This is a genomic window from Allomesorhizobium camelthorni (genome assembly GCF_011045125.1).
GTDB classification, from domain to species: Bacteria; Pseudomonadota; Alphaproteobacteria; order Rhizobiales; family Rhizobiaceae; genus Allomesorhizobium; species Allomesorhizobium camelthorni.
The window spans coordinates 7,501-62,890 of sequence record NZ_JAAKZF010000010.1 but is presented as its reverse complement, the minus strand read 5'-3'; the positions used below and the strand labels follow the sequence as shown (position 1 = coordinate 62,890).

General features: G+C 62.6%; 55 protein-coding genes and 1 pseudogene (2 of these 56 running past the window's edge). 29 read left to right on the top strand and 27 right to left on the bottom strand.

Translation table 11 applies throughout. The features are described from left to right. Positions 1-530, bottom strand: partial view of an acyltransferase family protein gene (locus G6N73_RS10505; protein ID WP_165027277.1) — the 5' end (the start) only. It extends 535 nt beyond the left edge of the window; the window shows 530 of its 1,065 coding nt (coding positions 1-530); its start codon is at positions 528-530; the stop codon falls past the left edge of the window. A gap of 312 nt (positions 531-842) precedes the next feature. Here G6N73_RS10505 and G6N73_RS10500 point away from each other — a divergent pair, with 312 nt between their 5' ends. The 6 genes from G6N73_RS10500 (at position 843) to G6N73_RS10475 (ending at position 4,415) form a co-directional block, all read left to right on the top strand. Then, entirely contained in the window at positions 843-1,523 is a 681-nt protein-coding gene (locus tag G6N73_RS10500) for a lysozyme (RefSeq protein ID WP_165027274.1), read from the top strand. Between the two features lie 3 nt (positions 1,524-1,526). Next, positions 1,527-1,751: a hypothetical protein gene (locus tag G6N73_RS10495; protein WP_246251870.1), complete on the top strand. Its 225-nt coding sequence runs from the start codon at positions 1,527-1,529 to the stop codon at positions 1,749-1,751. A 465-nt stretch (positions 1,752-2,216) separates the two neighbouring features. Further along, positions 2,217-2,627 carry a hypothetical protein gene (locus G6N73_RS36305; protein WP_206078785.1) on the top strand — a complete coding sequence of 137 codons (411 nt, stop codon included), beginning with the start codon at positions 2,217-2,219 and terminating at the stop codon, positions 2,625-2,627. After that, positions 2,624-2,899: a hypothetical protein gene (locus G6N73_RS10485; protein WP_165027077.1), complete on the top strand. Its 276-nt coding sequence runs from the start codon at positions 2,624-2,626 to the stop codon at positions 2,897-2,899. The genes G6N73_RS36305 and G6N73_RS10485 overlap by 4 nt, the downstream gene beginning before the upstream one ends. A gap of 400 nt (positions 2,900-3,299) precedes the next feature. Next, positions 3,300-4,076, top strand: coding sequence for a hypothetical protein (locus G6N73_RS10480; RefSeq protein WP_165027271.1), 777 nt, complete (start codon positions 3,300-3,302; stop codon positions 4,074-4,076). A gap of 129 nt (positions 4,077-4,205) precedes the next feature. After that, positions 4,206-4,415, top strand: a complete 210-nt coding sequence (locus G6N73_RS10475) for a hypothetical protein (RefSeq protein WP_165027268.1) — start codon at positions 4,206-4,208, stop codon at positions 4,413-4,415. Positions 4,416-4,511: 96 nt separating this feature from the next. Here the strand turns inward: G6N73_RS10475 and G6N73_RS10470 are convergent, their stop codons facing one another. The 3 genes from G6N73_RS10470 to G6N73_RS10460 all read right to left on the bottom strand — a co-directional run bounded on the left by G6N73_RS10470 (position 4,512) and on the right by G6N73_RS10460 (position 6,795). After that, positions 4,512-4,946: a hypothetical protein gene (locus G6N73_RS10470; RefSeq protein WP_165027266.1), complete on the bottom strand. Its 435-nt coding sequence runs from the start codon at positions 4,944-4,946 to the stop codon at positions 4,512-4,514. Between the two features lie 395 nt (positions 4,947-5,341). Next, a complete protein-coding gene (locus tag G6N73_RS10465) occupies positions 5,342-6,457 on the bottom strand; it encodes a tyrosine-type recombinase/integrase (protein WP_165027264.1) in 1,116 nt (371 codons plus the stop codon). 101 nt (positions 6,458-6,558) lie between these two features. Beyond that, positions 6,559-6,795 (bottom strand): helix-turn-helix domain-containing protein, encoded by a 237-nt coding sequence (locus tag G6N73_RS10460; RefSeq protein WP_206078784.1) that lies wholly within the window; start codon positions 6,793-6,795, stop codon positions 6,559-6,561. Positions 6,796-7,310: 515 nt separating this feature from the next. Between G6N73_RS10460 and G6N73_RS10455 the strand changes: the two genes are divergently transcribed. Beyond that, complete coding sequence (locus tag G6N73_RS10455) at positions 7,311-7,592, top strand: HNH endonuclease (RefSeq protein WP_165027262.1); 282 nt, start codon at positions 7,311-7,313, stop codon at positions 7,590-7,592. A gap of 362 nt (positions 7,593-7,954) precedes the next feature. Here the strand turns inward: G6N73_RS10455 and G6N73_RS10450 are convergent, their stop codons facing one another. Together G6N73_RS10450 and G6N73_RS10445 are read right to left on the bottom strand one after the other, a co-directional pair. Then, on the bottom strand, positions 7,955-8,419 hold the full coding sequence (locus tag G6N73_RS10450; protein ID WP_165027260.1) for a Ros/MucR family transcriptional regulator: 465 nt from the start codon (positions 8,417-8,419) through the stop codon (positions 7,955-7,957). Between the two features lie 289 nt (positions 8,420-8,708). Beyond that, positions 8,709-9,287, bottom strand: coding sequence for a DUF4760 domain-containing protein (locus G6N73_RS10445; RefSeq protein WP_165027258.1), 579 nt, complete (start codon positions 9,285-9,287; stop codon positions 8,709-8,711). A 201-nt stretch (positions 9,288-9,488) separates the two neighbouring features. Between G6N73_RS10445 and G6N73_RS10440 the strand changes: the two genes are divergently transcribed. Together G6N73_RS10440 and G6N73_RS10435 are read left to right on the top strand one after the other, a co-directional pair. After that, positions 9,489-9,731 carry a DUF982 domain-containing protein gene (locus G6N73_RS10440; protein WP_165027256.1) on the top strand — a complete coding sequence of 81 codons (243 nt, stop codon included), beginning with the start codon at positions 9,489-9,491 and terminating at the stop codon, positions 9,729-9,731. 217 nt (positions 9,732-9,948) lie between these two features. Further along, positions 9,949-10,257: a DUF982 domain-containing protein gene (locus tag G6N73_RS10435; protein ID WP_165027254.1), complete on the top strand. Its 309-nt coding sequence runs from the start codon at positions 9,949-9,951 to the stop codon at positions 10,255-10,257. A gap of 313 nt (positions 10,258-10,570) precedes the next feature. Here G6N73_RS10435 and G6N73_RS10430 read toward each other — a convergent pair. After that, positions 10,571-10,999: pseudogene (locus tag G6N73_RS10430) on the bottom strand (ComF family protein); the annotation flags it as partial. 84 nt (positions 11,000-11,083) lie between these two features. Here G6N73_RS10430 and G6N73_RS10425 point away from each other — a divergent pair. Continuing rightward, entirely contained in the window at positions 11,084-11,956 is an 873-nt protein-coding gene (locus tag G6N73_RS10425) for a methyltransferase domain-containing protein (protein WP_165027252.1), read from the top strand. Positions 11,957-11,980: 24 nt separating this feature from the next. Here the strand turns inward: G6N73_RS10425 and G6N73_RS10420 are convergent, their stop codons facing one another. Both G6N73_RS10420 and G6N73_RS10415 read right to left on the bottom strand, forming a co-directional pair. Beyond that, positions 11,981-12,160 carry a Flp family type IVb pilin gene (locus G6N73_RS10420; RefSeq protein ID WP_165027250.1) on the bottom strand — a complete coding sequence of 60 codons (180 nt, stop codon included), beginning with the start codon at positions 12,158-12,160 and terminating at the stop codon, positions 11,981-11,983. A gap of 86 nt (positions 12,161-12,246) precedes the next feature. Beyond that, positions 12,247-12,507 (bottom strand): hypothetical protein, encoded by a 261-nt coding sequence (locus G6N73_RS10415; RefSeq protein ID WP_165027248.1) that lies wholly within the window; start codon positions 12,505-12,507, stop codon positions 12,247-12,249. 319 nt (positions 12,508-12,826) lie between these two features. Between G6N73_RS10415 and G6N73_RS10410 the strand changes: the two genes are divergently transcribed. Further along, entirely contained in the window at positions 12,827-13,513 is a 687-nt protein-coding gene (locus G6N73_RS10410) for a hypothetical protein (protein ID WP_165027237.1), read from the top strand. Between the two features lie 105 nt (positions 13,514-13,618). On the opposite strand, the gene G6N73_RS10405 is transcribed toward G6N73_RS10410, so the two are convergent. From G6N73_RS10405 to G6N73_RS10370, 8 genes are all read right to left on the bottom strand, one after another. Further along, entirely contained in the window at positions 13,619-14,803 is a 1,185-nt protein-coding gene (locus tag G6N73_RS10405) for an NAD(P)/FAD-dependent oxidoreductase (protein ID WP_165027232.1), read from the bottom strand. Next, on the bottom strand, positions 14,800-15,507 hold the full coding sequence (locus G6N73_RS10400; RefSeq protein ID WP_165027229.1) for a class I SAM-dependent methyltransferase: 708 nt from the start codon (positions 15,505-15,507) through the stop codon (positions 14,800-14,802). The genes G6N73_RS10405 and G6N73_RS10400 overlap by 4 nt, the downstream gene beginning before the upstream one ends. A 1-nt stretch (position 15,508) precedes the next feature. Further along, complete coding sequence (locus tag G6N73_RS10395; RefSeq protein WP_165027225.1) at positions 15,509-16,582, bottom strand: type III polyketide synthase; 1,074 nt, start codon at positions 16,580-16,582, stop codon at positions 15,509-15,511. Positions 16,583-16,649: 67 nt separating this feature from the next. Next, a complete protein-coding gene (locus tag G6N73_RS10390; RefSeq protein ID WP_165027221.1) occupies positions 16,650-17,063 on the bottom strand; it encodes a (deoxy)nucleoside triphosphate pyrophosphohydrolase in 414 nt (137 codons plus the stop codon). After that, positions 17,063-17,836, bottom strand: coding sequence for a GNAT family N-acetyltransferase (locus G6N73_RS10385; RefSeq protein WP_165027218.1), 774 nt, complete (start codon positions 17,834-17,836; stop codon positions 17,063-17,065). Before G6N73_RS10385 ends, G6N73_RS10390 begins: the two co-directional genes overlap by 1 nt. 64 nt (positions 17,837-17,900) lie before the next feature. Continuing rightward, entirely contained in the window at positions 17,901-19,142 is a 1,242-nt protein-coding gene (gene argJ, locus G6N73_RS10380) for a bifunctional glutamate N-acetyltransferase/amino-acid acetyltransferase ArgJ (RefSeq protein ID WP_165027215.1), read from the bottom strand. Between the two features lie 120 nt (positions 19,143-19,262). After that, positions 19,263-20,141, bottom strand: a complete 879-nt coding sequence (locus tag G6N73_RS10375; RefSeq protein ID WP_165027212.1) for an arginase family protein — start codon at positions 20,139-20,141, stop codon at positions 19,263-19,265. 70 nt (positions 20,142-20,211) lie between these two features. After that, positions 20,212-20,451: a putative antibiotic biosynthesis monooxygenase gene (locus tag G6N73_RS10370; RefSeq protein WP_165027207.1), complete on the bottom strand. Its 240-nt coding sequence runs from the start codon at positions 20,449-20,451 to the stop codon at positions 20,212-20,214. 103 nt (positions 20,452-20,554) lie between these two features. On the opposite strand from G6N73_RS10370, the gene G6N73_RS10365 reads away from it, so the two are divergent. After that, positions 20,555-21,154 carry a TetR/AcrR family transcriptional regulator gene (locus G6N73_RS10365; RefSeq protein WP_165027204.1) on the top strand — a complete coding sequence of 200 codons (600 nt, stop codon included), beginning with the start codon at positions 20,555-20,557 and terminating at the stop codon, positions 21,152-21,154. A gap of 54 nt (positions 21,155-21,208) precedes the next feature. Here the strand turns inward: G6N73_RS10365 and G6N73_RS10360 are convergent, their stop codons facing one another. After that, positions 21,209-21,544, bottom strand: coding sequence for a hypothetical protein (locus G6N73_RS10360; RefSeq protein WP_165027200.1), 336 nt, complete (start codon positions 21,542-21,544; stop codon positions 21,209-21,211). 224 nt (positions 21,545-21,768) lie between these two features. Further along, on the bottom strand, positions 21,769-22,683 hold the full coding sequence (locus G6N73_RS10355) for a peptidylprolyl isomerase (RefSeq protein ID WP_165027196.1): 915 nt from the start codon (positions 22,681-22,683) through the stop codon (positions 21,769-21,771). Between the two features lie 236 nt (positions 22,684-22,919). Here G6N73_RS10355 and secA point away from each other — a divergent pair, with 236 nt between their 5' ends. Continuing rightward, entirely contained in the window at positions 22,920-25,643 is a 2,724-nt protein-coding gene (gene secA, locus G6N73_RS10350) for a preprotein translocase subunit SecA (RefSeq protein ID WP_165027191.1), read from the top strand. A gap of 19 nt (positions 25,644-25,662) precedes the next feature. Here secA and G6N73_RS10345 read toward each other — a convergent pair whose 3' ends face one another. Next, the gene (locus G6N73_RS10345) at positions 25,663-25,971 is read right to left on the bottom strand and encodes a hypothetical protein (RefSeq protein ID WP_165027169.1); all 309 of its coding nucleotides are present in this window, start codon (positions 25,969-25,971) and stop codon (positions 25,663-25,665) included. 269 nt (positions 25,972-26,240) lie between these two features. Here G6N73_RS10345 and G6N73_RS10340 point away from each other — a divergent pair, with 269 nt between their 5' ends. From G6N73_RS10340 to G6N73_RS10320, 5 genes are all read left to right on the top strand, one after another. Next, on the top strand, positions 26,241-27,494 hold the full coding sequence (locus G6N73_RS10340) for an aspartate kinase (RefSeq protein ID WP_165027165.1): 1,254 nt from the start codon (positions 26,241-26,243) through the stop codon (positions 27,492-27,494). Between the two features lie 81 nt (positions 27,495-27,575). Beyond that, positions 27,576-29,846, top strand: coding sequence for a phosphoenolpyruvate--protein phosphotransferase (gene ptsP / locus G6N73_RS10335; RefSeq protein ID WP_165027162.1), 2,271 nt, complete (start codon positions 27,576-27,578; stop codon positions 29,844-29,846). A gap of 122 nt (positions 29,847-29,968) precedes the next feature. Continuing rightward, on the top strand, positions 29,969-30,418 hold the full coding sequence (locus G6N73_RS10330) for a VOC family protein (RefSeq protein ID WP_165027159.1): 450 nt from the start codon (positions 29,969-29,971) through the stop codon (positions 30,416-30,418). A gap of 87 nt (positions 30,419-30,505) precedes the next feature. Beyond that, complete coding sequence (locus G6N73_RS10325; RefSeq protein WP_165027156.1) at positions 30,506-31,057, top strand: GNAT family N-acetyltransferase; 552 nt, start codon at positions 30,506-30,508, stop codon at positions 31,055-31,057. Between the two features lie 264 nt (positions 31,058-31,321). Beyond that, positions 31,322-34,159, top strand: a complete 2,838-nt coding sequence (locus G6N73_RS10320) for an AMP-binding protein (RefSeq protein ID WP_165027153.1) — start codon at positions 31,322-31,324, stop codon at positions 34,157-34,159. Positions 34,160-34,233: 74 nt separating this feature from the next. On the opposite strand, the gene G6N73_RS10315 is transcribed toward G6N73_RS10320, so the two are convergent. Continuing rightward, positions 34,234-35,373, bottom strand: a complete 1,140-nt coding sequence (locus G6N73_RS10315; protein ID WP_165027150.1) for a M14 family metallopeptidase — start codon at positions 35,371-35,373, stop codon at positions 34,234-34,236. A gap of 32 nt (positions 35,374-35,405) precedes the next feature. After that, a complete protein-coding gene (locus G6N73_RS10310) occupies positions 35,406-35,669 on the bottom strand; it encodes a hypothetical protein (protein ID WP_165027146.1) in 264 nt (87 codons plus the stop codon). A gap of 267 nt (positions 35,670-35,936) precedes the next feature. On the opposite strand from G6N73_RS10310, the gene G6N73_RS10305 reads away from it, so the two are divergent. Further along, the gene (locus G6N73_RS10305) at positions 35,937-36,611 is read left to right on the top strand and encodes a protein-L-isoaspartate(D-aspartate) O-methyltransferase (RefSeq protein ID WP_165027142.1); all 675 of its coding nucleotides are present in this window, start codon (positions 35,937-35,939) and stop codon (positions 36,609-36,611) included. 314 nt (positions 36,612-36,925) lie between these two features. Here the strand turns inward: G6N73_RS10305 and G6N73_RS10300 are convergent, their stop codons facing one another. From G6N73_RS10300 to G6N73_RS10290, 3 genes are all read right to left on the bottom strand, one after another. Beyond that, on the bottom strand, positions 36,926-37,819 hold the full coding sequence (locus G6N73_RS10300) for a hypothetical protein (RefSeq protein ID WP_165027138.1): 894 nt from the start codon (positions 37,817-37,819) through the stop codon (positions 36,926-36,928). A 106-nt stretch (positions 37,820-37,925) separates the two neighbouring features. After that, positions 37,926-38,885, bottom strand: coding sequence for a hypothetical protein (locus tag G6N73_RS10295; protein ID WP_165027135.1), 960 nt, complete (start codon positions 38,883-38,885; stop codon positions 37,926-37,928). Positions 38,886-39,160: 275 nt separating this feature from the next. Further along, the gene (locus tag G6N73_RS10290) at positions 39,161-39,673 is read right to left on the bottom strand and encodes a GNAT family N-acetyltransferase (RefSeq protein ID WP_165027133.1); all 513 of its coding nucleotides are present in this window, start codon (positions 39,671-39,673) and stop codon (positions 39,161-39,163) included. Positions 39,674-40,004: 331 nt separating this feature from the next. Between G6N73_RS10290 and prfA the strand changes: the two genes are divergently transcribed. The 4 genes from prfA (at position 40,005) to clpB (ending at position 45,992) form a co-directional block, all read left to right on the top strand. After that, on the top strand, positions 40,005-41,081 hold the full coding sequence (prfA, locus tag G6N73_RS10285; RefSeq protein ID WP_165027130.1) for a peptide chain release factor 1: 1,077 nt from the start codon (positions 40,005-40,007) through the stop codon (positions 41,079-41,081). Between the two features lie 131 nt (positions 41,082-41,212). Then, a complete protein-coding gene (prmC, locus tag G6N73_RS10280) occupies positions 41,213-42,094 on the top strand; it encodes a peptide chain release factor N(5)-glutamine methyltransferase (RefSeq protein ID WP_165027476.1) in 882 nt (293 codons plus the stop codon). Positions 42,095-42,380: 286 nt separating this feature from the next. Then, on the top strand, positions 42,381-43,184 hold the full coding sequence (locus tag G6N73_RS10275) for a DUF4167 domain-containing protein (RefSeq protein WP_246251868.1): 804 nt from the start codon (positions 42,381-42,383) through the stop codon (positions 43,182-43,184). Between the two features lie 198 nt (positions 43,185-43,382). Beyond that, positions 43,383-45,992 (top strand): ATP-dependent chaperone ClpB, encoded by a 2,610-nt coding sequence (gene clpB / locus G6N73_RS10270; RefSeq protein ID WP_165027128.1) that lies wholly within the window; start codon positions 43,383-43,385, stop codon positions 45,990-45,992. A gap of 1,360 nt (positions 45,993-47,352) precedes the next feature. Here clpB and G6N73_RS10265 read toward each other — a convergent pair. Then, positions 47,353-47,922: a TetR/AcrR family transcriptional regulator gene (locus G6N73_RS10265; protein WP_165027125.1), complete on the bottom strand. Its 570-nt coding sequence runs from the start codon at positions 47,920-47,922 to the stop codon at positions 47,353-47,355. Positions 47,923-48,025: 103 nt separating this feature from the next. On the opposite strand from G6N73_RS10265, the gene G6N73_RS10260 reads away from it, so the two are divergent. The 6 genes from G6N73_RS10260 (at position 48,026) to G6N73_RS10235 (ending at position 54,718) form a co-directional block, all read left to right on the top strand. Continuing rightward, positions 48,026-48,841: an oxidoreductase gene (locus tag G6N73_RS10260; RefSeq protein WP_165027119.1), complete on the top strand. Its 816-nt coding sequence runs from the start codon at positions 48,026-48,028 to the stop codon at positions 48,839-48,841. A 90-nt stretch (positions 48,842-48,931) separates the two neighbouring features. Further along, positions 48,932-49,933: an NADP-dependent oxidoreductase gene (locus tag G6N73_RS10255; RefSeq protein ID WP_165027116.1), complete on the top strand. Its 1,002-nt coding sequence runs from the start codon at positions 48,932-48,934 to the stop codon at positions 49,931-49,933. Positions 49,934-50,138: 205 nt separating this feature from the next. Next, on the top strand, positions 50,139-50,999 hold the full coding sequence (locus G6N73_RS10250; RefSeq protein WP_165027114.1) for a hypothetical protein: 861 nt from the start codon (positions 50,139-50,141) through the stop codon (positions 50,997-50,999). Between the two features lie 97 nt (positions 51,000-51,096). Continuing rightward, the gene (locus tag G6N73_RS10245) at positions 51,097-51,459 is read left to right on the top strand and encodes an MmcQ/YjbR family DNA-binding protein (RefSeq protein WP_165027111.1); all 363 of its coding nucleotides are present in this window, start codon (positions 51,097-51,099) and stop codon (positions 51,457-51,459) included. Between the two features lie 150 nt (positions 51,460-51,609). Further along, positions 51,610-53,058 (top strand): L,D-transpeptidase, encoded by a 1,449-nt coding sequence (locus G6N73_RS10240; RefSeq protein ID WP_165027108.1) that lies wholly within the window; start codon positions 51,610-51,612, stop codon positions 53,056-53,058. An 88-nt stretch (positions 53,059-53,146) separates the two neighbouring features. Continuing rightward, complete coding sequence (locus G6N73_RS10235; RefSeq protein WP_165027086.1) at positions 53,147-54,718, top strand: MFS transporter; 1,572 nt, start codon at positions 53,147-53,149, stop codon at positions 54,716-54,718. 23 nt (positions 54,719-54,741) lie between these two features. Here G6N73_RS10235 and G6N73_RS10230 read toward each other — a convergent pair whose 3' ends face one another. Then, positions 54,742-55,390, bottom strand: partial view of a M23 family metallopeptidase gene (locus G6N73_RS10230; protein ID WP_165027083.1) — the final stretch only. It continues 1,307 nt past the right edge of the window; the window shows 649 of its 1,956 coding nt (coding positions 1,308-1,956); the start codon falls outside the window, past its right edge; the stop codon is at positions 54,742-54,744.

The following is a 55,390-nucleotide window of genomic DNA, read 5'->3' as shown; positions in this document are numbered from 1 at the left end:
GTTTCCGGCCCGGTGACGACCCGCTGATACACAAATACAGCCGCGATCAATCCCAACAGAAGCGGCAGGAACCATCTCGGCCGAAGCCAGTAGAAGATCCAGAGCGCCGGCAGCATCAGGTAGAACTTGACTTCGACTATCACGGTCCAAAGTACGTGATCGCCCCGCATCATGGCGAGGTGAGCCACCACGTCTTGCCATGACTTGATGTGATAGGCCCAGAAATGCCAATGAGAAAACACCAGCGTGAGGGCAAAGCTCGTGAGTACCACAGCGAGGAACAAAGGGATCACTCGCGCAAATCGCCGCTGAAAAAAGGTCCAGATATTGGTTGGTGTCGGCCTCTCCGGAAAATAGAGATGAGACATCAAGAATCCGGACAGGGCGAAGAAGAGCATGACGCCCAATTGGCCGCCACCATTCCCCAGAACCCCACCCGTGAATCCAGTCAGGCTCGAGAAATGCGAGATGAAGACGATGTATGCGGCAAGCCCGCGCAGTCCGTCCAGTGATCGGATGTGCTCCGTCAAGCCGGTTGTCCCCACTATAAAATTCCTGAGCACCCTAGAGCAATGAAGCTAGGTTGACTACCGGTGGTCCCTGAACCGGCTTTCGCCGCACCCGCCCGCCGGTTTCGCATGCCTCGTCCTAGTATTCAACGCTGAAAGGATCAGCGCCGACCGTGCTCGCACGGCGGCGGCGGTCTGACGTGGCGTGGTCGTTTCTCACTGCCGCAGCCGGCAAGCCGGGCCAAGCGCACTAGCGCGTGGGCCAGACTGCCTATTCTGCCGCCTCGTGGGGTGGGCTGTGGCTGACGAAGACCACTGCCGAAAGGAAATAGTATGAACCGTGTCGACTATGACGTGGCGATGGAAGTCGCCGCGCACGAGGCGCTTATCCGCCAAGCCTACAAAGACTCGGTCGGCGTCCTGACGTGGTGCGTCGGGATGACAAAGGCCACCGGCCACGCGGTTTCGCGCTATGTCGGAAAGCCGCAGACCGTCCAGCATTGCATGAACGTGTACGTGTGGGCGCTCACCAACTACGCGGCCGGCGTCAATCGTGCATTTGCGGGTCACAAACTGACCAAGGCGCAATTCGCCGCGGCGCTCAGCTTCCATTGGAATACGGGTGCCATCGAGCGCGCGTCTTGGGTGAAGTTGTTCAAGGCAGGCGATATCGCGGGCGCAAAAAAGGCGTTCATGAATTGGGTTACGCCGAAAGAAATAACGGGGAGGCGCATAAAAGAGCGCGACCTTTTCTTTAGCGGCAAGTGGTCCAACAACGGCACAATGACTGAGTACACTAGGCTGACCGCGAAGATGACTCCTGTCTGGTCAAGCGCCAAGCGGATTAATGTTTCTAAGGAACTGCGGGCTGCTTTTGCCTCGCCGGTCGAGCCTGTTCTGGACCGCAAGCCAAATCCCGGCAGCAAGCCGCTAGCGCCCACGTTGTCGCCGGCTAAGCGCACGCTGTTTGCGATCATTGCGGACCTTCTCCGCGCAATCTTCGGAAGGAAATAACCCATGACGCCTACAACCATGTGGACCAAAATCAAAACATTCTTCGCCGATAGCGAGACCATCTTTTGGGCGCGCCTGCAGATGTTTGCCGGCATTCTAATTGAGGTGGCGTCTACCATTGACCCGACGCTGCTTGCGCCGGTCTTTGGCGACTACTTCCCATACTTCCTGATTGCGAACGGCCTGCTCACCGAGTACCTGCGCCGCCGTCGCGAAGTGGATATGTGATGGATGCGGCTGGCGGCGTAGCCGTGCTGCTGGTGGGTGTATTCGCTATCGGCATGCCGCTGGCGGCCTATGTCGTGTTTCGGTTCGGCTGCGAGTTCGGGTGGTTCAAGTGATGTGGCCGTTCCGCAGCAGGACACAGCAGCCTCCAAAAGATTGGGCCGGTCCTGATTCCTTTTGCGACTGGACTGAGGCTGATATTGACGTCGTCTCGATGGCCATTCGCAAAAACGGTCAGCCGAACAGCGACGGCTTCAAGCGGTTCGCGCACGTAGCACTAAACACGCTGCGGAGCGGCTCGGCGGTAGAGTTGGTGGCGCGTGCAATGGAAGCAAGCGCCAATCCCGGCTGCGATCCCGACCGCCCCATAACGGGCAGTCACTACATGCGCGGGATGCCTGCGTGGTGCATGTGGGTCGAATACGCAAGGCCCGCCGTTGAGGCGATAGCTGGACGGAGGTCTGTCTAATGCTTACCGCCATTATCAACTGGATAACCGGCAACCTCGTCGGCCAGCTTACCGCAGCGTATAAGGCGAAACTCGCCGCGGCGAATGAGACTGAGCGGCTGATCGCGGACGCCGCCATCAAGCACCTTGAAACCACGCTTGAGGAGCGCCGCGTTGCAGCAAGTGTTGTCAAAGCAGGCATGCAGCACAAAGCCTTCTGGATCCCATGGCTGCTTGCCGCGCTACCGCTTTCCGCATGGTTTGCATGGGGCGTGGCGGACAGCATGCTAAACGGTGCCCTGCCGGACGTGGCGACATTGCCGCCGCAACTCAAAGAATATGCCGACATCGTTTGGGGCAACATCTTCTATGTTGGCGGCGGTGTGGCTGGCTTGGGCGTTATCGCCTCTGCAATTAAGGGGCGCAAATGACACTAACCGCTGAGGTTTTCTATCTCGTGCTTGCCGTGCTTGCCGCGGCGGGCGGCATTTATTGGCGATGGGGCGGCCTAATCGGCAAGGTCCGAGACGACCTGGCCGCGCACAAGCTTCATGTTGCGGAAGTGTATGCCACCAAAGCGGGCATGCACGAACAGACTGCTCAGATCATGGAGGCCATCAAAACTGTTGGCGAACGGATTGAAGGCGTAAATCAGCGCCTTGACAGGCTCTATGAGCCGAAGCCAGTGCGCCGGGCGGGGTAGGTTATGAACATGGTGCGCCCCACAATCCGCTGCTGCATCACGGTTGCGTGCGTCGAAGCGGATTGAGAAAAAGCCCACAACGGCATGAAAGCCTGCGGAACTAACCCTCCGTTCGATGGACTCCCGTCGCCCCCTGCGATACGACTTCAGGTTATTCACTTGAAGGAGGACAATGACATGCAAATCGAACGCTTTCGGCAGACGCTTCGTGAGTTCACCAAGCAGTCGCGCTCAGGTAGCGTTGTAACAAAGTCCGAAGATGCTGCGGAAGTAGTTCGCCTGGCGGAGCAATTAGAGGCTGCGATCGGAAGAGCAGTCGTTCGCGGGGAAATAAAAAGTGACACGACCATCTCATTTGCCCCCAGCGGGTGTCCCTGCTGCGGCAAATAGCATTACAAATATGACTGGACGATACATCGTCACGCCGTTTCCGATAGATACGGCGGACCCCGAGGATATTGCATTTCAGCTGACAGCTGAGGCCCTGGACATTCCAGAGGAACAAGGCATTCTGAAATCAGAAGTCGAGCGCACTCTGATTGTGCTCAGGGGTATTTTTGACCCCTCCGACCGCCGATTCAAATCTTACTTTGCCGAGTTGCTCGCTCTCTCTCGCTATGGCCTGATCGGCCCAACCGCGCAACCGAAGCAGGCGCTGGACACGCTCGGCAATCTTCAGAAGCGCATATTCGACATGGAAAAGGGGAGAATAATAAGTCAGCACATGACCACGATTATCCTGAGACTTGCCCTGTTCCTTTCGTCGTTCTTGATGGCCGGCTTCCTCGCTGTTTCACTTGCGCCGCTCGCTGGATTCGCGGCGCCCGCGCTACGAGAAGTCCAAGCATTGGTATTCGTGCTTCCGGGTCTACTGATTGGTCTCGCCTTTTCGTCTTTTTTACGATGCCGAGCCGTTACCTTCTTTGATCTACACGCTATCGATGCCGACAGATTTTCGCCCTTCATGCGGGGCGCCTTTGCTCTAGTGGTTTTGATAATCTCGGCCGCGTTCCTCAAAGCAGGAGTGTTTGAGATCCTCGTGGGAGATGTTCGGCTATCTTCTTTTGACGCTGATGGCCTTTCAGCCTTCGTGTTCGGCGCGGTTGTAGGATTCGCTCAAGAGCCAATCATCTCCCGTATTGAATCGATAGGTAAGGGCGTGGGGAAGGAGCCATAAAGGGCGGCCCCTTCTGACGACTGCGCCAACGTTTTTAGCGGACTGCCTAAATACCCGCACCCAAAGCCCCGTTGCCCTAACCCGGCGACGGGGCTTTTTTTGCCAGTTACACAACGAAGAAGTCGCCTAATGTCGCTGGTCGCTATCCAGCTCAGCGAAGACAGTGCACCAGAAGCGGTAGTCGCCTTCACGGCCGTCAAAATACGCCCTAAATGCGCAATGCGCCGCGGCAGTCGCCGCGCATGTTCCATAGAGCTCTATTGCTGCCTGAACCGCTGCGCCTGGATCGGCCAGATCCCAGAGCGTCAAACGATCATGGTCGACATCACCGGTCCCTGAATGATCGGGGTGAATCTTCGACACTGAACTTCCCTCGCGGACGGATGTCAACCTAGGGGTATTGGCTCTGCGCTTCAAGCGCCCGCCCTTCTGGTTTCATCCTAACTTTGTTTCTGCAGCCTTCTTCGCTCTGAACTCTTCGAGAGCTTTCTTCTTTTTAGCTGCCCATGCGTCGGAATTCGCTTTCGCCCTGGCCTTTTTCTCGGCCTGTCTCTGTCCCCACTCTGCCATTCGCCTCTCGGTTTCGTAGCGTGCCTCCTCAGTTCGCGCCGCCACCGCACGATATTGAACAGCCTTTTGCTCGGGATAGAAATACGATGTGTAGAACGCCTTGATCAAAAATACCGAGCGCCCGCCGTGAAGCGGGCACTTTTGCGGAAAGCCTTTCCGCTCAAGAATCGGCAAAATGGATTTGAAGTAGGCGGCCCGTTCCCTGCCAACGACCGCTACTGCTATATCGTGATCGTCTGCATAAAGAGGCAGCTTTTCAAGTAAAATATTGGATATGAGGAAGGGCGGACCGTGCTCCATTGCCGTTTACCTTTCAACAATCCATGTTTTTATTCTAGCCACTCGCGCAATGCGGTGCTCCGGGCTGCTCTGCTTACGTGAGATCACACGTTTGGGTCGGACGGGCTTTCTTCGACGCTTGCGTTTCTTGATTGTTCGCGTAAACGCCGCGTCAATCTCATCCTGCTCCTTGTCGGTCACGGGCAGACCGTAGGGGAATGTGCCGCCGCTCCCAACGAATGCACTGACTAGAGCTGCCGGACGCCCTCTGTGCACCGGATCAGCGGAAGGAAAGCCCCGTTGCTCTAGCTGGGGCAGCACTGTTCGCCTCCATTGAGCCGCACCTAACCGCCCAGCGATCGCAACTGCGATCTCAATGTCGGCTGCGAACAGCGGGAGCTTGGAAAAGGGATCGGTCATTTTCTCAAATCAGTCCTTTTTCCCGTACCTTCCGCCAGCCGCGCCCACCACTCCTGCGGGGCAGCAAGCCACGGCAGCGCCCGCCAGGAAGCGGGAACGTGAAGCGTATCGATCGCCGCAATAAGCGGCGCCTGCGGAATATTCGTGTAGTGCCGAGACATTGAATCCGCGGCATGCCCAAGTATCTGATCCTTGATGTGCGGGTGGACGCCGTTTATTACGAGCTGCGTCGAAACCGCGTGGCGGCCCGTATAAGGTGACACGTCACGAATGCCACTTCTGCGGCGAGCACCAATGATGGCCGACTTAAGTCCGCCGCCGCCTTCTTGCACCGCGCCGTACGGCTCGCCGCGTGGCGTTCTAAACAGGATGCCATCCTCGTAGCTAGCAGCGCGATCTACCAGCGGTCCAAGCCATTCGCAAAGGAAACTATGCAGCGGAACGCCGCGTGGTTCGCCGGTCTTGCTAGCCGCAATCGTCAACCAGCGGGCGGCCAGGTTCACGTTGCCGGCCTTAAGCGCAAAAGCCTCGATCGGCCGCAGCCCGGTATAGAACAACGCTGTAAGCAGCATGGCGGGTGCCGGACTCATATCCCCGACGAACTGCGCGGCACGCTCGTAATCGACAGGCCGTTGCCCGCTTCTTGTAGACGCAATGCGTACGACGTTCGTGCCCTTCGGCCTGCGTGGCCGCTGCCACAGCCGCACGTCAGCCCAGCCGTTCTTAACGGCATGGTTCCACACAGCGATAAAAGGCGTGTAGCACTGACGGTTGCGCGTCTCCGGCTGTGTGTTCGGATAGATGTCTCGGGCGGCAGTATCCAAATCTGCCTGCCGGAGCGAGTGGAGCTTTATGCTTCCCAGCGTTCGCTTCAGTGGATCGATGAAGCGAAGGGAGCCTCCATTTTCTAGGTAGGATGCCACAGCTTCATCGAATGTCTTGGTAGCCTTCGTGCCGAAAATGCTCTCATCCAAAAGGCGCTTCTCGGTTTGTATTCGGATGATTTCCGCGATGTCGCGGTCACCTGTCTTGGTCGACTTGTAGGCCGAGAGACCCCGAACGGAACCCCGAACGTACCAGACCTTGTTCCTGCGGATGAGCTTTAGAGGCATGCATCAGTATGCGTCGCGAAATCCCAAATCGCAACGGCTATACCATTGTTTTTGCTAGGCGTTTCCGCCTAGCAAGTCAACCCGTCGGCATGCTGTTTCGCCTATGCTTTGCGATCCCTCAGCCTGACGCCAGGACCGTTGCCGTTCTGGTCGATGAAGATGATGCCGGCCGCTTCAATCGCCGCGCGGATTGCCGCCAGGTTGTTTATCGACGGGACGCGTCGGCCTTTTTCAAAGTCGCGGATCGTGCTTTCGCTCAGATTGGATGCGGCAGCTAGTTTGGTCTGTGACCAATCAAGTAGACCGCGGGCGGCACGGGACTGCTCAGGCGTGGGCAAGGCAATATCTCCAGTTATTCTCGTATTTCGTTTAGCACACACGAAAACCGTTGACAAAGGAAATGATTCGCGGTTTATGTGAATGGTAAACGATTTTCGTTGACGAGGAGATTCTTCAATGCCCCATACCTCCATAACCCGCCGCGCTGCACTAGCCGGACTTGCTACCCTCGCTGTCCCGCTGGGATCATCTGCTGCAGCGCTCCCGACAAGCACGGCCGCGGCTGCCCCGGCAGCGCCTGCCGAAGCACCCTGGCAATTCGAAGTCGGCCAGTGCGTATCTCACGAAGACCAATCTATGCCGTCCCTTGTGCTAAGTCGGTTCCGCGCCGGCAATGCCAAAGGCAACAAGCTTGAACTTTACGGCGTGCGATCGTTCGCCGCCAACGACCCCCACCGCGATAGACTTATGGTAGGCGACAGTCTGGTCGACGTCGTACCAGGCAGCGCCCCATGCCAAGACTGCCTTCTTTACAATACGGGTATGTGCCCCAACAGACCGGCCGCAGCCTAACATGGGCAAGGGCGGACCACGCCCTGAACTGCGCGCCGTCCTGCGAGAAAAGCAGGGCGGCCGCTGCTGCTATTGCCTCATCAAAATGCGGATCTGCTTTTCGAACAGCAAGCGCCCGGACGCTGAAACGCTAGAGCACCTTGATCGCAGGGCTGACGGCGGCGGGAATGGTCGCGACAACATCGCGCTGGCTTGCCTTGATTGCAACACCGGCCGCGGTTCTATCGATTGGCTTACCTACTGCACCATAAAGCGCGGTGAGCACTATGAAGCTGGACGATAGAGAACCCGTTGCGGGAGGGGGGATCACGCAACGGGTTCTCTCGATGCCCGGCCAGCAGGGCGGTGGGGGAAATTTCAGGCCGACCGGGGCTGATCGGCGAGTTGCGGTGCCGATGCGTCAAGATGGAATGGAAACGGGGCAAAGGTGAGGCTGCCTGGCACCAAAAAAACAAAAAGAGCCCGCTGCGGGAGGAGGTGCAGCGGGCTCTCTATTTGGGCGAACTCGGGAGGAGGTGAGTTCGCTGTGCGCCGGCATCGCATCTGGGAGGAGTAGATGGCCGACTGCTAAAATTTACGGACGCTCATCCTGTCCCGCAATGCACAATAAATTTATCGCGGCTGCGAAAAGGCCGCAAGCCCCGGTTAAGCAGCTTTCTTGCGGCCGCGCTTCGCGCCAGTGGCGGTGGGCTTAGCCTTCGGCTTTTCGGCGGGCTTCCTGCCAAGACCGATCGCTTTGGCCATGTCCGAGCGCGCAGCGGCATAGTTCGGCGCGACCATTGGATAATCCTTTGGCAAGTTCCATTTCGCCCGGTATTCGTCCGGCGTCATGCCGTGGCTGCTCATGAGATGGCGCTTCAGCGACTTGAACCGTGTGCCGTCTTCTAACGAGATAATATAGTCTGGCGTCACTGACTTCTTGACCGGCACAGCGGGCTTCTGCGGTTCAACTACCTCGGCAGGTGCGGTGCCGTTGACGAGGCCGTTGAGTGATGCTGCTACGCTGGCAATCAGATCCGGTAGGGCAGAGACAGGCACTGGGTTGTTCTTCACGTAAGCGGCTACAATGTCGGCCGTTAGCTCAATTTGGAAATCGTTCTTCTCGGTCATTTTGTTCTCCCTCAAATTTGCGGGAAGTCTTTAGCCGCGATTGGAGGGGAGGGCAATTGCGAAGGCCGTGAATCGCGCCGCAGCGAGCGCAGGAGATTCGCGTGAGGCGGCTTGCGGAAGTGCGCCTGGCGCGAAAAGTTATATGGCGTGACGAGTAGCAGTCTTGGAGTTGGTGCTTGCCGCTCTGCCGGGATGGAAACGCTCAATGCGGGCGGTCCGGTTCGCATCGCCGTTGTCCGGAGGCGGCGCATCCATTTGAATCAGCGAATCGTAGATTTACTCATTATTTCTAACGATTGTCGTTCGGGACTCCCGGCGATGCGGCTTTCGTCGAAGTTGCAAGGGGGATGGGTAGGGACGAAGATTCCTGAGCGATCCAAACATCGCAACTATCCCAAGCTCTCCTAGTAGAAGGTTCTTTCTTTCGATGATCTGAAATGTAGGAGCGGTAATCTCGCCACGTTTCTCTTAGCGCATCGCCTCTCATTTTTTCAATTATTTCTTTGGATAATAGTCCCACCTCGGCTCCGGTACAAATGGACTCATATAGATTTAAAAGTCTGAATACTTGCAATTGCACATCTCTATTTTTATCGTCGTCTATGTACCGAGATGTGAACGATTCGGCATCGGAAACTTTATTCCTTTTATCCAATGTTATCTTTTTGCCGATTATGGCTGATATTCGTTGGTCGAGTTCGTCCATTACCTGCCAAGTCCGAGTCTGTTGAGCAATATGGTTATCGTTATTTCTACTTCGTTGTGCGTTGTTATGTAATACAATTGGAATCCAAATGGCCGCACCTGCTCCCACAACTGCACACAAAGTGTTTATCCGGCCGAGCCATACGCTATTGTGGTCAGACATTCGCGACCTCCTTTCGGGATCTTTCTGAAATCCTCCCAGTGTATTTGAGTAGAGAGTCGTTACGTCTATAACACCTCTCACAGAGAGCCGTTCCCGGCGGACCTTATGACGATGTGGCGGATCAACCGGGAAGGTTGGTAACTACAACAACGATACGCCGGACATTCTGGACCCGGCGCCGCCAGCGGACCTGTTCGAGTGATGGCCAAGCGCACGTGGTTTTACCCGGAAGTCCGCCTGCTCTTGGGACGGGAGCGGATCAACGTGAACTCGCTGGAACAGGCCGCACAGATTTTGATGTCTGACGACTGGCCGCTGCATGATCGGACCTGCGAGCGCGCAGCCGAAACACTCATCAAGGCGCTCCTGGGGGACGTCGATATTGACGAGGCCCGGCAGGCGTTCGAAGCCGCGGCCAAGGAAGCGCGCATTCTGGTCCGCTAGAAATGTTAGTTGCCCTCTAGACACAGCAGAGGAATCTCTGCGGGAGCCGCTTGATTTTACCATTTGGTCAGCGGCAAATAGTGTCGCTGATCACTTTAGGGCGGGAGAAACCCGAGAGCGTTTGGCCTTGCGCCGGGGGGCGCGTACTGTATGGACTGGCGCTGCCTCGGGCTTGCGGGGGTGGAGGTAGCGCCGGTCTATTTTTCGGCGTGCGAGTGTGGCCACAGTGAAAGACAAGCCGTTCGACCGGGCGGTATGCGTGCACGGTGTGCGCGCCGGCCAAGTGCAAAACATAGGCAGCGCGAGAGAGGCCGCCGAATGGCTACTCTACGAATGGCCCGAAGCTACGAGGGACGGTCTGAAGGCCCGCGCGGCCAGGCAGGCCTGTCTCAATGCGCTTAAGGGCATCGGCGAGTCGGACGATGCCCGCCAAGCGTTCCGCGAGGCTGCTGCAGAGGCTGGAATCCTGATCGGCGATGTGGACCGCGTTCCTAAGCCGGGCAAGATTGTGAAGCGCAGGCGGTAGAAAAAGCCCGCCGCAGAGGGGGTAATCACGCGGCGGGCTGTTCGGCGCCTTGGAGGGGTACCGGCGGCGCCTACTAGCCTTCCAAACTGCGTGTGGCGGGATTTGTTCCGCGGCCTCAATTCCGCCGCTGCCCGCGTACACTTAAGGGCTGGACGTGGCGGCGAACCGTTTCGGCAACATCCGATGCGGCGGGTTCAGGCAACGTGCCGCTGCGTCCACCAAGCCCGCCCATACTATCAACCGAATTCGTTATGTTTGTCGATATGGTATAATTCGGATAGATATAGCAAAATCAACAACTTAGTAGATGTAAGCGCCGCCAGTGCAGCGGCACCGGCACGACGACATCGGCATCCGCAAGGAGTTCTGCGCCCGCCCTCAGCATCCAGCGCGCCATCCATGGCGCGAGATCGGTCCGGTCGTGGTATTTCAGGCCCTGCACCATCCGCCGCGCCACGCCGGAATAGGCGACCGCGGAGCGCGCCCGCTCGAAAGGAGGCGGATTGGCGATAGCCTCGGCCGACAGGAAGCCTTCGCCCATATCCTGCGAGAACGGCGTTCCCATCACCGCGCACCACGGTTTTTCCAGGAATTTGAGGTTGGGCCAGCAGGCGGCGCAGAGCGCGCCCGGCTGCGAGACATGGCGGCGGCAGCCGGCGCAGACCGGCGGAAACAATATTTGCGCCGGCCATCGCATGGCGGACAGGGCAAGCGACTTGATCTCTGGCATCGGATCGGCCACGAGGTTGCTGCGTTGACCGACCATAGCAGAAGCGCTGGGAAGCGCAGCGCCCTTGGTTCGAGCCTCAAAAGGAATTCTGTCCCGTTGCAGAAGCTGTTCGATACGGAACTTTCCATCGCGCGCAAGCGCCGGGCGCTGGCGCAGGTCGTTCCGGGCGCTGATTTCCTGATGGAGCGCGCGGCGGAAGATCTTGGCGAACGCCTTTCGGCTGTCGAGCGGCGCTTCAAGAAAGCCGCGACGCTCTATTGCGTGACGCCGGCGGCGCGCGACGCGGTGCTGGCCAGCGGCAAGGCCGACGAGGTGATCCGGATCGAGGCGGACGCGGCGTTCCTTGCCGGCGAACCGGGCATGGTGGCCGCGCCCGAACACCTGCCGCTGGAGGCGGGCAGCATCGACCTTGCGGTTTCGCTGCTGGCGCTGCAGGAGGCGAACGACATTCCCGGCATGCTTGTGCAGATCCGCCGCGCGCTGAAGCCCGACGGGCTGTTCCTGGGCTGCATGGCCGGCGCGGCGACGCTTTCCGAATTGCGCGACTCGCTGCTGGCGGCCGAGGTCGAACTCCATGGCGGCGCAAGCCCGCGCGTCATCCCGTTCACCGATGTCCGTGATGCCGGCGCGCTGCTGCAGCGGGCCGGCTTCGCGCTGCCGGTCGCCGATGTCGAGACGGTGACGGTGCGTTACGACAATCTGTTCGGGCTGATGGCGGATTTGCGCGGCATGGGCGCCACCAACGCGCTTGAGGCGCGCTCCCGGCGGCCTGCAACGCGGACGCTGTTTGCCCGTGCGGCGCAAATCTATGCCGAGCGCCATTCCGATGCGGACGGGCGGATCAGGGCGACGTTTTCGCTGGTGTGGATGTCGGGCTGGGCGCCCGACCCATCGCAGCAGAAGCCGCTGAAGCCAGGCTCGGCGCAGGTTTCGCTGACAAGGGTGCTCGGCGACGGGAAAGAACAGTAACCGGCAGCCTTGTGCGGGCCAATCCTACTGGTTGAAAGCTTCCACAAGCTTGTTGCTATTGTTGCCCCAGAGCACTTCCAGCATGTCGGCGAAGCTGCCGACGCTACCGAAAATAGCCAATGATATAACCGTCGCGATCAGCCCGTATTCGATCGCCGTTGCGGCCGAGTCGTCCTTGAGAAATCGCCGGATCAGTAGCCGCATAGGTCGTAACCCCTTTGCCTTTACCCTAGGGTAAACCTGTTAAGAAAGGTTAACGCGGCAGGCTTAACAGCCGGTGAAGCCGCGCTTCAGCAATCGCCGCTGCGCGCGCCATCGCTGCGGATGATGCAGATTGCGTCCGGCGACGGTTGCAGCACGCTCCTGCGGATGGTGTAGCTGGTCGCGCCGCCTATGCTCCCGGTGCTCATCAGGTCGACGCCGGCATTGCGCGCATGACCCGATCCGCTCCGGCTTTCGAGCAGCGGTGCGGCGATCAGCGCCAGCGCCACCGCCGCGGCGCCGAACAGCAGCGTGATGCGCAGCGCGCCCCATTCAGTTATGGAGTCCATGCTTATTCTCCCTTGCCCTCAAGCCGACGCTGTTCCGTCAATTTTTCACGGTTGGATAAACGTTCCATTAACGCTGATTTCCATGCCGGAGGACGAGGCCTGTCAGGCGGGATCTTGGTTCTATTTCGGCTCACACGACCCATAGCCGCCGCTCGCCGATATCACCCAGCGTGTCTAGTGATGGCTGCGCGACTATTTGAACCAGGTTCAGACGCAAGGTCTACGCTTCGACCTTTACACGCGTCAAAATACAAAGCTATCTGGTCCGTTGAAGGACGCTATCGATAGCAGCTTTATCATCATCTGGAGATACCTAATCATGGCGGCAAAGCGACGTTTCCCCGGGCGCGCGCCGTTGACCGACAAGGAACTATGGCATCTGACGGCAGAGCAATTCTCGCGACTGGCGTTGACCGATGATGAAAAGGCGCGGCTGCGGGAAATCAACAAGGAAAACGAACAAGAGAGGATGGAGCGTGCGGCTCGTTTGAGAATAGAAGAAGAGCCGATCTTGGCCGATTTGCGAGGGGTAGGTCGGGATGTTAATTCAGTTTGGGACTTGGCGAATAGTTCGTCGCCGTATCCCCAAGCAATTCCCATTCTGCTCAAGCATCTATTACGTTGCTATTCGGATCGGACGAGGGAAGGAATCGCCCGCGCCCTTGCTGTTCCCGAAATGGAGGTCCATGAGGCCTGGCCGGTTTTGGTTGAGGAGTACCGCAAGGCTCCAATGGGCAAGGGTATCTTAGGACCCGGGGATACCAAGGAATACCGGTCGGGGGCCAAGGATGGCTTGGCCTGCGCCTTGTCCGTCGCGGCCACGGATGCGACGTTGCCCGAACTGATTGCACTCGCCAAGGACTGCGCACACGGCGAAAGCCGCGTGCTGCTGCTGTCGGCGCTGAAGAAGCGCAGGAACACGAGTCAGTTGGCGAAGCAGGCAATCGAGAATCTAGCGAGCGATCCTGAACTTACAAAGGAAATCGCTTCTTGGCGGAAGCGATAATGTGTCCCTAAGCTCTTAGCTTATGAATGAATTGATGGTTCGATGGCCTAGTCCGGCCTCGGAAAAGGGAATGATCGAGCGACCGCTGTCTACCAGAGCTTAAATTCAAACCGATACACTGCCCAGCGCCTTGGTCTTGCCGCTGAGCGCTGCACCGAGCGGCAGAATACCCGGCAGCAAGCCGACCAAAGGGCCCATCGCCTGCGCGCCAGCCGGGTTGAGCGCGACGGCCGCAAAGGCCGCGGCGGCATGGATGCGGGTCGAGAACTGCCGCAGCCAGGCCGCCGAATAGAGTTTCGCGGCGGCTTCGCGGGCGGAATGGTCATGAACATCGACGCCGGTCAGCGCGGCGGCGAGCAGCCAGCCGGACTGCAGCGCCATGGAAATGCCCTCGGCGATGATCGGATGCGATTCGCCGGCGCAGTTGCCGGCGCGGAAAATGCCGTCGGCAAAGCATGGGCGGATGCCCGGCCGGATCGGTCCGGCGGCGAGCCACTGTCCATCCAGCAAGGCGTGACCGATCGCCTCGCGAACGCCTTTGCAGGACGCCATGATATGCCGGTGCACCGCCTCGGCCGCCGAGCCGCCCTGCGCCCGGCGCATTTCGGCCAGCCGGTCGCGGCGTATGCAGCAAGACAGCGACAGCCTGCCATTGTGGGCGATCACCATGCCGCCATAGCCGCCGGGAAACACCAGCAGCGGCATCAGATCGGCGGGCAGGGCGGAACGCCGGAAATGCGCCTTGAAGCCGAGAAGGTCGGAGGGATGGTTGCGCTTCGGCAAATGGCTCGGCAGGCCGCCCGGCTCCCACGAGCCATGCGCCGCGATCACGACCGGAGTTTGAAGTTCCAATTCGCGATCACGCGACGCGATCCGCACGATGCTGGCGTTTTCGCCCGCGAAAATGATGTCTGTCGCGCGGAACGGCTGGAACACAGTCGCGCCGGCTTCTCGCGCCGCTGCGAGCAGAAGGTTATCCAGAATGTCGCGTCCCAGCGCCCGCCCGTAGCCGCGGTCTCCGGCGGGCGGCATGGCTGCCGTCACACACCGGTCGCCGGCGAAAAGTCCGACGCGCCGGACTTCCGGTCCGGCCTTTTTCCGCCATTTCTCGCCAACGCCGAGCCTGTCGAGAAGGGCGATATTGGTCGCCGAGATGAACTCGCCGCAGACCTTGCGGCGCGGGAATTCCGCCTTCTCGACGATGGCGACCATGCGGCCCTGCCGGGCAAGCGCCAATGCGGCGCAAGAGCCCGCCGGACCCGCCCCGATGACGACCACGTCGTAGCTCATTCATCCTCCGCGCGGCTCGCTGCGAAGACATGGGTGAACAGGCCCGCGCCGCGCTCGTGGAGGCGGTCGCTCTTGGTCGGCCAGAGCGCCGAAAGTTCCGAGCCGCGAAAACCGGCGCGCACGCTCGCCGGCGCATCGTGACGGGCGACCTCGCCCGCGCCGACTGCCCAGAGCAGCCGCGAGGCCGAGTGTGCAAAGCCGGTCCGGCGCGGCTCGGCCGCGACGAAGACTGGCGCGATCGGTCTCAGCTTTGAAAGCAGCCGGGCGAGATCGGCATCGGCGAAATGATGCAGGAACAGATTGGCGGTGACGGCGTCGAAGCGGACGTCTCCGGCCGCGCGAAACCAGTCGAAAATGTCGGCGGTAACGGCCTTGGCTCGCCAGCCCAGTTCGACGAAAGCGGCGCGACGCTCAGGGGTCACGAGGTCGGCGCGGTCGAGCAGCGTCAGCTCCACGCCCGGCCAGCGCGGAGCCAGCCGGCGCGCGACCCCGAGCATGAACGATCCGTCGCCGGCCCCAATCTCCAGGATGCGGCGCGGCGGTGACGCAACATGGTCGCCGAGCAGCCGCGCCATGATCGCCTGCTGGAACATCAGCCTGTTGACGAGGACGAGGTCGCGCCGGGCGGCGATCGCGCGCGGATCCTTCTCGGCGAGCCCGTCGAGAATTTCGGGCTGGACGAGGCGGTCGGCAAGGCCCGGCATGTTACGCCGTCCTGAAAATCATGGTCTCGGCCGTCAGCCCCGGGCCGAACGCCATGGCGCAGCCGAGTTGGCCGGGCGCGGCGCGCTTCAGCATCCGCTCCAGAACGAACATGATCGTCGCCGACGACATATTGCCGTTCGCCCGCAACACTTCGCGCGAATCGTCCAGCGCCTGCGGGCCTAGCCCGAGCGCCCGTTCGGCGGCGTCGAGAACCGATCTCCCGCCGGGATGGATGGCCCACAGGTCGATCTCGGCTGTCGCGCGGCCGTGCAGTATCGCGCTGATCTCCTTGCCAAGGATTTCCTGGAGTGCGGCCGGAACCTGGCCGGAAAGATGCATGTCGAAGCCGTCGTCACGGATGTGCCAGCTCATCAGGTCGCGGCGGTCTGGCGCTATCGCGGCATGAAAGCCGTCAAGCTGCAGGCCGTGCGGCTCGGCGGTGACGAGGGCTGCCGCGCAGCCGTCGCCCCACAGGCAGAAAGACAGGAGCTTTTCGAGATCGTGGGTTTCCTTGAGGTGCAGCGTGCAGATCTCGACATTGACGACCAGAACCCGCGCCGCCGGCTTGGAACGCACGATATGCCGCGCCAGCTTCAACGCGTTGATCGCGGCGTAGCAGCCCACGAAGCCGATCATCGTACGCTCGACCGAGGGCGGCAGGCCGCACCGGGCCACCAGTTCGAGATCTATGCCCGGCGCGGAAAAGCCGGTGCAGGTTGCGACGATCAAATGGCTGACGCCTGAGCGCTCGGCCTCGGGTAGCAGCCGTTGGACGGTCTTTTGCGCGAGTTCGGGCGCTGCCCGGTCGAACATCTCCATGCGCTGCCCAGTGCCGGGGAATGCGTCGCGCCGGAAAATCCCGTCGCGGTCAAGTGCTCCGCCCGACGGGTCGCCGGTCGGCGCGAAGCAGGAATAGCGCTGCTCGATGCCGGCCCTGTCGGCCATGCGGCTGAATATCTGCTGGCTGCGCGGATCGGCTGCCAGCAGCGAAGCCGCGAAATCCAGGAAAAAGCGGTGCACTTCATTGTCCGGCACGGCCGTCGCGATGCGGTTCACATAGGCGTCGGCTGGCATTGAGATCGGTTCCCGGCGGCTTCACGTTATGAGTAACGTTGCCGGCGGGGCATTTAGTTCCGGCGAACTAAAGAAGGTCGATCAGGAACGGGATCAGAGGGATGTCGGCCGGCGGCATGGGATAATCGCGCATCTGGCGCGGGCGCACCCATTTCAGCGCCTGCCCCTCATGCGGGTGGGGCGTGCCCCAGAAGCGACGGCAGACGAAAAGCGGCATCAAAAGATGAAAGCTCTCGTAAGAATGGCTGGCGAAGGTCAGCGGCGCGAGGCACGCAACCTTGGTCTCGATGCCGAGCTCTTCGCGCAGCTCGCGAATGACGGTCTCCTCCGGCGTTTCGCCGGGCTCTACCTTGCCGCCGGGAAATTCCCACAGGCCGGCAAGCGGCTTTCCCTCCGGGCGCTGCGCCATGAGCACACGCCCGTCGGCGTCGACCAGCGCGCAGGCGGCCACCAACACCACGGGCTTGCTCCCATCCGTCATCACGCCTCCGGCGGCCGGCGGTAATGATAGCGGTAGATCTCGGAGAACCCGATCGAGCGATAGAGGCCGAGCGCGGCCTCATTGTCGGCCTCCACCTGCAGCCACGCCTCGCGGGCGCCGCGCAGGCGCGCCCATTTCAGCGCGGATAGCACGATGCGCCGGCCGTGACCCTTGCCGCGATGGGCGGCGTCCGTCGCGATCTCGAACAGGCCGGCAAGGTCGCCGTCATGCACGCAGATCGCGGTTGCCAGCGGCTCCTCGTCATGCTCGACCACGAACAGCCCGGCCTCGGGCTGGATCGAGCCGAGGATTTCGGAAAGGCCGGGCCGCAGCGACGCATCGGAGCCGTGAACCTTCAGCGCCGCGCCGATGAAGCGGCCCATATCCTTCAGCGGAATCTGGTCCATCGCCTCGGCGATCGCCGCGTCGTCGAGCGGCGCGCGCATGACCAGCGATTCCGAGAACACCGACCAGCCCTCGGCATCGAGATGGCGCGACAGCGCGACGCCCGAGAGCGGCGACATGCGGAAGGTGAGCGGCCTGCCATAGGCGTCGAAGCGGCGCGCCGCGCGGGCGATGCGCTCCTCGATGTTGACGACGTCGCCCGGATCGAGCGGATTGACCGAGTTCAGCCGCTTGGCCGGATGGCCAGCCGTCAGCCGCACCAGCCATGTGCCGTCATAATGCACGGCCGCCGCCGGCCAGGCGCGAAAGCCCGCCGCTTCGTAGCGGCGCACCTTGGCGAGTTCGGGGTGGGGAGAGGTGTCGGGCATGAGTCAATCTATGAAAGGAAAGTCGCGTCCGGTGTCCGGCGGAATAGGATTTGCATGCAGCCTCTCAGCTCCGGTAGTCGCCATTGATGGCGACATATTCCTTGGTGAGGTCGCAGGTCCACACCGTCGCCTTGCCGCGCCCGATGCCGAGGTCGGCGCGGATCGCGATCTCGTCGCGCTTCATATAGGCAGAGGTCGCGGCCTCCGAATAGTCCGGGTCGCGCTCGCCCTCGACCGCCAGGCGGTTGTCGCCGAACCAGATCGACAGGCGGTCGCGGTCGGCCGGCTCGCCGGCCTTGCCGACCGCCATGACGACGCGGCCCCAATTGGCGTCCTCCCCGGCCACGGCCGTCTTGACCAGCGGGGAATTCGCGATCGACAGCGCGATCTTCTTCGCCGAGCGCGAGGATTTCGCACCGGTGACGGTCACTTCGACCTGCTTGCGCGCGCCCTCGCCGTCGCGCACCACCTGCAAAGCGAGATTCTTGAGCAGCCGGTTCAGCGCCCGCCGGAACTGGGCGAGGCGCGCATCGTTCGGGTCGGTGATCCGCGGCGCGCCACGCTTGGCCGCCGCCCCGGTGGCAAACAACATCAGCGTGTCGCTGGTCGAAGTGTCGCTGTCGACGGTGACGGCGTTGAAGGTCGCGCCGACGCCTTTCGACAGGAGGCTCTGCAGCGCCGCGGCCGAGAGCGGCGCGTCGGTCGCCACGAAGGACAGCATCGTCGCCATGTCCGGCGCGATCATTCCGGCGCCCTTGGCGATGCCGTTGATCGTCACCTCCGCGTCGCCGAGCTTTACCGTGGCGGTGGCGACCTTGGGATAGGTGTCGGTGGTCATGATCGCCCTGGCGGCCTCGGTCCACAGGTCGGGCTTGGCGTCTCTCGCCATGCCGGCGAGGAGATGGCTGAAGCGGCCTGCGTCGAGCGGTTCGCCGATGACGCCGGTTGAAGCCAAAAACACTTCGCCGGGCTTGCAGCCAGCGGCTTCAGCCGCAGCTTTGCCGGTCATCGCGGTTGTCTCGCGGCCTTTCTTGCCGGTGAAGGCGTTGGCGTTGCCGGAGTTGACCACCAGCATGCGCGCCTTGCCGCCCGAAAGGTTCTCGCGGCAGAAATCGACAGGGGCCGACGGGCATTTGGAGCGGGTGAACACGCCGGCGACCTGCGTGCCCTCGTCGAACACAATGGCGAGCAGATCGGTGCGGTTCTTGTATTTTATTCCGGCTTCGGCGGTGGCGATGCGCACGCCCTCGATCGCCGGCATTTTCGGATATTTCTTGGGCGCAAGCGGTGAAATGGCGGTCGACATGGGCGTCTCGGTCGGCAAGGGAAGGAAAACGAAGCTCGTTTGCCCGATAGCGCTTGCCGGCGCAAGGCGTTTTGCGCCGGCGCCACGCTCGGCGATCAGCGGGCACGCGACGCCTGAAAATCAGTCGGCCTTCATACCGGACGCCACCGCGTCGACGAAACGGGCGACAATCGATCCGTCCTTGTCGAGCGCCGGATTGAGGATGGTGATGTCCATGCCTAAAACCCGCCCGGTCGCAAAGGCTCGCCGCAGGACATGGATGAGTTCATCCCAGGCGAGCCCGCCTTCCACGATGTGATCCACGGCAGGCATGATCTCGGCGTCGAGTACGTCCGCATCCAGGTGCAGCCAGAACCCGTCGAACCCGGCGAGACGGTCGAGCGCCTGGTCCGTTGCCGCGGCAATGCCGGCGTCGCGAATGCGCGTGAGATTGATCAGCTCGATGCCGCTGTCCTCGATCCGCTGGCTGCCGTGCTCGTCCGAATCCTGTTCGTCGCGGCGGCCGAAAGCAACGACATCCTCTTCCCGGATCAGGGGCGAGCGGCCCTCCGGCCTGGCGAGAACCGTGTCGTGGCGGCCGACGGCGATTGCCAGTTCCATCGAAGCGACCTCGCCCTTCGGCTCCGCCGAGGGCTGGAAGAAATCCGCATGTCCGTCGAGGAAGAGCAGGCCGGAACGTCCGCGCCGCCGCGCGGCTAGCAGGCATCCGAGCAGGATCGAGCAGTCGCCGCCCAGCACGACCGGCATCTCGTCTCCCGCCAGCAGCGGCTCGATCGCATCCGCCAGCGTGACGGTATAGGCGGCGATCCCGGCGAGGTTCAGAACGCCTGTCGCGGCGTCGACCTTCTCGTCGTGCGGCGGCGGGGGAACTTTACCGCCGCGCTGTGCGCCGATCTTTTCGGCAAACCCGGCGGCGAGCAGCGCCTTGGGCAGCATTTCCACGCCGGTCGACGACAGGCCGAGCCTCGACGGGGCTTCCAGGATGGTCCTTGCCTTCATGCCGGGTGAACGGCTTCGTCCCTCCAGGGTTGCATTGTTCCTGCCACCTACTGTCCTGTCGGCGCCAGGTTCAGCGGCTGGCCGGATTGATGAAGCCGCGAAACAGCTTCTGCACGCCTGGGATCAGGCCCCAGATGATGGTCACGACCATCAGGGGAACGATGACCAGCGTGCGCTGCCATGTGGCCCAGCCATCGGTCAGCGGAACGACGATATAGAGCAGCCCGGTGATGAGCGGATAGACGCCGAGCATCACCAGCAGGGCGAAGCGCGGACGCGAGAAACGGGTGGGTGCGGGGGATGTGCTCATGGCGAATTCTCCATCGAAACGGTACGTTCCGTTAGATAGAACGAACCGTTTCGTTTCGTCAAGCCTCTGTGCTACATTGCGTTGAAAATTTTCAGGAAGACTGATGGAAAAGCCACCCGAAAAAGCGCGCCGCTCGATCGGCGCCAAGCGCAATCCGGACAGCGCCGACGCCATTCGTGACGCGGCGGAGGCGGTCTTGCTCGAGGCAGGCTATGCCGGCTTTTCCATCGAGGCGGTCGCTCGCCGCGCCCGTGCCGGCAAGCCGACCATCTACCGCTGGTGGCCCAGCAAGGCCGCGCTTCTACTCGACGTTTACCAGCGCCAGAAGCGCGACATCGACTATGCCGATACGGGTTCGTTAGAGGAAGATATGTTCCGCTTCCTGAAAAGCCTGCTCAGGCAGTGGCGGGATACACCGGCCGGCAGCATCTTCCGCTCCTTCGTCGCCGAGGCGCAATCGGACGCGACCGCCTCCGCCGCGCTAGCGGATTATGCAAGGGAGCGGCGTGCCCATACAGGGCAGATGGTCGAGCGCGCCAAGGCGAGGGGCGAGGTCGCCGCCGGGGTCGACCCCACCCTCGTCGCCGACATGCTGTCGGGCTATGCGTGGATCCATCTCCTGACGAACCGTCTCGACGAAGACGACGAGACGATCCGCAAGGCAGTGCGGATCATCGCCAAGGGCCTGCTCGCAGGCGCCTGAGATGCTTCCCGCCTATGACCGCGAAGAATCCAAGCGGCCTGTTTCGCGCACAGGTTAGTTGGTCGCGAGTGCTTCCAGGACGTGGATCTGATCGGCTGTCCTGCCGATCTCGACCTTGACCGGCGGCATTCCCGCCGCGCGCGGCGTCGACAGCGTCATGGTCTGACCGGATACCAGGACCGTCTCGAAGCGAACGGGCGCGCCGGCGTCGTTCTGTGCGAGTGTCGCCACCACATGGTAGCCGTCCGGTTCGACGGTATAGTAGGCGACGCCGGTGATAGTGCCGAGATTGATGCTGCGCGAGTGCATCGGCTTCAGGTCGCCGGCCGCAGCAGCGCCGCCGAGTGCAAGGACGGCCGACGCCGCGACGGCAATATTTTTGAATGTCATGTTCCGCTCCTGTTTCAGGCCGATGCCCGGCCGTCTTCTTCAGTGGTGCGGAGAACTATGGCCGGGATGTTTCAGTGAAATGTCGCGGCCCGAGCAGTTTGTTTCAGGAGCAGAAGTGAAATTCCGCTAAGCGCCGTCGCCGGTGCAAGCCCCGTTGCGGCCCGTACCGGTGACGACGACCTATGCCAGCAAGGCTGCCAGCGCTGAAGCCGGCGGCCGCCGCGCTACTGCCCGCCGTCGACCTGCTCGACCGCCTTCTTGAGCTCGGCGTCGGCGATGTCGACCTTGGCGGCGCCGCGCAGCGACTTGACCAGCGCGAAATAATTCTCGCGCAGCAGGATCGAGCGGATCTGGTCCTTGACCTGGTCGAAGGCCGGCGGCTGCTGGGCGCGCTTGTCCTCGACCTTGATGACGTGGAAGCCGAACTGGCTCTGCACCGGCTGTTTCGAATAGGCGCCGACGTCGAGCGCGAAGGCCGCCTTCTCGAATTCCGGCACCATCTGGCCGGGGCCGAAATAGCCGAGATCGCCGCCCGTGGCCTTGCCGCTCGGGTCGGTGGTGTTTTCGTTGGCGAGTTTCTCGAAATCGCCGCCGGCGTCGAGCTGCTTGATGATCGCGTCGGCCTCTTCCTTGGTCTTGACCAGTATGTGCCGGGCCTTGACCTCGTTGACCGGTGGCGTGTTCGACATCTCGGTGTCGTAGCGCTTACGGATCTCCTCGTCGGTAATCTTGGAGGAGACCTCATGGTCGATGACGGCGCTGTGCAGCGCGCGCTGCTCGAGGAAAGCCATGCGGCGTTCGAATTCGGGATCCTTGTCCAGCCCCTTGGCCTCGGCTTCCGAGGCAAGCAGCCGGATTTCGATCAGCGCCGACAAAGCCGCGGCGCGGCGCTGCTCGGGCGGAAGGCGTGAGAACTGCTGGTCGAGGTCGGCCTCGGCCAAGGTCAGGTCGGCCTCCGTGATCGACTGGCCGTTGACGGTGGCGACGACCGTCGCCGGGTCGGGAGCCGTCTGTGCCGGGGCCGCCGGCGTGGCGGGAGCCGGGGTTTCCTGCGCGCCTGCGCTGATCGCTGCGAGGACGCTGATGCCGACGGCCATGCCGATGCCGGCGAGCGCGGCGCGTGGGTGTTTGATGCTCATGACTATACTCCGATCCGGTAGCTGAACGCGCTTCAATCAGCCTGAATATGGCGGAATTCGGCGCGCCGGGCAGCATCGCTGCAACGTTGACATCGCTTCTGCCCCCTCTTATCTGTCCTTCGTCTTTGCGTCCAGAACCGTTTTCCGGGCGCTTTTTCACGTTCGAATCTGCCTCGGCACATTCTGGCGGGTTCAGCCGGCGCCCGGCCGGCACATACGGATTGAAAGAGCACTTGATGGTCAGTCTCGGCGGCATCGCCCGTAAGATTTTCGGCTCCTCCAACGACCGTCGCATCAAAGCGACGCGGCCCAGGGTGGAGGCGATCAGCGCGCTGGAAAGCGAAATACAGGCGCTCTCCGACGAGGCGCTCAGGGCCCGCACCGACCAGTTCCGGCAGCAGCTTGCCGACGGATCCAGCGTCGACGATCTTCTCGTTCCCGCCTTCGCCACGGTGCGCGAGGCCGCCAAGCGCGTGCTCGGCCTGCGCCCCTTCGACGTGCAGCTCATCGGCGGCATGGTGCTCCACGGCGGCAATATCGCCGAGATGCGCACCGGCGAGGGCAAGACGCTGGTTGCGACCCTGCCGGTCTATCTCAACGCGCTCGAAGGCAAGGGCGTCCATGTCGTCACGGTCAACGACTACCTGGCAACGCGCGACTCCGAATGGATGGGCCGCATCTACAAATTCCTCGGCCTGACCACCGGCGTCATCGTGCACGGCATGACCGATGACCAGCGCCGCGCGGCCTACGCCGCCGACGTCACCTACGCCACCAACAACGAACTCGGCTTCGACTATCTGCGCGACAATATGAAATATGAGCGCGCGCAGATGGTGCAGCGCGGTCACAATTACGCGATCGTCGACGAGGTCGATTCCATCCTGGTCGACGAGGCGCGCACGCCGCTGATCATTTCCGGTCCGCTCGAGGACCGCTCGGAAATGTACAACACGGTCGACGCCTTCATCCTCAAGCTGGAGCCGGCCGACTACGAGATCGACGAGAAGCAGCGCACCGCGATCTTCACCGAGGACGGCACCGAGAAGCTCGAAAACATGCTGCGCGAGGCGGGCCACCTGAAGGGTGAATCGCTCTACGACGTCGAGAACGTCGCCATTGTCCATCACGTCAACAATGCGCTGAAGGCGCACCGGCTATTCCAGCGCGACAAGGACTACATCGTCCGCAACGGCGAGATCGTCATCATCGATGAGTTCACCGGCCGCATGATGCCGGGGCGGCGCTATTCCGAGGGCCTGCACCAGGCGCTCGAGGCCAAGGAGCACGTCCAGATCCAGCCGGAAAACCAGACGCTGGCCTCGGTGACGTTCCAGAACTATTTCCGCATGTACAAGAAGCTGGCCGGCATGACCGGCACGGCCGCCACCGAAGCCGAGGAATTCGGCAACATCTACGGCCTTGAAGTGACCGAGGTGCCCACAAACCTGCCGGTCGTCCGCATGGACGAGGACGACGAGGTCTACCGGACGGTCGAGGAGAAATACAAGGCGATCGTCAGGGAGATCAGGGAAGCGCGGGAAAAGCACCAGCCGATCCTGGTCGGCACCACTTCGATCGAGAAGTCCGAGCTTCTGGCCGAGCGTCTTCGCAAGGAAGGCCTCAAGGAATTCGAGGTGCTGAACGCCCGGCACCACGAGCGCGAGGCGGCAATCGTCGCCCAGGCCGGCAAGCCCGGCGCCATCACCATCGCCACCAACATGGCCGGTCGCGGCACCGACATCCAGCTCGGCGGCAATGCCGATATGCGCATTGCCGAGGAGCTTGGCGATATGCCGGCAGGACCCGAGCGCGAGGCCATGGAAAAGGCCATCCGCGAGGATGTGCAGCGGCTGAAGGAAAAGGCGCTGGCCGCCGGCGGGCTCTACGTGCTCGCTACCGAACGCCATGAAAGCCGGCGCATCGACAACCAGCTCCGCGGCCGTTCCGGCCGCCAGGGCGATCCCGGACGCTCGAAATTCTTCCTGTCCTTGCAGGACGACCTGATGCGCATCTTCGGCTCCGAGCGCATGGACGGCATGCTGCAGAAGCTCGGCCTCAAGGAAGACGAGGCGATCATCCATCCCTGGATCAACAAGGCGCTGGAAAAGGCGCAGAAGAAGGTCGAGGCGCGCAACTTCGACATCCGCAAGAACCTGCTGAAGTTCGACGACGTGCAGAACGACCAGCGCAAGGTGGTGTTCGAGCAGCGCCTCGAACTGATGGACGGCGAAAACCTTTCCGAGACCATCGCCGAGATGCGCGAGGGCGTGATTGAGGAACTGGTCACCAAGCATATTCCCGAAAACGCCTATTCCGAACAATGGGACGCCGTTGGTCTCAAGGAAGGTGTGCGGCAGTTCCTGAATCTCGACCTGCCGATCGAGGACTGGGTCAAGGAAGAGGGCATCGCAGAGGAAGATATCCGCGACCGCATCACCGAGCGCGCCAATGCGGCGGCCGCCGAACGCGCCGAGCGCTTCGGCCCCGAGGTGATGGCCTATGTCGAACGCTCGGTCATCCTGCAGACGCTCGATCATCTCTGGCGCGAGCATCTGGTCAATCTCGACCATCTGCGTTCGGTCGTCGGCTTCCGCGGCTACGCCCAGCGCGACCCGCTGCAGGAATACAAGGGCGAGGGCTTCGAGCTGTTCCAGGCCATGCTCGGCAATCTGCGCCAGGCGGTGACCGCGCAGCTGATGCGGGTGGAACTGGTGCGCGAGGCCGCCGAGGCGCCGCCGCCGGAAGCGCCCTCAAGCTTCGGCCATCATCTGGACGCCACCACCGGCGAGGACGATTTCGGCGACGTCGCTGTCGCCGTGATGCAGGATTCGCGCGTCGTCGCGCCCGAGGACCGCGATCCGAAGCGGCCCGAAACCTGGGGCAAGGTCGGCCGTAACGAGGCCTGCCCCTGCGGCTCCGGCAAGAAGTACAAGCACTGCCACGGCGCGTTCGCTTGATGCCGGCGCGCCGCGCGCTTCAGATGCCGGAGCCGTCGATCTGGATCTCCTCGCCCTCGTAGGGATCCGGTATGGAAAGCGGCTCCCGGGCGGGATTGGGCGTCGGCAGCGGCATCCAGCAAATCAGCTCCGGTTCGGCGTAGCCGATGATCGCTCCGGGCGTGGAGTCGGCGGCGCGCCAACCTTCCATGCCGAACTGGTCGGAACGCGCCCAGTAGACCACGTCGACTTCGGCCGGACCCTGTTCGACGGGCCTGACCGTCGCCAGGAACCGGCTGCCGTCCTTCGGCGCGGTCGACATGTGCCGCCACTTATCCGTTGCGTCCATCGGTTCCTCCCTGCGCGCATTGTTGTGCGTGAAGGAGACCTGGTCAATGCGGGACGGCCGCCTTTGGCGGGCTATGTTGTCGCCCGGAGCGGCTCTGAGGAATTGGCCAGCGCTAACGACCCGTTGCGGTGGAGATAGCGCGCTTCTTGCGGAAGCATGGGTATTTGGATAAGGAGGCCCGCGACTTCCGCGCCGGGCTTCGGTGCGGTTTCCTCCATTCAATCCCCCGGCTTCAGGCTTGGGCATCCACGAAAAGGCATCAACTCTTCATGGCGCGCATCGTGATGAAATTCGGCGGAACCTCCGTCGGCGACATCAGCCGCATCCGCAATGTGGCGCGCCATGTCAAACGCGAGGTCGACGCCGGCCATGAGGTCGCGGTGGTGGTGTCGGCCATGGCCGGCAAGACCAACGAGCTGGTCGCCTGGACGCGTGAGGCCTCGCCCATGCACGACGCCCGCGAATATGACGCGGTGGTCGCTTCGGGCGAGCAGGTCACGGCCGGGCTCTTGGCCATCACGCTGCAGAACATGGGCGTGCATGCGCGCTCCTGGCAGGGCTGGCAGATCCCGATCAAGACCGACAACGCCCATGGCGCCGCGCGCATCCTCGACATTGACGGCTCTTTCCTGATCACGCGCTTCGGCGAGGGCCAGGTCGCCGTGGTCGCCGGCTTCCAGGGCATCGGGCCCGACAACCGCATCGCGACCCTCGGCCGCGGCGGCTCCGACACCAGCGCTGTAGCGATCGCGGCGGCGGTCAAGGCCGACCGCTGCGACATCTACACCGATGTAGATGGGGTCTACACCACCGATCCGCGCGTCGAGCCGAAAGCGCGGCGGCTGGCGAAGATCTCCTTCGAGGAAATGCTCGAAATGGCCTCGCTCGGCGCCAAGGTGCTGCAGGTGCGCTCGGTCGAGCTTGCAATGGTGCACAGGGTGCGCACATTCGTGCGATCGTCCTTCGACGATCCGGACGCGCCCGGCATGGGGGATTTCGAAAATCCGCCCGGAACGCTAATTTGCGACGAGGATGAAATCGTGGAACAGCAGGTCGTCACCGGAATTGCCTACGCCAAGGACGAGGCCCAGATATCGCTGCGCCGCGTCGCCGACCGCCCCGGCGTCGCCGCCGGCATCTTCGGCCCGCTGGCCGAGGCCAATATCAATGTCGACATGATCGTCCAGAACATTTCCGAGGACGGTTCGCGCACCGACATGACCTTCACCGTGCCGTCGGGCGATGTCGATAAGGCGCTGGCCGTGCTCGACCGCATAAAAGGGACCGTCGGTTTCGACGTGGTCCAGCACGACGAGGGCATGTCGAAAGTGTCGGTGATCGGCATCGGCATGCGCAGCCATGCGGGCGTCGCCGCCACCGCCTTCAAGGCGCTGGCCGACAAGTCGATCAACATCCGCGCCATCACAACGTCGGAAATCAAGATATCGATCCTGATCGACGGCCCTTATACGGAACTTGCGGTTCGTACTTTGCATTCCGTCTACGGTCTGGATAAGCAATAGTCGGACGAGTTTTGCGGTCTCGGATTCGCCGGCGCGTCGTGGAGGCTGCGCCGGAGCTGAGGATTTTGGAGACGATGCCTGATGCGTGACCTGGCCGGCGGCCCGCGCGTTCTTTTGAAACGGCTCCGCGAGCTCATGGCGGAGCCGCTGGAGCCGCAGGAGCGGCTCGACCGCATCGTCCACGACATCGCCCAGAACATGGTCGCCGAGGTCTGCTCGCTCTACATTCTGCGCGCCGATTCGGTGCTCGAACTCTACGCCACCGAAGGCCTCAATCCGAGTTCGGTGCACCTTGCGCAATTGCGGCTCGGCCAGGGCCTTGTCGGCACCATCGCCGCGAGCGCCCGGGCGCTGAACCTGCCGGACGCGCAGGAGCATCCGGCCTTCACCTACCTCCCGGAGACCGGCGAGGAAATCTACAATTCCTTCCTCGGCGTGCCGGTCTTGAGGGCAGGGCGCACGCTCGGCGTGCTGGTCGTACAGAACCGTACTCATCGCCATTACCGCGAGGACGAGGTCGAGGCGCTGGAGACCACGGCGATGGTGATCGCCGAGATGATCGCCACCGGCGATCTCGCCCGGCTGACGCGGCCGGGGCTCGAACTCGACCTGCGCCGCCCGGTCAGCTTCAAGGGCCTGTCCTTCAACGAGGGTGTCGGCCTCGGCCATGTCGTGCTGCATGAGCCGCGCATCGTCGTCACCAACCTGTTCAACGAGGACAGCGACGAGGAGATCGGCCGACTCGAGAAGGCGCTGTCCTCACTCAGGCTCTCCATCGACGACATGCTGTCGCGCCGCGAAGTGGCGTTCGAGGGCGAGCACCGCGAGGTGCTGGAAGCCTACCGCATGTTCGCCAACGACCGCGGCTGGGTGCGCCGCCTCGAAGAAGCGGTGCGCAACGGCCTGACGGCGGAGGCCGCGGTCGAAAAGGTGCAGAGCGACATGCGTGCGCGCATGCTGCACATGACCGACCCCTATCTGCGCGAGCGGATGAGCGATTTCGACGATCTCGCCAACCGGCTGCTGCGCCAGCTCATGGGCCGCTCGCCCGACGACATCGCCTCGTCGCTGCCCAAGGACGCGATCATCGTGGCGCGTTCGATGGGAGCGGCCGAGCTGCTCGACTATCCGCGCGACAAATTGCGCGGGCTTGTGCTCGAGGATGGGGCGGTCACCAGCCATGTCGTCATCGTGGCGCGCGCCATGGGCATACCGGTGGCGGGCCAGGTAAAGGGCGCCGTCTCCATGGCGGAGAATGGCGACGCCATCATCGTCGATGGCGACGAGGGCTCGATCCACCTCAGGCCGCAGCAGGATCTCGAGGCCGCCTACGCCGAAAAGGCCCGGTTCCGCGCCCGCCGGCAGGAACTCTACCGCGAACTGCGCAACAAGCCGTCGCTGACCAAGGACGGCGTCGCCATCGACCTGATGATGAATGCCGGCCTGGCCGTCGATTTGCCGCAGCTCGCCGAGGCGGGCGCCGCCGGCATCGGGCTGTTCCGCACCGAGCTGCAGTTCATGGTGGCCTCGACCTTCCCGCGGGCCGAGGCGCAGGAGCGGCTCTACCGCGACGTACTCGACGCGGCGAAGGGCAAGCCGGTGACCTTCCGCACCATCGACATCGGCGGCGACAAGGTGCTGCCTTACTTCAAGGCCTCGGTGGTCGAGGAGAACCCGGCGCTCGGCTGGCGCGCAATCCGCCTGACGCTCGACCGGCCGGGCCTGCTGCGCTCGCAGATACGGGCGCTGCTGAAAGCAGCCGGCGGGCGCGAGCTCCGGGTCATGCTGCCGATGGTGACCGAACTCGGCGAGATCGCGCAGGCGCGCGAGATCATCGACCGCGAGGTCCGGCACCTGTCGCGCTTCGCCCATCATCTGCCGACCAGCCTGAAGCTCGGCGCGATGCTGGAAGTTCCGTCGCTGCTCTGGCAGCTCGACGAACTGATGCAGGCGGTGGACTTCGTCTCGGTCGGATCGAACGATCTGTTCCAGTTCGTGATGGCGACGGACCGGGGCAACACGCAGCTCTCCGACCGCTTCGACCCGCTGTCGGTGCCGTTCCTGCGCGTGCTCAAGCATGTCGCCGATGCCGGCCACCGCACGCATACGCCGGTGACGCTGTGCGGCGAACTCGCCGGCCGACCGATCTCGGCGATGGCGCTGGTCGGGCTCGGCTACCGCTCGATCTCGATGTCGCCGGCCTCGATCGGCCCGGTCAAGGCGATGCTGGCCGAACTGCCGCTCGGCGAGCTCAAAGCGCTCATGGCCGACAATCTGGCGGGACCGGCGGCCAACCTGCCGATGCGGGCGCTGCTCCACACTTTCGCCGACGACCGCGGCATCCCGCTTTAGGCGACGCGCCGAAGGTCGGGAGTAGCGCTGGCGATCCCCCTTGCGCACATTCGATCAATCCGACAACTCTGGTCAACAATAGGGGCGGTGAGTCGATCCGAATTCACGGGGATTTGTAAGCGATGCCGACAGAGACGCCATTTTCCCTTGTAGGCATCGATCATGTCGTCCTCTTGATCGATGACATGAAGGCCGCACTCAGCTTCTATTACGGTGTCTTGGGCTGCCAGCCCGGCTACTCCTACCCGGAGCTAGGGATGGAGCAGGTCTGGTGCGGATCATCTCTGATCGTCCTATGGGATATCACACATCCCGGAGGTCGGAAGGCAGCTCCCCCGATTTCCGGGGGACGCAATGTTGATCACATCTGCATTGCGACGGGGCCGTTCGATCACCAGGCGATGCGGGCGCATCTCAAGAGCTATGGGGTGGAAATTCACCAGGAGGCTTTTCATGGAGGCGCGCGAGGAATGGGCTATTCCTTCTATATCCATGATCCTTTCGGCAATAAACTCGAGATCAAGGGGCCGGCGGAATATCCTGACGGAAGAGCGACCGTCTCGACCGGATGAGGCTCGCGGCCATCGAGCCTGTCGGCCCCTATTCGTTCACGTAGATCGATCCAAAAGCCGCAAAAACGAAGCGTAGTCGAGCTGACGATGGCGATTTCCGAACACCCGGCGTTTTCCGCTTCCGCCGTCAGAAGGGCCTCGCCGGCGGATATAGACACCCTGGGCGTCATCGCACCCGCTGCCTATGCGGCCGCATATGGATATCTGTGGGACGACAGCGCGGCCTTGGCGCGGCAACTCGCCACCTTTAGCGCCGAGTCTTTCGCGAACCTGCTGGAGCGGGCCGATACCCGGTTGTGGGTGGCCCAAGTAGACAGGTCGATCGTAGGCTTTCTCACCATGGTTGTGGGGTCGTCGAATCCGATCACCGACATCCCAAACGGGGCTGAAATACCAAGGATCTACCTTTTGCCCAGGGCCCAAAGGTTTGGCTTGGGAAGGCAGCTTCTCGACTCCGCGGTTCGCGAGGCGCGGGAAGAGAAACTGGGCCATGTCTGGCTCGATGTGATGGCATCAGCGGAAGACGCGAGAAGAGCCTATCTGCGGTGGGGTTTTTCCGAGCTTGGCCACAGAACGTTCAATAAGCCAGTCAAGGCGGGATTTGCGGATATGATGGTGCTGATCAAGCACCTCAACTAGGCGAAGAGACACCTGAAATTCTTTATTGCTGAGCAAAGCTGGCATTGAATTTGGCAGGGCCGGTTTGGGCGCGCCAGTTCCAGCGCCGTTGCTAAGCTGCCGGAACGCCATAGTTAATTACAATGGCTTGCCGCCCGCCATGGCTTCAATCCGCATCGACGCCAATCGCAAGGGACGACTCGATTGCCCTGACAGTGCGCTTGATCGCGTCGACGTCCAATTGCCTGAAGCCGTTAGCATTGCGGCGTGGAAACGGGCACGAAAATGGTTCCCACGACCGGTGACGGGAGATCACGCGAGGGCGACCTGATCGCCGTGGTGCGCGAGTTCGTGCACGAGCTTCAGCCGCAGCGTGCAAAAGCGGTCGACATCTCGCCGCCGAGCCGGATCGAAAGGGATCTCGGCATCGACAGCCTTGGTCGGACGGAGCTTATACTGCGGATCGAGCGCGCGTTCCGGGTGCGGCTGCCCACTCAAATCGTTGGCGAGGCGGACACGATCGGCGATCTGATCAATGCTCTCGAACACGCCGGCGCCCGACCAGGCTCGGCCCGCGCGGCGCAACCGACCACTGCCCTTCCTCCCGTTCCGGCCGCCACAGAGGCCAAGACGCTCGTCGAGGTTCTGGACTGGCACGTGGCGCAGCATCCCGATCGCCTGCACCTGACGGTCCTGCAGGACGACACAACGGAATTGGGGGCAATGACCTACGCGGAATTGGCGCAATCGGCTCGCACCGTCGCGGCCGGCCTGATCCGCCGCAATGTCGAGCCGGGCGATCGCGTCGCCCTGATGCTGCCCACGAGCCTCGATTTCTTCTCCGCATTCTTCGGCATTCTCTACGCCGGAGCCGTGCCGGTGCCGATCTATCCGCCGATGCGGCTGTCGCAGATCGAGGACCATCTGCGGCGCCAGGCCGGCATCCTGAGCAATGCCGGCGCCCGCATACTCGTCACCATGCAGGAAGGAATGGGCCCTGCAGCGCTGCTGCGCGGACAGGTCGAATCCCTGGACAGCGTCGAGAACGTCGCAAGTCTCAGCACCGAGCCCGCAGCCGCACAACTGCCGCCGGTTACGGACGGTCGCTCGACCGCGCTGATACAATACACATCGGGCAGCACCGGAGATCCGAAAGGCGTCGTGCTGAGCCACGCCAATCTGCTTGCCAATATCCGGGCCATGGGGACGGTGATGGAGGCGAGCTCGGCCGACGTCTTTGTGAGCTGGCTGCCGCTCTATCATGACATGGGCCTGATCGGCGCGTGGTTGGGATGCCTTCATTTTGGCGCGCCGCTCTATGCGATGTCGCCACTGAGCTTTCTCGTGCGCCCGGAGAGCTGGCTCTGGGCCATGCACCGTTTTCGCGCCACCTTGTCCGCTTCCCCGAACTTCGGATTTGAGTTCTGTCTCAACAAGACGGACGACGCCGATCTCGAAGGACTTGATCTGAGCTCGCTGCGCATGGTCGCAAACGGGGCGGAGCCGGTCAGCGTTCAGACGCTGCGCCGGTTCATTGAAAGATTTGAGCATCATGGCTTCAAGCCGGGGGCCATGGCGCCGGTCTACGGCCTGGCCGAGAACACGGTGGGCCTTGCTTTTCCTCCGCCGGGCCGCGCGCCGATCATCGATCGCGTGGATCGTACCGCGCTGACCGGCCGTGGCGCGGCCGTGCCCGCCGGCCCCGACGATCCGAAGCCGCTTGAAATCGTCGCCTGCGGACATCCTCTGCCAGGTCATGAAGTCCGCATCGTCGACGGCGCCGGCTATGAGCTTGGCGAACGCCAGGAAGGCCGGCTCGAATTCCGCGGCCCGTCGGCGACCTCCGGCTATTTCGAGAACGACGCCAAGACGCGCGAATTGTTCCGCGATGGCTGGCTCGACAGCGGAGACAGGGCATACGTGGCGAGCGGTGATATCTATATCACCGGCCGGGTAAAGGACATCATCATCCGCGCCGGGCGTCACATCTACCCGCAAGAGATCGAAGAGGCTGTTGCGGGCATCCCCGGCGTGCGCAAGGGCGGCGTCGTCGTGTTCGGCGCCACCGATCAATCCACGGGAACGGAGCGTGTGGTCGTCGTGGCGGAAACGCGCGAGACCGATGAATCCGCCCGCGCGGCGTTGCAAAAGCGCGCTCATGAGGTCGCAACGGATATCGCCGGGACACCGCCCGACGATATGGTCCTCGCGCCGCCGCGAGCCGTGCCGAAGACATCCAGCGGGAAAATCCGCCGCAGCGCGGCCAAGCAGCTTTACGAGAGCGGGACGATTGGAGCGCCGCAACGCTCGCTCTGGTGGCAAGTCTTGCGGCTGTCGCTTGCGGGAACTGGCCCGCAACTGAAGCGTCTGCGCCGGCTTCTCGCCGACCTTCTCTACGCCGGATGGTGGTGGATCGTCGTGGGTTGCAGCTTCCTGTTGGCATGGCCGGCCGTGATGCTTCTGCCGCTGCTCGACTGGCGCTGGGCCGCGGCGAGGACGATCGCCCGTGCTGCGCTCGCCCTCGCCGGCGTGACCATCACGGCGAGCGGCATCGAGCACATTCCCCGCCGCAACGCGGTGCTCGCATTCAACCATTCGAGCTACATGGACGTCTTGGTCCTGGCTGCGGTTCTGCCGGGAGAACCAGCTTTCGTGGCCAAGAAGGAACTCGCGGGACAGGTCTTTGCCGGACCCTTTCTGCGCCGGTTAGGCACACCGTTTGTCGAGCGCTATGACGTTACCGGCAGCCTTTCCGACGCCGAATCCCTGACCAAGGTCGCCCGGCAGGGGCGCATTCTCGTGTTCTTCCCCGAAGGTACGTTCACGCGCAGACCAGGGCTCTCCGCCTTCTATCTCGGGGCTTTCAAGATCGCGGTGGACGCCAACCTGCCGGCGCTGCCCGGCATCATCCGCGGAACGCGATCCATGCTGCGCGGCGACCAATGGTTTCCACGACGGACGCCGGTCACGATCGAGATCGACGCCCCCATTGCGCCGTCCGGAACCGATTTTGCATCGGTATTGCGTCTGCGCGACGCTGTACGCCAAGCGATCCTGGCGCGCTGTGGCGAGCCGGACCTCGGCGAGATGGTAAAGCCGACACCGACCGAGGCCGGAGCCTGACGGGAGCGCGGCTGCGGCGCTGGCTGGACGCTGTGCGGCGAACTCGCCGGGACCGGTCGTCCTCCGCCCCGCCCCTATGCCACGGGCGCCACCAGGAGCTGTTCGATGAACCGGAAGGCGGCCGGACGGTTCTCCTCCCAGGTCGGCAGGATCTGGTCTGGCGGCAGGATGAAACCGCCTTCCTGGAAGGTGCGCGGCCGGAGTTCGACCGTGAAGGACGGTATGCCGTAGGTCCCGTACGTCCAATCCGTCGTGTCGCCGGCGGTTGGGTAGAGCTCGGAAGACTGCTGCGGGACATAGATCTTGCCATGTACCTCCTGGATCAGGGTTTGCATCTCCTGGGCCATCCCCACCATCTGCTCCCGATGCTGAGCGTCCGGTATCGACTTTTCCGTGTAGCCCCAGGGGTAGAGTATGAGCTGAGAATAGCTGTGATAGGTGATCACGCCGGCGAAGCGTTCGCACCCTACGAGATCGCGGACCGCCTGTGTCTCCGGCTCGGAGAAGGCGCGCGGGCCGACATAGGTCTCGTCGCTCGGCACGTGGCTGGAGGTGGGCACGTCGAGGATGCCCCACATGTAGCCGTAGTTGCGGTTCGGGTCGACGCCGAACGAGCCGTCGCCGTTCCTCCGGCGGTTCTTGCGCCAAAGCCGCTCTTGCGCCCGGCTGTGTTCATGGCCGTCCGGGTTGACCATCGGGGCGACCCAGATTTCGCCGCTCGTCAGCCAGCCTGCGATCGGCGCTTCGTCGGCCCGCTCGACGAGTTCCTTCGCCAGCAGGAAGGGCACCTCCACGGCGATCCACTCGCGCGCGTGGTGGCAGCCCATGAAAAGGAGCTTGGGAACGCCTCCGCGGCGGTCGCCGATCCGCAAGGCCAGGATGGGCCGGCCCTCGATGCTGCGGCCGATCTCCTTCAGCTCGGCGATGTCCGGCCTCGCTTGCGCGAGCTGCCGCAGCTCCTCCTCCAAGGTGGCTGCCGAGTGATACTGCTCCGCCGCCTCGGCGCTGGCGAAGGCGGAGAGGTGCCGCGCCACATCCTCGAGCTGCTCGACGACGTAACCCATGCTGGACAGGCGGTCCAACTGAGCCTCGGTTCCACGAAGGATCAGGTGATCCGGCTTGACCTCCCAAACGTCGATGCCCAGCGGCACCCGAAGAACGTCCCCAAGCGGCTTCTGCGGTCCCGAAGACGTGACCTTGGCGATGAAGTTCATGCGACCATTCCTTCGTTCGATAAAGCCAGCCTTCAGCGCCCCTCCGGTTGCCCGTCGAGGCGATCGGAGCCGGGTGCGCCACTTTCCAGGTCGGTGATCGTGCGGAGGCGCTCGACGCCAGCCACGCGTCGGCGCTCGATCTCGGCAATCGTCTGCTCGGAGGCAGCCGCCACGACGGCGTCAGCTTCCCGTTCCCAGACATCAAGGCTCAGTGGAACCTTCAGGAGATCGTCGACTGTGCGACCCACGACTGGAGTGAGGCGAACCAGCCAGCGGACCGTCGCGCGTCCCGCCATATCAGGTGCTCCTCGGCATACTAGCAGCCTGCCGGGATTTTACCCCCTCCCGAAGTGAGCTGCAACGCCGCGCCCGAAACCGGTAAGCCCATCACGTGCTGTGCAGAATGAAAGTCTCAAAAGAGGTCGACTCCTGCGCTTGCTCGCAGTGGCGACCAATGACCCGTTATGGCGCTGCTTTCCCGGTCGATGGCGGGCGTTACTGTGACAAGACAAGCAGGATATGAGACTATCTGCGAGCAAGCTGGTTGAGGAGTTCCCACCCTCATGAAGCCAATGACCGAAAAGCACCTCGCGGTTCTACGCCGGCACATGGTCGAGATGATTGCAATCCATGCCGACCTTGCAAGCGAAGAACTCGGCAAGGCAGTGCTCGATGAGCGCGTGATGGCGGCGATGCGGCGGGTGCCGCGGCATCGCTTCGTGCCAGCCTCGGTTGCGCCTTACGCCTACCAGGACATGCCGCTGCCGATTGGCTTCGATAAAACCATCTCGCAACCCTTCATCGTCGCTCTGATGACCGATCTCCTGGCTCCCCAACCGCACGAGGCAGTGCTCGAGATCGGCACCGGCCTGGGCTACCAAACCGCAATCCTCGCGGAACTCGCCGGGCAGGTTTGGAGCGTCGAAATCATCGAGGAATTCGCAAGCCATGCCGAGGCTCTGCTGCAGCGCCTCGGCTTCTCCGATATCGGCATTCGTGTCGGAGACGGGTCGCGCGGCTGGCCTGAGCATGCCCCATTCGACAAGGTCCTGGTCACGGTGGCGGCGGAGCGCACACCGCCGGCGTTGCTTGAGCAGCTCAAGCCGGAAGGACGCCTGGTTCTGCCTTTGGGAGCTGAAGACGCGCAGTTGCTGACAGTCATCGACAAGGATGCGGCAGGGCGAATCAAGACTCGGAAACTCATCCCGGTTCGGTTCAGCCGGCTCGAAACGGTCTGATGGAGTGCGAAAATCTGGCCCCACCGCGCCTTCCGATCGCCATGCCAATTGCCAGAATTTCGCGCATCGTCAGCGTTGGCGGAAAGATCGATCCGTTCCTGACGTTTGCCGAACGGCCATCAACGTGATGCCCGTAACCCGAAGCGGTCATTGCCGCTGCACGGCGGCAACGTCGCTAGAGGGTGGGACTTTGTCGTTCTGGTCGACTGCCGGGAGGGACAAAAAGAAAGAGGATTCCTGACCTTGCTGGCACACGTCCGAGCTCTTGAAAAAAAAGCACATCGGCTCGCGACGGGGAGGCGCTGGAACCAGTTCTACTCGATTTTCGGAGGGTTCGGGATTTCCGAACCTTGTAACCCGTCGGGAATCTCGGGCTTGGCTTCGATGTTAAGCCCTCTCACTGCCGCCATGATCTCGGCAGATCGCTTCAACGTTGCATCGTCGAGGGATTTTCCATCGAGCATTTCCGTTATCGCGTTAAGTAGCTTCTGCTCGAGGATATCGAGCAAGTGGTAGTAACCAGAAAACCCGTATTGTTCGATGTAGTTCTTGTATTCCGGCAGCGCCAAAAGCATCAACGGCTTCAGTACGTCCTCCTTCTTGAGGAATTTCGTCGTTCCGAGGGCTAGATTTTTGATAATTACCACCGAGTGTGTCATCACACTCTGGTAAGCGGAGAATAGTACCCAGACATCAGGTGATAGAAACGGCCGCTCGGACAGGACGGATGCCTCAGATGCTTCCTTCCCCAAATCAACCCCAGACAACTGGTTTAGCATCGCTCCAAGGGTCTTTATGCTCGGATCGTCTTTTTCGGCCGCCTTGAACAGCTCTTCCAAATTTAAGCCAGACATAAAATTTGCAGCCATCTTCATGCGGTCGATCGCGACTTTGGCCGCCCAGAGCTGCTCCACTGCCTGCAACCGACGGGCAGCCAGCGCCATTTGTCGGGTTGATCGCAGAGAGAGGGTGGTGTCAGTCAATGTCCTAAGCTGACGGTCCTTTTCCCTCAGATCGGCGGTGAACTGTTCCTCGCTGCGTCGCAATTCAGATTTCAATGTCTCAATTCGCTGGTCGAAATGATGCTGTACGAACCCGGCAACATATTTTCCAACCGCCGCGCGTATGGCTGGCACTGCTAGCGGCAAGAGTATTGTAGCGACCGTGCCGAGGACTGTAAGAACCCATGTCCACATCGTTGGATTCATGCTCATCCTCCTCGAATTTTACCTCTTGAAGGTCAACCTGTCGCAGTCTAACCCATTCCCGCAGTAGTCCCCTGCGCTTCACCGCCTTCAACACATGGTTTCACATTCACTCCGTCACCAGCGCTGTCGGGTCGCGTTGAATGGCGCGGTCGATCAACGTATGCAGCACTGGCCTGAAGGCCGCCCCTCGTTCCTCCGCCACCTTCACCAGTTCCTTCAGCCGGGTAGGGTTGATCGTGCTGCCGCGCGCGGCCAACCATGCATGCAACATCGCTTGGATGATCTCGTCAGCCTTTACCGCAGCCTCGCGCCGAACTTTCCGCCGCCGCCACCGTGCGGGGATGACGACAAGGCGGTATAGGACGTACAGCGCCCACAGCCCGATCACCACAATCGCTGCAGTCTGAAAGCGGTAAATGAGGAGACCGATGGAGACCGCGGGTAGCAGCACCCACCTCGCCAAGAACCCGACGATCGGAAGTGCGATAGCCCACCCTAGTTGCGCTAACTCGTTACCATCACTGAGAATGTAGCTCCAGTTGGGAGTCCCAGTGGCAGCTCCGACCCTTACCTGTTCGGAGACCTCTGCAAGCTCGGTGAACAGGAGGGCGTTGATCACACTGCCATCAATAATGTCGTGCTGAAGCCACGGTCGCTTCAGGTACTTGGCCAGCGCCTTGTCTAAAAGGTCGCTCCTAACAGGGCTGCGGTCGCCGATCCAATTCTTTGGCGGGTGTCTGATATCTTCGTCGGAGGGCCACACCCACAGGCGGCGCCCGACGTATCGCTTCTTACCATCGTCAGGGTCTGGTATGATTCCGCCGGTGTTGATCGCCCAGTGAATGTCGTTCAGAACGTCAATGGCATCCCGAATTTCTCGTCGATATTGAGCATCGTCGTCACCAGCGCGCGCCTGCAACTTGACGAACCAGTCATTCAAGATTTTACGACACTCCCAGCCGCCAGACTCGTCTGTGTCAAACTGTTGGAGAGCCTGCGCCTCAACGGTCTGCAAGCTATCGTCGTCTTCTAAACCGCTTTCTTCTAGATCGTCATCATTTTCCATAATCAGACCAGCACCCCCTGTTCTTGTTGCGACTACGGTATCCGAACTGCTGGCTGTTTTCCATTAAGTTACTCTGGCGTGCGCAGTAGACCCGCACCCTCACCAACGGCGTCGCCTCTATATCCCGGCCAACGAACTGCAGGCGCTATGGCGGTTCTCGTTTCCGTTGAACGTCAGCTCAGGGGTCACACTTCCGACTTAGCGCGAACAAGTCTGGATAGCTGCAACGGGTCGGTCTTTCGCGTTCCGGAAAGCCGCGGAAGGACGCGTCCGGGCTAAGAGGCCAGCTCGTCCGAGAGCAGTGCCCAGCGCTCGTGGTCACACCAGATACCATTGATCCTTAGGTATCGCGGCGAGAAGCCTTCCTTGCGGAATCCGACGCGGCGAACAAGCGCGATGGAGCGAAGGTTTCCGGGCTGGACATTGGCTTCCAAGCGATGTAGCCCGATCTGATCGAAGGAATAGTGCGCCGAAAGCCAAACAGCCTCCGTCATGAGTCCGCGACCTGCGAAGGCGACCGAGCCATAGAAACCGAGATAGGCGTTCTGGAAGCCCTTCCGAAAGATCTGGCTGACGTTGACGACGCCAACGACTTCGCCGGATACTTGTTCCCGAGCGACCAAGCCGACATTCGCGCCTGTAACGATCTCGTCGAACCAGGTCTCAAAACCTTCCGCGTCGGTGAACGGCTGCACCCATGGCTCGTGGTAGGATCGGCTTTGAGCATTAACGCGGATCAACTCGTCGGCATCGGAGCGCGCGACAGGCTTGATGTAAACACTTGTCATTCCAACACTGTAACGGGACTGGAACGGACAGCAAAGGACTGCTGAGGGTCCAACTTGCGCCGTAGCGTACTCGAACCTAAACGGCCAAAGGGGGTCGGCTCCGGCCGCTCTGCCTTGATCGCTTTAACGACCGCTCCTGCGCAACTTACTGGCTCAGGTAGGCCTGCACACGTACGCTTCCCACCACCCCGAAGCGGCCAGAATCTTCCTCTATGCTGCTCCGGGCCGGCAGCCATCTTCCGGCGACATTGAGCTTTTTCGCGATCTCCGATATTGGCAGCCCTCCTGCCAGCCTCCTACATGCTGGCCAGATGGCAACAAGGCTTCCAAGATGAACTCCCTGCCCCGCGACCGCATGGATCAAGTCGTCAAGCGTTTCGAAATGCTCGAAGCGCAGATGTCGGCTGGGCCGGACGCCGACGCCTATGTGAAGATGGCTTCGGAATATTCCGACATCCAGGACATGGTGGCGAAAATCCGCGAGCTGCGCGCCGCAGAGCAGGAGGAAGCCGACCTCCGGGCGATGCTGGCCGATAAGGGGACCGATGCGGAGATGCGGGAACTCGCCGAGACCGAGCTGCCGGCGGTCGAGGAGCGCATCGAGGCGCTGCAGAAGGACATCCAGATACTGCTCCTGCCCAGGGACGCGGCCGACGAGAAGAACGCCATCCTCGAAATCCGCGCCGGAACCGGCGGCGACGAGGCGGCGCTTTTCGCCGGCGACCTGTTCCGCATGTATGAGCGCTATGCCGCCGCGCGCGGCTGGAAGATGGAAGTCGCGTCGGCCAGCGAAGGCGAGGCCGGCGGCTACAAGGAGATCATCGCCACCGTGTCGGGCAAGGGCGTGTTCGCGCACCTGAAATTCGAATCCGGCGTGCACCGGGTCCAGCGCGTGCCTGAGACCGAGGGCAGCGGGCGCATCCACACGTCGGCCGCGACGGTCGCGGTGCTGCCCGAGGCGGAAGAGGTCGACATCGAGATCCGCACCGAAGACATTCGCATCGACACGATGCGCGCCTCGGGCTCGGGCGGCCAGCACGTCAACACCACCGATTCGGCGGTGCGCATCACCCATCTGCCGACCGGCATCATGGTTGTGCAGGCCGAGAAGTCGCAGCACCAGAACCGCGCCCGCGCCATGCAGATCCTGCGGGCGCGATTGTTCGACATGGAGCGCTCGCGGGCCGACAGCGAAAGGTCTGAAAGCCGCCGGCTGCAGGTCGGCTCGGGCGACCGGTCCGAGCGCATCAGGACATACAATTTTCCGCAGGGGCGTGTCACCGACCACCGCATCAACCTCACGCTCTACAAGCTCGACCGGGTGATGATGGGCGAACTCGACGAACTCATTTCGGCGCTGATCTCCGACCACCAGTCGAAGCTGCTGGCGGATATAGCGGAAAAATGACGCGTGATGCGCGCCCCCTCCACCGCCTTCGGCGGTCCCCCTCCCCCGTAAACGGGGGAGGATCAACGCCGGCGACGCCTGTGACCTCGGATCCTCCCCTGCGAAGCGGGGGAGGGGGACCGCCGAAGGCGGTGGAGGGGGCAACTACTTTATCCGAACTTTTGCGTTTCGCCCGCGGCCGCCTGACCGTCCCTTACATCGACGATCCGGCGCTCGAAGCCCGCATGATCGTCGAGCATTTTTCGGGCATCAGCCGCGCCGACGCAATTTCTTCGCCGGATCGCTTGATTCCGGCGGAAGCGCTTGTCGCCATCGACGCGGCGTTAAGACGCCGGCTTGCGCATGAACCCATCCACCGCATCTTCGGCCGCCGCGAATTCTACGGCCTCGATCTCCTGCTTTCGCCCGAAACGCTGGAGCCGCGGCCGGACACGGAGACGCTGGTCGAAGCCATGCTGCCCGTTATTTCCGAGACCGTTGCCCGCAAGGGCGAATGCCGTATTCTCGATCTCGGCACGGGCACCGGGGCGATCGCGCTCGCTTTGCTGAGCAAGATCGAACAGGCTGTGGCGACCGGCGTCGACATTTCCGAAGGCGCGCTTGAAACGGCGGCGCTGAATGCCGGGCGACTCGGGCTCGGCGAACGCTTCACGCCTGTTCGTTCCGACTGGTTCGCAAATATTTTCGAGCAGTACGATGCAATCGTCTCGAACCCTCCCTATATACCGGCCACGCACATCGACAGTTTGCAGGCGGACGTACGTGATTTCGATCCGCGCGGAGCGCTGGATGGCGGCGAAGACGGGCTCGATGCCTATCGCCTGATATCGGAAGGCGCACACCGCTGCCTTGCAGCCGGCGGAACCATCGGCGTTGAAATCGGTTATGACCAGAAGGACGCCGTAACGGGCATTTTCCAACGGGCAGGGTACCGGTTGATAAATGCCGCGCGGGATCTCGCAGGAAACGACCGCGTCCTTATGTTCCAGGAAAGCAGACCGGAGGACGCTTAAAAAAGCCTTGGCAATGATGGCGAATACAGCTAGGGTTGAACTACCGGATGAGACGAAGCAGGCAGTGCTGTTACCAATTCGGTTCCCTTTTTGAACAAGCTGCCTTCTTGCGTGAACGACGCTTTAGCTTCGTACGGGGATCGCCCGGCAAGTGACAGAGACCGGAATGGGATGGCACGTGACGCCAACGCAATCGATGCGGGCGAACACCGTCGGAAAAGTACGAAACGGCTGGCTGCCGAGGCGCCCCCGTTCGTGAAATGTATTTCAAATTGAAGAGAGTCGGATGAGGCCACAACAGCAGAACAGGCGCATGCGCGGTCGCGGCAATAATGGCGGCGGCAACAACAACAATCCCAACCGCAAGGGCCCCAACCCCCTGACGCGCAATTACGAGAGCAACGGACCGGACGTCAAAATCCGCGGTTCGGCTCAGCAGATTGCCGAAAAATACACCACGCTGGCCCGCGACGCCCAGAGTTCCGGCGACCGCGTGATGGCGGAGAACTATCTCCAGCACGCCGAGCACTACAATCGCATCATCGCAGCCGCCCAGGCGCAGATGCCGATCCAGCAGGTCCAGCAAAACCGCGACGATTTCAGCGACGACCAGGACGAGGATCGCGACGAGTTCGAGGCTGCCGGAAGCGCCGCGCCGGCCAATGCCGCCAACGAGGCGCAGTCCCAGCCCGCTCCATCGCATGTCGCGCCGGTGAGCAATGGTTCGGGCCCGCAGCCGGTTATCGACGGGACTCCGGCCGAGGTCGCCTTGAACGCGGAAGCCGCCGGCGCGCCGAATGGCGGCGCACGCCACCGGGAGCGTCGCCCGCATACGCCGCGCCCCCCGCGCCCTGAGGCCGGCCCTGCCGCCGAGACCGCTGCTCCCGAGGCTTCCCAGGTGAATAACGACGAAGGCGAGCAGGATGCGCCTCCGCGCCGTGGCCGCCGGCCGCGCCGCGGCGAGCGCCGTCCCGATCAGGCCGCGGAAGCGGGCTCGGGCGGCAATGAACCCGCAGGCGATGCCGGCCAGGCGACGCCCGCGGCGGAAACCTCCGGCGGCGATGCGGCTCTGGAGCCTGTCGAGAGCTGATTTTCGCGACGGATAGATTCACGTAGATTGTGCGGCGGGGACGAAAGTCTCCGCCGCTTTTTTATTGCGTTCCGCCGATCTTGAGGGAAATCGACGCGCGCCCCATATCCTTGCCATAGTGAGCCTGGCTTGAAGAGCAGGCTCGTCACCCAAAGCCGATCCGGCGCCGCAAAGCGGGCCGGTAAGGAAGGAGACAGAATGAACATTGAGAAATATTCCGAACGCGTCCGGGGCTTCATCCAGTCCGCCCAGACCATGGCGCTTTCCCGCAACCACCAGCAATTCACGCCCGAACACATCCTGAAAGTCCTGGTCGACGACGATGAGGGCCTGGCCGCCTCGCTGATCGAGCGCGCCGGCGGCAGCGTGCGCGACGTCAAGCTCGGCGTCGAGGCTGCGCTGGAAGCCATGCCGCGCGTCGAGGGCACCAATGGCCAGCTTTACCTGGCGCAGCCGCTCGCCAAGGTGTTTGCCACGGCCGAGGAGCTGGCGAAGAAGGCCGGCGACAGCTTCGTCACGGTCGAGCGCCTGCTGACCGCGCTGGCGGTCGAGAAATCCGCCAAGTCCGCCGAGATCCTGTCCAAGGCCGGCGTCACCGCGCAGGCGCTCAACCAGGTCATCAACGACATACGCAAGGGCCGCACCGCCGATTCGGCGAGCGCCGAGCAGAGCTATGACGCGCTGAAGAAATACGCGCGGGATCTGACCGCTGACGCCCGAAGCGGCCGGCTCGACCCGGTCATCGGCCGCGACGACGAGATCCGCCGCACGATCCAGGTTCTGTCGCGCCGCACCAAGAACAATCCGGTCCTGATCGGCGAGCCCGGCGTCGGCAAGACGGCGATCGCCGAAGGCCTGGCGCTGCGCATCGTCAATGGCGACGTGCCGGAATCGCTGAAGGACAAGAAGCTGATGGCGCTCGACATGGGCGCGCTGATTGCCGGCGCCAAATATCGCGGCGAGTTCGAGGAGCGGCTGAAGGCGGTGCTGTCGGAGGTGACCAGCGCCAGCGGCGAGATCATCCTGTTCATCGACGAGATGCACACGCTGGTCGGCGCCGGCAAGGCCGAGGGCGCGATGGACGCCTCCAACCTGCTCAAGCCGGCGCTGGCGCGCGGCGAACTCCATTGCGTCGGCGCGACCACGCTCGACGAATACCGCAAGCATGTCGAGAAGGACGCCGCACTTGCCCGCCGCTTCCAGCCGGTGTTCGTCGACGAGCCGACTGTCGAGGATACTGTCTCAATCCTGCGCGGCCTCAAGGAGAAGTACGAGCAGCATCACAAGGTGCGGATCTCCGATTCGGCGCTGGTGAGCGCCGCAACGCTCTCCAACCGCTACATCGCCGATCGTTTCCTGCCCGACAAGGCGATCGACCTCGTCGACGAGGCCGCCTCACGGCTGCGTATGCAGGTCGATTCCAAGCCAGAGGCGCTGGACGAGATCGACCGCCGCGTCATGCAGCTCAAGATAGAACGCGAGGCGCTGAAGGTCGAGAAGGACGAGGCATCGAAGGACCGGCTCGCACGCCTGGAAAAAGAGCTTACCGGGCTCGAAGAGGAATCGGCCGAACTGACCGCCAAGTGGCAGGCGGAGAAGCAGAAGCTCGGCCTGGCGGCGGACCTCAAGAAGCAACTCGACGAAGCGCGCAACGAACTCGCCATCGCGCAGCGCTCGGGTGAATTCCAGCGCGCCGGCGAACTGGCTTACGGCAAGATTCCGGAACTCGAGAAGAAGCTGAAGGCGGCCGAAGCGCAGGACGGCAAGGTTGGCATGGTGGAAGAGGTGGTTACGCCGGACCACGTCGCCCATATCGTGTCTCGCTGGACGGGCATTCCGGTCGACAGGATGCTCGAAGGCGAACGCGAGAAGCTCTTGCGCATGGAGGACGAGATCGCGACCCGCGTGATCGGGCAGGGCGAGGCGGTGCAGGCCGTGTCGAAAGCTGTGAGACGGTCTCGCGCGGGTCTGCAGGATCCCAACCGGCCGATCGGCTCGTTCATGTTCCTCGGGCCCACCGGCGTCGGCAAGACCGAACTGACCAAGGCGCTGGCCGCCTTCCTGTTCGACGACGAGAACGCCATGGTGCGCATCGACATGTCGGAGTTCATGGAGAAGCATTCGGTCGCCCGCCTGGTCGGCGCGCCTCCGGGCTATGTCGGCTACGAGGAAGGCGGCACGCTGACCGAGGCGGTGCGGCGCAGGCCCTATCAGGTCGTGCTTTTCGACGAGATCGAGAAGGCGCATCCGGACGTGTTCAACGTGCTCCTGCAGGTGCTCGACGACGGCCGGCTGACCGACGGGCAGGGCCGCACGGTCGACTTCCGCAACACGCTGATCATCATGACTTCCAATCTCGGCGCCGAATATCTGGTGGGGCTGGGCGAGGGCGAGGACGTCGACAAGGTCCGCGACGAAGTGATGACGATGGTGCGGGCGTCGTTCCGTCCGGAGTTTTTGAACCGCGTCGACGAGATCATCCTGTTCCACCGGCTGCGCCGCGAGGACATGGGCAAGATCGTGCAGATCCAGCTCAAGCGGCTCGAAAGGCTGCTTTCCGACCGCAAGATCAGCATCGCGCTCGACCAGGACGCGGTCGACTGGCTGGCCGCCAAGGGCTACGACCCCGCCTACGGCGCACGGCCCCTGAAGCGCGTCATGCAAAAGGAACTGCAGGACCCGCTCGCCGAGCGCATCCTGCTCGGCGAGATCCTCGACGGCTCGACCGTAAAGGTCACCGCCGGCTCCGACCGACTGAACTTCCGCGCCAAGGCCGGGGAACCGGCCGAGACCGAGAAGGCTGCGTAAGGCGCCGACGCCCCACCTCCCTCATCCTGAGCCCCGAGCCTGTCGAGGGGTCGAAGGAGCGGGAGAGGTCGGATTGCGCGACGGGCGCGAAGCGCCGCCGTTGGCAATCCGGGTGAGAGGCGTGCCTATCGCATGTGAGTTTGGTGGGCCGGTAAACCTCAACGCCGTCATCAACTCTGAGCGTGCTGCTCATCGGCATCTGCACCGAGGGAAGCGTGCATTGATCGGCGCCATGTTCGTCATTCCGGGGCCGCGGAGCGGAACCCGGAATCCAGAGCGTCGGCACTTAAGGAACGGGATGCATCCGATGCGATCGGAGCGAGATCGGACGCTGTCGGACAACTGGACGAGGACCAGCGTGCTGGATTCCGGGTTCCGCTTCGCGGCCCCGGAATGACGAAGGACCTGAAATGACGAAGGACCTGAAATGAAGTCGTGAAAGACAATGCCATCGCATCTGCGCTTGCCGGCGCGCCCGCCTCAACGCCGTCATCAACTCTGAGCGTGCTGCTTATCGGCATCTGCACCGAGGGAAGCGTGCATTGACTAGCGCTGTGCTCGTCATTCCGGGGCCGCGGAGCGGAACCCGGAATCCAGAGCATCGGCACTTAAGGAACGAGATGCATCCGATGCGATCGGAGCGAGATTGGACGGTGTCGGACAACTGGACGAGGACCAGCGTGCTGGATTCCGGGTTCCGCTTCGCGGCCCCGGAATGACGAAGAACCTGAAATGAAGTCGTGAAAGACAATGCCATCGCATCTGCGCTTGCCGGCGCGCCCGCCTCAATGCCGTCATCCTCGGGCTTGTCCCGAGGATCTGCTCTGATACGATCAGTCATAACCAACATCCACGCCGCTGGAGGCTTCATCCCTCCAAGCCTGCCAGCCCCGGCAGATCCTCGGGACAAGCCCGAGGATGACGCCGGAGCAGGCTTGGCATCCAGCGAGGTTGGCAATCCGGTTTTGGAGCCATGAAACACGGATGCAAACGGCAGCGGTTTGCGAAACTATCCTTGCTTCGCTCAACGGACGGCTCCCTTTGCGAGCGATCTCAGATTTTATCCCGCAAGAAAGTAAGTAGCCCCTCACCGGCCCTTCGGGCCACTTCTCCCCCATGAACGATGGGGGAGAGGAGCGGGGCTGTCGCGAAGCGCCGCCGTTGGCAATCCGGGTGAGGGGTGAGCGGCGCTTCAGGACTTGGGTTCCTCGCCCAGCGACGCGGTGAGGGGTTGAGCCCATCCGAGAAACGAAAATGCCCCGTCGCATGGCAGAGCTTTTTTTGGCTTTTGACCCCTAAGAGGACTTTCCCTTTGCCGTTACCGCAGAGGCCTCTTTGCCCCGTGCCCAGATATCTTCTTCTAGCGCGGTTGGATCAATGCCTGCGCCGCATCTTTTCCCGCCGCGAGGATGCGATCCGATAGTTCCCTCTCTTCGACGGCGCGAGCTAGTTGAAGCGCGCCGATGAGAGTTGCGTAAACGCCCAGAGCAACTTCTTCGGGGTCCTTGGTCTCCGGCGGAAGAGCCGCCGACATCTGGTGCGCCAGGGTCAGGAACCGCTCCGTATAGAGTTGACGTGCCTCGGCTGGCTGGCGCGCAAGTTCGGGCAATAGCGCGGCCGAAGCACAGCCTTTGTCAGGATTGTCCCTGTGCGCCGCCGACAGGTACGCATCTATCGCAATTTCGGGCCCTCCGGCCGCGAGCAACTCACTCATCTGGGCAGACTGATCCTCCAGCGCCGCCGCAACGCATTCACGCACAAGCTCTGCCTTGGATTGAAAGTGCGGATAGAAAGCCCCGTTCGTCAGCCCAGCCTCGCTCATGATGCCAGCAAGGCCCGTCGCAGCAATGCCGTCGGATCGGAATTGTTTCGTCGCGACGTCCATTATCCGGCTGCGTGACGCATCCTTTCTGCCTTTCTCGTAGCGCATGGGCTCTTTCCTTTTGGCTATTGCATGATGATCATAATGTGATAGTATGATCATAATTCAATTATGGCAAAAACGCTAGTCCTCAAGGACTTGGAGCAATCAAATGAATGCATTTTCAGGAAAGACCGCGATCGTGACCGGCGCCTCCTCGGGCATCGGCCGCGCCAGCGCCGAGGCCTTGGCGCGTGCGGGGTTCAAGGTCTTCGGCACAAGCCGCAAGATGATTAAAGACGTCCCCAAAGGGGGAACGATGCTGGTTTGCGACGTGACGGACGGCGCCTCCGTCGATGCGCTCGTTTCGACGGTGCTCTCGCAGACCGGCCGGATCGACCTCCTGGTCAATAATGCCGGTATCGGCATGCTCGGAGGCGCCGAGGAATCCTCGGTCGCCCAGGTTCAAGCTCTGTTCGACGTCAATCTGTTCGGCGTCATGCGGATGACCAATGCGGTTTTGCCTTTGATGCGAAGGCACGGCGAAGGGCGCATCATCAACATAGGCTCGATCCTGGGATTGGTCCCCGCGCCGTATTCGGCTCACTATTCGGCGGCTAAGCACGCGCTCGAAGGCTATTCTGAATCGCTCGATCACGAGGTTCGTACCTTCAATATTCGTGTCTCGGTCATCGAGCCGGCATATGTCCGCACCGTCTTCGACCAGAACGGGATCGAGCCGGATTCGGTGTTGAAGGAATACGATCGCGCTCGGGCCGGGCTCGACGCGCTCCTTCGCGATGTGATGCCTAAAGCAGACCGGCCGGAAGTGGTGGCGGATGTGGTCGTCAAGGCGGCGACCGATGCCCGTCCGCGACGGCGCTATACCGCCGGCAAGGCTGCGCGGCAGGTCAGCATGCTGCGCCGCTTTGCCCCCTCAGAGATATTCGACAAGAACCTGCGCAAGCAGTTCCGCTTGCCGGTTTGAACGACAAGACGCCTCTCCGTGAGGCGGCTGTACGGCGATTAGCGGGTGTTCCTTGCCGGATCGCCCAACACCCTTTTGGAAAGCACTGCCATGAAGGCATTCGTTGTCGATAAGTATAGCAAGAAGGGCGTTCTGCGATTGGCAGATATGCCGGAGCCGTCTCTCCAAGACAATGACGTCTTGGTCGAGATTCATGCTGCCGGGCTGAATCTGCTTGATTCCAAGATCAGAACCGGAGAGTTCAAGCCCATCCTGCCCTATCGTCCGCCATTCATCCTCGGCCACGACGTGGCCGGGAGGATTGTCCGGGCTGGATCGAAAGTCCGCAAGTTCAAACCCGGTGACGAGATCTATTCGCGGCCGCGCGACGGCCGGATAGGGACGTTCGCCGAATACATCGCTATCAATGAAGCAGACGTTGCGCTGAAGCCGAAAAACCTCAGCATGGAGGAAGCCGCCTCCATTCCTCTAGTCGGACTGACCGCTTGGCAAGTGATGGTCAATAGGGCCAATCTGAAGAAAGGCCAGAAAATCTTCATCCAGGCTGGCTCCGGCGGCGTGGGGACGTTCGCGATCCAGCTTGCCAAGCACCTCGGCTCAACCGTTGCGGCGACGGCGGGCGCGGCGAGCACCGATTTGGTCAAAGGTCTCGGCGCCGATATCGTCATCGACTACAGGAAGGACGACTTCGAGAAAGTCCTGTCAGGATACGACGTCGTCCTCAACAGCCAGGACTCCAAAACGCTGGAAAAATCGCTTCGTGTGCTGAAACCGGGTGGGAAACTGATTTCCATCTCCGGCCCTCCGGACCCGGCGTTCGCCAAGGAAAAGCGACTGAACGTGGTGCTAAGGCTGGTGCTGCGTCTGCTGAGCCGCGGTATTCGGACCAAGGCCAAGCGCGCGGGCGTCAGTTACTCGTTCCTTTTCATGTGGGCGCAGGGCGATGAACTGAGCAAAATTACGTCCCTCATCGAATCCGGAGCGATCCGCCCGGTCATGGATCGGGTCTTTCCGTTTGAAGCTACCAATGAAGCCCTAGCATACGTTGAAACAGGGCGAGCCAAGGGCAAGGTTGTCGTCAAGGTCAGATAGCGAACCCTTCCTTCATTGGACCGCGAGCGGCCTCGTAAATGCATGGTGCAAAGCTGTCCCCTCCCGCCCCCTGTCACCATCTGTCAGCAGTCTTTCTCCGACCTTTATCCCCACCCCTCCGGCTTGCGCGCATAATCCCCTGACCGCCCTCGCGGGAACCCTGACCGGACCGGGGATCAGGGGAGGGCGGCGGCGGGAGGTGGCAATGGACTGGAATGCAGCGATCGAGAAGCACCGCGAGGCGCTGAAGCACATCCTGGCGACGCTCGTCGCCATGGCCGGCCTCGGGGGACAGTTTACTTTCTTTCCGCAGGAAGGCGCGTCGCCGGGAGGTTTGGCGCAGGCGGAAAAAAATAAACTGTCCCCGGCCCTGCCGCGCCATCTCCGCCTCGCCGTGCTGCGGCTCCTGCGTCCGGCGGAATCTGCGGCGCGGCGGCTCATCATCGCGCTAGCGCGCGGGCTTGTCGTGACGCTGCCGCCGCCGCGCAAGGCCCCGCAGGCAGGCAAGACAAGGATCGTTCCGACGATCCTGAGCAACGGTGTCGGAACCGGCATCGCGATGCCTTCCGCCGCCCCCGGCGGCTCCTCATCTGCCCGCGCCATGCCGCGCGCGTTGAGCCTGCCGCTTTTCGATCCGCTGCAGCATCCGTTCCGCCCGCGCCCACCGAAGCAGAACGGCGTGCCACGCATCTCACTTCCCGGCTTCACCGAGCCGTTTCCCGTCGCGGACCGCCGCCCGCCCGCGCCCAACGATGCGGTCGATGCGGGTCGTCTTGGCCGGAGGCTTGAGGCGCTCGGCCGGGCGCTCGACGACCTGCCGCGCCAGGCCCTGCGCTTCGCTCGCTGGCGGGTTCGCCGCGACGCCGTGGGCGCGCGAGACAGGGGCCGCGAAGCCGCAGGCGCGCAAAACAAACCCCGCGACGCAGACCGGATTCGCCGCCTTTGGCCGCTGCGGATGGGACGCCCGCCCGGCTCTCGTCGGCGGCCTTCCCACGAGGTCCACGATGTTTTGACTGCCGCTCATGGGTTGGCTTTTTGGGCGCTGGAGCACCCCGACACATCATGACGCGCGTCCCTGCGCTTACCGGGTATTAATCAATAGCCAGGCCGGTGAAACTCCGGAGCGTGGCAACAACCCTTCATGTGTGCGAAAGACAGGGACCATGACACTCGATGAATACAACACCTTCTGCGGCTCGCTTCCTTTCGCAACCCATGTCGTCCAGTGGGGCGGCGCGCATGTCTGGAAGGTCGGCGGCAAGGTGTTCGCCATCGCCGGCTGGAGCGGCGGAGAAGAACTGGCGGTCACCTTCAAATGCTCCGAGTTCGCCTACGAAATACTGAGGGAGCAGCCGGGCTGCCGTCCGGCGCCCTATCTCGCTTCACGCGGCATGAAATGGATCCAGCGCCGCACCGGCGAAAGCATGGATGACGAAGCGCTGAAGGACTATGTCCGCGAAAGCCACGGCCTGATCTTCCGCGCGCTGCCCAAGCGCGTGCGAAGCGAGCTTGGCGCGGCGGCATGACGGAATATGCATATTTGCTGAAGTACAGGACTAGACCGCCATTGCGCGGCCATTTTCATGCCCGGTTCATATTGGAACTTCTAGGCTGAAACGGCATTGGCCGGCTGGACGCCTGCATGACGCGGCGCTGAAACGGAGATTTGGGGATAGATGCTCGGCAAGGTTTTCATGCTTTCGGCGCTGGTGGCCGGCTTGTCCGCGTCGGGGGCGCTGGCCTCGCAATCGGCCGGCGCTGCGCGCGAGGCCAATCAGGCCGCCGGCAGCCAGTCTGAAGGCATTCTGCTGGCGCAGGCCGGCGACGTGGAAATCTTCTACGACGGCAATGGCAACAGGGTCATTATCGATGCCTATACCGGCGAGATCATCGCCGTGCAGCCGCCGCGGCGTGTCCGCCCGATGAACCGGCCGGCGCTGCGCCGTGCGTTGCGCGCGCAGGAACTGGACCGGGAAGAGCGCTACTATCTCGACGACCCCGAGGACATGGAGCGGCTGCGCAGGCGCAAGCTTGGCGACTATCGCCTCCTGCCGCCACCCGTCGATGAATACGACTATCCCGACGCCGCCCGCGAACCGTCCATCGACGAATTCCCGCCGGCGCCGCGGCGGCGCACATTGCCGGAACTCAGGGAGCAGCCGCCGCGCGTCGTCGATCGCGAACCGGTCGAACGCGAGCCGCTCGACGAACCTGCCGGTCCTTCGGCGCCCGGCGAGACCATCGTCGTCGATCCGGTGGCGCCGCCACCGATGAACTTCACCGCGCGCGAAGATGTCGCCGGTATCCAGGTGCTGATGGACCGGACCGGCGCTTCGCCGGGCGTCATCGACGGCAAGTTCGGCTCGAATGTCGACAAGGCCTTCGACGCCTACCGTGAGACTACCGGAACCAGCCTGCGGTCGACCGATTCGGCGGGCATCAAGGCGGCGCTGGCTGCCACCGGCGGCGACCCGTTCACCACCTACACGATCACCGCCGCGGATGCCGCAGGGCCGTTCGTCGCCTCCGTACCGGCCGATTACAGCAAGAAGGCGCAGCTCGAAAATCTGAGCTACACCTCCGTTTTGGAGATGCTGGCGGAAAAATTCCATATGGACGAGGGCTACCTGAAGGCGCTCAATCCCGAGGCTAATTTCTCGCGGCCGGGCACCATCATCCGCGTCGCCAATGTCGGTGCTCCGGTCACAAAGAAGGTTCAGCGGATCGTTGCCGACAAGGGGCGCAAGCAGGTGCGCGCCTATGACGAGGAAGGCGAACTGGTCGCCGCTTATCCCGCCACGATCGGCTCGACCGAAACGCCGTCGCCGACCGGCACGCACGCCGTGTCGCGGGTCGCCTTCAATCCCAACTACACCTACAATCCGAAGGTGAACTTCAAGCAGGGCCAGAACGACAAGATCCTGACCATTCCGCCCGGCCCCAACGGCCCCGTCGGCTCGATCTGGATCGCGCTGGACAAGCCGACCTACGGCATTCACGGCACGCCGGATCCATCCAAGATCGGCAAGACCGAGAGCCATGGCTGCGTGCGCCTGACCAATTGGGACGCGCAGGAGCTGGCCAAGCTGGTCAGCGTCGGCGTTATGGTCGAGTTCGTCGAGTAATACCGCGCGGTTCCCGAACTTCATGGGCGCATCGGCACTTTCAACCTGACGGGATTGCTGCGGTTGCCCTTTGCGCTATTTTCGGCGCATGCGATCGCCTTGCGAAGCACATGAGGGCGCTGTCCCACAGACGATGGCACCGCCCGACGATGGCACGTTCTGCCCGCGGGAGCGCCGCCGCTACGTGCTGGTCGCCGCGATTCTCGCTTCCTCCCTCGGCTTCATCGACGGGTCGGTTGTGGCCATCGCCATTCCGGCGATGCGCAGCGATCTCGGCGCGAGCCTCATCGAAGCGCAATGGATTTCCAACGCCTATGCTCTGACGCTGTCGGCGCTGATCCTCGCCGGCGGGGCGGCGGGCGACAAGTTCGGCCTGCGCCGCACCCTGATCGTCGGCATTGCGCTGTTCATCGGCGCTTCGATGGTCTGCGCGATTGCTCCTGACGCACTGTTCCTGATCGTCGCGCGCGCCGTGCAAGGGGTGGGCGCGGCCATCATGGTGCCCGGCAGCCTTGCGATCATCGCAAAAGCCTATCCGAAGAAGGAGCGCGGGCGCGCAATCGGCATATGGGCCGCCGCGTCGGCGCTTACCACTGCGTTGGGGCCGGTGATCGGCGGCGTGCTGCTATCGTCATTCGAAGACAGCGTCTGGCGCTGGATATTCGCCGTGAACCTGCCGCTCGGCGGGTTGGCGATCTATTTCTTGGCGGCGAAGGTGCCGGCCGATGCGCCCGGAGCAACGCGCACCCTCGATCTTGGAGGCGCGGCGCTCGCCACCGTCTCGCTCGGCGCGCTTGCCTACGGCTTCACCGTTTTCGGCACGGCGAGCCTGCCGCATTCCACCGCCTGGGTCGCTGCCGGCTTCGTGGTCATGGCGGCGTTCCTTGTCTGGGAACGGAGGCAGAACGAGCCGATGGTCGATCTCGGCCTGTTCGCCAGCCGATCGTTTTCGGGCGCAAACGTCTCGACATTCTTCCTCTATTTCGCGCTTTCGGCGATCCTGTTCTATCTGCCGATGCTGCTGATCGCGGGATGGCGCCAGAGCGAGGCCGCGACCGGCTTCATTTTCCTGCCGCTTTCGCTGGCGATCGCGCTTCTTTCGGGGCCGGTCGGAAGGGCCTCGGACAGCATCGGGCCGCGCTTGCCGGTCGTCGCCGGCAGCCTGGTCGTGGCCGCCGCCTTTGCAGGCCTTGCGCTTCTCACTGGTGGAGGCGTCCACAGCTTCTGGTTCGGTATTTTCCCGCTTATGGCTCTGATGGGCCTCGGCATGGCGCTTGTCGTCTCGCCGCTGTCGACGGCGATCATGACAGCCGTCGAGGATAGCGAAACCGGGTCGGCGTCTGGCATCAACAATGCGGTAGCCCGGATGGCCGGGCTGTTTGCCGTCGCGGCGATGGGCGGCGTTGCAGCGCTCCGCTACGCATCCTTGCTGGGCCAGGGCGCCGGCGCCGTTCCAAGCTTTGGCGAGGAACCGGTGAGCGCGCTTCCGGCCGACGCCGAAAGCATCCGGCTCGCGGCAAGCGATGCGGCCTTTGCCGCCGTCGCCTGGGTCACCGCCGCGCTCTGCGTTGTCTCGGCCCTGACCGCCTGGATGACCGCGCCCGGAAGCGGTCGCACCGAAAGCGCCGACGACGCAGCAAATCCAGCTTCGGCGGAGTGATTGTCGCCACAAGGCCGGCCGGATCAGCCCTCGGCCTTGGCGCTCGCCACTTTGAGCGGATCGCCCTCTTCCTTGAGCAGGTCGTCGATGCGCTTGCGTTCCTTCTCGAAGGTCGTGAGATCGTCGCCCTTCAAAATGCGCCCGACCGGCAGCCTGACCCGCATCGGATCGACCTTGCGGCCGTTGACCATCAGTTCGTAATGCAGGTGATTGCCCGTCACCAGGCCGGTCGACCCGACATAGCCGATGACCTGGCCCTGCCGGACTTTCGCGCCGGGCTTGATGCCTTTGGCCACCGCGCTCTGGTGGTTGTAGGAGGTCTCATAGCCGTTGGCGTGGCGGATGATGGTCTGGCGGCCATAGCCGCCGGCCCATCCCGCCTTTTCGACGGTGCCGTTGCCCGACGCGATGATCGGCGTGCCGCGCGGCGCCGCCCAGTCCACGCCGGTATGCATCTTGGAATAGCCGAGAACCGGATGGCGACGGCCGCCGAAGCCCGAGGTGAAGCGTCCGTTGGGTACGGGATTGCGCAGCAGGAACTGCTTGGCGCTGCGGCCGTCCTGGTCGAAATAGTCGACGCTGCCGTCGGACGTCTTGAAGCGGTAGAAGTTGCGCGTGTTGCCGCCGAAAGTGGCCGCCACGTAGAGAAGCTCGGAATCCTCCGACATCAAA

Excerpts from the sequence above, each read along its gene's own strand:
- G6N73_RS10500 (WP_165027274.1), top strand. The coding sequence starts at position 843 with ATGAACCGTGTCGACTATGACGTGGCGATGGAAGTCGCCGCGCACGAG.
- G6N73_RS10495 (WP_246251870.1), top strand. The coding sequence starts at position 1,527 with ATGACGCCTACAACCATGTGGACCAAAATCAAAACATTCTTCGCCGAT.
- G6N73_RS36305 (WP_206078785.1), top strand. The coding sequence starts at position 2,217 with ATGCTTACCGCCATTATCAACTGGATAACCGGCAACCTCGTCGGCCAG.
- G6N73_RS10485 (WP_165027077.1), top strand. The coding sequence starts at position 2,624 with ATGACACTAACCGCTGAGGTTTTCTATCTCGTGCTTGCCGTGCTTGCC.
- G6N73_RS10480 (WP_165027271.1), top strand. The coding sequence starts at position 3,300 with ATGACTGGACGATACATCGTCACGCCGTTTCCGATAGATACGGCGGAC.
- G6N73_RS10475 (WP_165027268.1), top strand. The coding sequence starts at position 4,206 with ATGTCGCTGGTCGCTATCCAGCTCAGCGAAGACAGTGCACCAGAAGCG.
- G6N73_RS10470 (WP_165027266.1), bottom strand. The coding sequence starts at position 4,946 with ATGGAGCACGGTCCGCCCTTCCTCATATCCAATATTTTACTTGAAAAG.
- G6N73_RS10465 (WP_165027264.1), bottom strand. The coding sequence starts at position 6,457 with ATGCCTCTAAAGCTCATCCGCAGGAACAAGGTCTGGTACGTTCGGGGT.
- G6N73_RS10455 (WP_165027262.1), top strand. The coding sequence starts at position 7,311 with ATGGGCAAGGGCGGACCACGCCCTGAACTGCGCGCCGTCCTGCGAGAA.
- G6N73_RS10450 (WP_165027260.1), bottom strand. The coding sequence starts at position 8,419 with ATGACCGAGAAGAACGATTTCCAAATTGAGCTAACGGCCGACATTGTA.
- G6N73_RS10445 (WP_165027258.1), bottom strand. The coding sequence starts at position 9,287 with ATGTCTGACCACAATAGCGTATGGCTCGGCCGGATAAACACTTTGTGT.
- G6N73_RS10440 (WP_165027256.1), top strand. The coding sequence starts at position 9,489 with ATGGCCAAGCGCACGTGGTTTTACCCGGAAGTCCGCCTGCTCTTGGGA.
- G6N73_RS10420 (WP_165027250.1), bottom strand. The coding sequence starts at position 12,160 with ATGCGGCTACTGATCCGGCGATTTCTCAAGGACGACTCGGCCGCAACG.
- G6N73_RS10415 (WP_165027248.1), bottom strand. The coding sequence starts at position 12,507 with ATGGACTCCATAACTGAATGGGGCGCGCTGCGCATCACGCTGCTGTTC.
- G6N73_RS10410 (WP_165027237.1), top strand. The coding sequence starts at position 12,827 with ATGGCGGCAAAGCGACGTTTCCCCGGGCGCGCGCCGTTGACCGACAAG.
- G6N73_RS10405 (WP_165027232.1), bottom strand. The coding sequence starts at position 14,803 with ATGAGCTACGACGTGGTCGTCATCGGGGCGGGTCCGGCGGGCTCTTGC.
- G6N73_RS10400 (WP_165027229.1), bottom strand. The coding sequence starts at position 15,507 with ATGCCGGGCCTTGCCGACCGCCTCGTCCAGCCCGAAATTCTCGACGGG.
- G6N73_RS10395 (WP_165027225.1), bottom strand. The coding sequence starts at position 16,582 with ATGCCAGCCGACGCCTATGTGAACCGCATCGCGACGGCCGTGCCGGAC.
- G6N73_RS10390 (WP_165027221.1), bottom strand. The coding sequence starts at position 17,063 with ATGACGGATGGGAGCAAGCCCGTGGTGTTGGTGGCCGCCTGCGCGCTG.
- G6N73_RS10385 (WP_165027218.1), bottom strand. The coding sequence starts at position 17,836 with ATGCCCGACACCTCTCCCCACCCCGAACTCGCCAAGGTGCGCCGCTAC.
- argJ (WP_165027215.1), bottom strand. The coding sequence starts at position 19,142 with ATGTCGACCGCCATTTCACCGCTTGCGCCCAAGAAATATCCGAAAATG.
- G6N73_RS10375 (WP_165027212.1), bottom strand. The coding sequence starts at position 20,141 with ATGAAGGCAAGGACCATCCTGGAAGCCCCGTCGAGGCTCGGCCTGTCG.
- G6N73_RS10370 (WP_165027207.1), bottom strand. The coding sequence starts at position 20,451 with ATGAGCACATCCCCCGCACCCACCCGTTTCTCGCGTCCGCGCTTCGCC.
- G6N73_RS10365 (WP_165027204.1), top strand. The coding sequence starts at position 20,555 with ATGGAAAAGCCACCCGAAAAAGCGCGCCGCTCGATCGGCGCCAAGCGC.
- G6N73_RS10360 (WP_165027200.1), bottom strand. The coding sequence starts at position 21,544 with ATGACATTCAAAAATATTGCCGTCGCGGCGTCGGCCGTCCTTGCACTC.
- G6N73_RS10355 (WP_165027196.1), bottom strand. The coding sequence starts at position 22,683 with ATGAGCATCAAACACCCACGCGCCGCGCTCGCCGGCATCGGCATGGCC.
- secA (WP_165027191.1), top strand. The coding sequence starts at position 22,920 with ATGGTCAGTCTCGGCGGCATCGCCCGTAAGATTTTCGGCTCCTCCAAC.
- G6N73_RS10345 (WP_165027169.1), bottom strand. The coding sequence starts at position 25,971 with ATGGACGCAACGGATAAGTGGCGGCACATGTCGACCGCGCCGAAGGAC.
- G6N73_RS10340 (WP_165027165.1), top strand. The coding sequence starts at position 26,241 with ATGGCGCGCATCGTGATGAAATTCGGCGGAACCTCCGTCGGCGACATC.
- ptsP (WP_165027162.1), top strand. The coding sequence starts at position 27,576 with ATGCGTGACCTGGCCGGCGGCCCGCGCGTTCTTTTGAAACGGCTCCGC.
- G6N73_RS10330 (WP_165027159.1), top strand. The coding sequence starts at position 29,969 with ATGCCGACAGAGACGCCATTTTCCCTTGTAGGCATCGATCATGTCGTC.
- G6N73_RS10325 (WP_165027156.1), top strand. The coding sequence starts at position 30,506 with ATGGCGATTTCCGAACACCCGGCGTTTTCCGCTTCCGCCGTCAGAAGG.
- G6N73_RS10320 (WP_165027153.1), top strand. The coding sequence starts at position 31,322 with ATGGTTCCCACGACCGGTGACGGGAGATCACGCGAGGGCGACCTGATC.
- G6N73_RS10315 (WP_165027150.1), bottom strand. The coding sequence starts at position 35,373 with ATGAACTTCATCGCCAAGGTCACGTCTTCGGGACCGCAGAAGCCGCTT.
- G6N73_RS10310 (WP_165027146.1), bottom strand. The coding sequence starts at position 35,669 with ATGGCGGGACGCGCGACGGTCCGCTGGCTGGTTCGCCTCACTCCAGTC.
- G6N73_RS10305 (WP_165027142.1), top strand. The coding sequence starts at position 35,937 with ATGAAGCCAATGACCGAAAAGCACCTCGCGGTTCTACGCCGGCACATG.
- G6N73_RS10300 (WP_165027138.1), bottom strand. The coding sequence starts at position 37,819 with ATGAATCCAACGATGTGGACATGGGTTCTTACAGTCCTCGGCACGGTC.
- G6N73_RS10295 (WP_165027135.1), bottom strand. The coding sequence starts at position 38,885 with ATGGAAAATGATGACGATCTAGAAGAAAGCGGTTTAGAAGACGACGAT.
- G6N73_RS10290 (WP_165027133.1), bottom strand. The coding sequence starts at position 39,673 with ATGACAAGTGTTTACATCAAGCCTGTCGCGCGCTCCGATGCCGACGAG.
- prfA (WP_165027130.1), top strand. The coding sequence starts at position 40,005 with ATGAACTCCCTGCCCCGCGACCGCATGGATCAAGTCGTCAAGCGTTTC.
- G6N73_RS10275 (WP_246251868.1), top strand. The coding sequence starts at position 42,381 with ATGAGGCCACAACAGCAGAACAGGCGCATGCGCGGTCGCGGCAATAAT.
- clpB (WP_165027128.1), top strand. The coding sequence starts at position 43,383 with ATGAACATTGAGAAATATTCCGAACGCGTCCGGGGCTTCATCCAGTCC.
- G6N73_RS10265 (WP_165027125.1), bottom strand. The coding sequence starts at position 47,922 with ATGCGCTACGAGAAAGGCAGAAAGGATGCGTCACGCAGCCGGATAATG.
- G6N73_RS10260 (WP_165027119.1), top strand. The coding sequence starts at position 48,026 with ATGAATGCATTTTCAGGAAAGACCGCGATCGTGACCGGCGCCTCCTCG.
- G6N73_RS10255 (WP_165027116.1), top strand. The coding sequence starts at position 48,932 with ATGAAGGCATTCGTTGTCGATAAGTATAGCAAGAAGGGCGTTCTGCGA.
- G6N73_RS10250 (WP_165027114.1), top strand. The coding sequence starts at position 50,139 with ATGGACTGGAATGCAGCGATCGAGAAGCACCGCGAGGCGCTGAAGCAC.
- G6N73_RS10245 (WP_165027111.1), top strand. The coding sequence starts at position 51,097 with ATGACACTCGATGAATACAACACCTTCTGCGGCTCGCTTCCTTTCGCA.
- G6N73_RS10240 (WP_165027108.1), top strand. The coding sequence starts at position 51,610 with ATGCTCGGCAAGGTTTTCATGCTTTCGGCGCTGGTGGCCGGCTTGTCC.
- G6N73_RS10235 (WP_165027086.1), top strand. The coding sequence starts at position 53,147 with ATGCGATCGCCTTGCGAAGCACATGAGGGCGCTGTCCCACAGACGATG.